A 57671-nucleotide genomic window follows, 5' to 3' on the forward strand; every position below is an offset into this window, starting at 1 on the left:
ATCATTTACTACAATCATTACAGATATCAATGGAATTTAAATAAGATGACCCCTGCACAATACAGGGATCACCTTCAACAAGCTGCCTAGGCTTTTTTTAATTGTCCTTTACAAAGGGTACACATTACTTACACCTGGGTTCTTTTTTTCGGAGGGTTGATTTTTCCATTAGAATGAGAAAGCCGAGTTGTTCCCTGATACCTCGTATAGAATGTTCATTCCTTACCAACAATGAATGTATATACGAGGTGATTCAATGAAAAAAATGGTGTTAGTCCTTTCTATCCTGCTATCTGTTCTTGTAGTGGTGAGCTGTTCTCCTTTTTGGGAAGGAAGGGATGTCCCTGCTACAGATGAAGGTCCATTCCCCAATAACCTACTAAACAATAAGGGAGAATCACTCTTTCCGATACTTCAAGAAGATAAGGAGCCGATCAATTTTCTCCTAGTTGGCTCTGATCAGCGGCAGAATGAACCTGCCCGTGCTGACGTTTTGATGGTGGTACAATACATTCCTCAATCATCAACCATCAAGATCGTCTCCATCATGAGGGATACATTCGTAGAAATTCCGGGACATGAAAAGAGCAAGATCAATCATGCATATTCATGGGGTGGAGAAGAACTGTTGGCGGAGACGATACAAAAAAATTTCTACTTGGACATTCATCATACCGTAAAGATTGATTTTGAGAAGTTCATCAGGATGATGGATCTCGTTTTTCCTAAAGGAGTATCGGTCACGGTATCCAAGCCGATGATCAAGCAATGGAAATGGGCAAAAGAACCTGGAGAAGAAGTGTTGAAAGGAGAAGAAATCCTGCAATATGTAAGGTTCAGGGGAGATATCAAGAGCGACTTCGGGCGAGTGGAAAGACAGCAGGAAATTATGCAGTTAGCAGAAAAAAGCCTTAAGGAAAAAGTGCAGTCTGGTGAAGGGATGAGGACGCTTCTCTCTCTCATCAGGGAAGGGTTAAAGAACGTAGAGACCTCCACTCCTATTAGTGAAATCATGAATTACGGGATGATTGTAATGCTGAATCCAATTGATAAAGTCGAAACGATGCGTGTACCAGTTGAAGGAAGTTATTCAGACCTCCGGACAGTACATGCAGGACTTGTTCTGGATATGGATATACAAAAGAATCGAGAATCCATAAAAGAATTTCTAAGCTCAAATCACCAGAAATGAAATTCAGAAGAATCAAGGTCCAGGAACATTTCAATCTTCTTCATTTTTCTCAGGATTAAATCGTGCAGATAGCTCTGGTACTTCTGATCATCAGCCTGGTCATGTTCCAAATGGAGGATTTTTAAATGTTCAAGGTGCTCTTTTAGTGTTCGTTCATCACTATCAGACCCGCCTGACTGAACTTTACGTAGTATCACATCGACCAATTTTTCGTGAGTGGCTTCAATGGTCTTAGTTCCTTGTCTGGCATAGATTGCTCCATATCGCAGTTCCCCCCGGGTGACAATGGAGGTATAAGGCACATACCTTGGATCATAATCGATGATGAGTACCTGGAAACGTTTATGACTCATCAAAGGGTTGGTGCTTTCGGGGAATATGAAGTCTTCCGTTCTGTAACGTAAATATTTAGGCAGCAGATGTTGCAGTTTGTTGTCAACATCTGCTTTATCCAGAAATTCTTCATCAGACAAACCTTTCAAATCAACGGACCCATCATCAAATTGCATCACCCCGATGATGATGCATCCACCCCCCGTATTGGATATCGCCAGGATATGCTTCGCCATTTTCGTGAATTCGATCCAATCAGATTTAAAATCTACATAATCTGTTTCGCCGGTATTATGAAGCAACAGATCCTTCAATGTTTCATGAGAAGGATTCTTCAAAAAATCTCTTAACTTGAGCGGAACAATCTTCTCATAATACATGACATTCCCACCTTTTAATGATTCATTAACAGTATTAAAAATAGAAAAGACTCATAAACGGCTCAACCACCGTAGAATACATATTATATTCTATGCGTGAAGTGAAGTGGATAACGCTCTTTGAAGGAATAATTCCTCCTCGAATATTATTCATCAAATGGTGATGTCCGTTGTATTCCTAGCTACTTTCAAATAGAATATGTATAGGAATCTAAGGAAAGGAAGATTACATGAAAAAGGGTGTATACATATTATCTGGATTTCTTGGCAGTGGAAAAACGACTTTACTTAAACAATTGCTGCAATCCTTAAAGGATCATGATAAAAAGCCAGCAGTATTAATGAATGAATTAGGAAGTGTATCGATCGACAGTGATGCGGTTGATGATGACACAGCATTACGTGAGCTTCTTGATGGATGTATATGCTGTACTATATCAGAGAAATTGGAGTCACAGCTCCAAGAGCTTTTACTGAACGAAGACTTTGATGTTCTGGTCATTGAAACAACAGGTGCAGCACATCCAGTTGAGGTGGTTGATTCCATCCTTTCCCCACTCTTTGCCGACCGATTCGAGTTTAGGGGGATCATCACAGTGGTGGACGGATTGCAATGGCGGAACAGGGGGGGCTTCAGTCCGGCTGTTTTACATCTGATGAGAGAACAAATCCGGTATGCTGAGTACATTGTAGCAAATAAAATGGACTTGCTGACTGATATGGAGCAGGGGACTTTCTCATATGAGCTACAGCAAATAAATCAAAATGCCAAGGTTTATTTAACGAATTATTCTCAAGTGTCAATGAAAGATATCTTATCTTTAAGTGCAGAACAAGGATTGTTTTCCCATGATCATGCCTCCATTGGTGATCATCTAACTCTACAGGCGGTCGTCTATACGTTCACTGGAACAGTAAATGGAGAAGCCTTTGAAGAATGGGTGAAAGCCCAACCTGATACAATATACCGAATGAAGGGATATGTGCCCCTACAGGGAAGAAAATATCCGACATTGTTTCAGTATTCATACGGCATGCCGCTCTTTATGCCAGGAGAAATGAAATATCCTGCCAATTTCGTCATAATTGGAGAAAATATACATAAAGAAGAAATAATACAGTCCTTACAGAAGATTGACCTGAAGAAGTAATCCAGGGAGTGGGAGATCTTTATGGTGTTTCTATTGTTTAGTGTAGAACTTATATTATTTATTGCTGGTATTTACGGTTTAAGTATTTACGAAACCAACCTTCAATTGTATATCTTCTTAGGACTAATCGGGATCGGTATCATGTTGTTCATCTGGACGATCGTGTTCTATCAAAGAAAACAACAGAAGAGACAAAGAACGAATGACTGTTGGGATTGCGCCATTTATTCACCCGACTGTCTCCCCACCCCCCGAGGGAGTAAATTCGACTGTGATTCACCGGACTGTGACTGTACTCCAGATTGCAGCCCATAGGAGGGAAATGAAGTGAAAGAATGGTTTGCACTTTCCTTTATGCCGTGTCATAGAATGCCGGATCGGTCATTGATCGTTAAGGATAAGCAATTCCCATTATGTTTCAGGTGTATGGGTATCCTCATGGGGATGATTATAGGGATTCCTTCTACATGGCTCTTATTTCATTCTTTAACAAGCGTTCATCTCTTGTTAGCCGGTCTATTAATATTCCCTCTTTTAGTAGATGGATTCACTCAGAAGTGGGAGTGGAGAGGGAGTACGAATCCACTTCGGTTGATGACGGGATTACTATGCGGTATGGGATTGTCGTTAGGGATCGTTATTATCTCACAATGGTGGGTAAGAATCATTATGTTGGGAACAGGTTGACAATATCGAATAAAACGTATATTATTTAATAGTTAACTTAGTGAAGTATTTATTGAGTGTAAGAAAGGTCGATTATTAGTGGGAAAAGAATTGTTCGAGCTAGAAGGATTATTTAGATCCGTGTTTAGAATGATGAAATCAGATATTCGAACCATCTTTGGAGAATTTATATCAAACGGGGAATTCCGGGTGCTTCAGCTCATCAGGGAAAATGGTGCATTGAAATCTTCGGAAATTTCAAAGAGAATGGAAGTTTCGGCAAGTCATATTACGTCCATAACAGATACATTGGTTGAAAAAGGCTATATTACCAGACAGCGATCCAACGAAGATCGTAGAGTCGTAGAATTGGCTCTCACACCTAAAGGGGTGGAAGTGTTGGCACAGTGTGAAGAGAAAAAGTCACATTATTTCCAGCAGTTATTTCAAACCTTTGATAAAGAGGAGATCTCCCACTTAATTGAACTGTTTGAGAAACTGTTGAGTTCATCGATTCGCAAGTGAAGATGTGCTAGAAGATATTCTCCTTTAAATGTTATGGTTTTACTTGAAAAGCTGAGTGAACAGCCATATAGTGTAACCGGTTTAAAAAAGGGTTGACCTGAAAAGTGGTCATCCCTTCTATTATGCTCATTTACTTAAGTTAGTTAATTATTCACAATATAAATATTGAGGGAGACAGAAACTATGGAACATTTAGAACATCGAAAAAAAGTACTGATCATGGTTGCGATCATGTCAGCCATGCTGTTCGCTGCATTAAATCAAACGATTGTCGGGACCGCATTGCCTCGGATCATTTCCGAAATAGGGGGCATGGATTATTATAGCTGGGTATTCACCATCTTTATGTTAACAAGCTCAGTAACAGCTATTCTGGTTGGGAAATTATCGGATATGTATGGAAGGAAACCTTTCATCTTACTAGGGATTGCCGTCTTTATGATTGGTTCATTCTTAAACGGACTATCCGCTTCAATCTTTCAGTTAATCATATTTAGGGGTATCCAAGGTTTTGGAGCCGGAATGATCATGTCAACAGCCTTTACCGCTGTAGGAGACTTATTTTCTCCACGGGAAAGAGGGAAATGGCAGGGATTAATGAGCAGTGTGTTTGGTTTAGCAAGTGTTTTCGGACCTACTTTAGGTGGTTGGATTGTCGATAACGCCGATTGGCACTGGGTGTTCTGGGTGTTTCTACCAGTAGGTTTCATCGCATTCGGAATGATATATAAAATGTTCCCTTCACAGGAGCCGAACAAAGGACTTAAAGTGGATTATTTAGGATCCGTTATGTTGACTCTAACGATCATTCCTTTATTATTGGCCTTTACGTGGGGTGGAAATGATTATGAGTGGGTTTCTCTGCCCATCATCGGGTTACTGACTGCCACGGTGGTAGCCTTTGTACTCTTCATTATTACCGAGAAGAGAGCAAGTAATCCCGTGCTTCCTCTTCAATTATTCAAGAATAAAATCTTTACCCTTTCAAATATCATCGGATTTATTCTCGGAGCCGGGATGTTTGGTGCCATTATGTATATGCCGTTCTTTATTCAAGGGGTTATGGGTACATCTGCGACCAAATCCGGCCTTGTGATGATGCCCATGACATTAAGTATGGTTTTCGCGAGTACAATAGGGGGCCAAATCATCACGAAGACAGGGAAGTATAAGTTTCTGGCACTTATCGGTTTGTTCGTCATGAGTACGGGTATGGTTCTTTTATCCTTTATGGATACGAACACAACCAACGCAAGAGCCCTGCTGAATATTATTATAGTAGGAACAGGTCTTGGACTGAGCTTCCCTGTATTTACCCTTACTGTTCAAAATGCAGTACAGCATAAGTTTCTGGGTGTTGCCACTGCGGCAACACAATTGTTCAGACAAATCGGTGGCACAATAGGGGTTGCCATCATGGGAACCGTGATGAACTCTTCCATGACTTCCAGGATGACGGAGAAAATGTCTTCAGTGAAAGACTCCCCGTTACTCACAGATCCTGAAACGGCAGGAGTCATGAAACAACTTCAAGACCCTCAAAACATAATGAACGGAGGGAAGTTAAAAGAGCTTCAGTCAACATTACCACCCGAATTCCAAGGGATCTATGCATCCATTTTGGAAGGTGTCAGAGAATCATTGAGTTATGCTTTAACGAATGTTTTCTTCATTGGAGCCATCATTCTTCTCGTCGGATTCATTTTAACGTTCTTTATGAAAGAGATCCCTTTAAGGATGTCAAATAAAGATGTCACAGAGGAAGATAAAGAAACAACGCTTAAAGAAGCATCTAATCATTAATAATAAATAGATAGAAAAGGGTAACCGGATCTGGAAATACAAGCAGACCTGGTTACCCTTACTTTTTTTACATTGTGCTTTCTCCAAATTTCTTGAATGTCATTTCATCCTCAATCAAGCCGCAAGCTGCACATTGAACTTTTAATTCCGGTCCGTTGTAAGCAAGATGAAATGGATCTAGTTGACCTTGTTCATAACTCTGAACGATTTCTCCTGAACCAGGATCAAGTTTCACACTCTGTGGTACTTGTTGTATAATATTAAATCGGGTGCGATTCGTTTTACAGCTAGGGCAGCGATACGATGTAGTCATTGATATCACCTTTCTTCGTTTTTCTCTAGTATGCTTAAAGATCAAACTTTTTATGTAAAGGATGCTTGTATATGTCGGAAATGTTCAATGATTTATTAAAAGCCTACAGACGAATATGGAAAAACAGGATGTTATCAATCGATGCCGCTTCATCGGAACAAGTATTAAAAGAAGCCATCAAACGTGAATTGGAAGATACCAATAGCCATCCACGGGTTCGTAAGTCTATAGAATATAAATATTATACTGCCACTAAAAGAATTACTGAATCGGACTTATCAAATGATGTTAAAGTTAAGTTGATTCAGCTACATATCGAAATGGCCGCTCTAATTAAAGAATGGGATTCTACAAATGGTTAGATTAATTTATTCTGAGCCAGTACCTTTCATTATGTACCTGTGTGTAATGGAGGTGTGAGGCAATTAAAACGCCTGGGATTTAATGTGAATTGATATCTAATCATTGAATCTGATAAAAAATGTAAATATTTCCTTTCTTTGGAGTGAATTTCTTCTTTCTTTGAAACGTTACTGTAACATCCGTTACATAACAAAGGAGCTTTAAAACCTGTCAAGAATCATATACCGGTAATAATTAGTTACTGGATCCAATTCATTCAGCAATTGGAAATGTAAGTAAAGTATTTTAAAATGCTTTTCTCCCTACTAGAATCAGTGGTTACTATAGTACTATAGAGAAATTGTCTTTCAAAATAGAACAATTGATTCCTAGTTACCAAGTTCTCCCGTAAATGTAACAAAAACAGGGTGGTATGATGAATGTGCAGCAAGAAAAACACATTCACTAAGGAGGAATTCATTTTTATGAATAAGAAAATGATGGTTTCAGCAGCAACAGCATTAACATTATTAGCAACTCCATTCGCAGCAGGTAAAGCTGACGCTGCAGCACCGTGCCCGAATCAGGACAATGTCGTACAAAAGGTGAACGCCTTTAAATATAACGGTAATCAAGAAGATCTTAATAAATTGGTTCAAGATGTTCTATCAAAATACCAAATGAATGGTAAGAACATCAATGTTCAAGAATTATTGAAGGGACAGGCTCCGAAAGCCCAGGCAGCAGCTCCAGCACCAACTAAACAAGCACCAAAAGCAGAAGCACCAAAAGCGGATGCTCCAGCACCTAAGGCAGATGCTCCAAAAGCAGCAGCTCCTGCACCAGCACCAGAAGCAAATGAACAAAAGCAACAAACAGAACAAACAAGCGAACAATCCGGTCAATTAAGCCAGTTTGAGCAACAAGTAGTAGAATTAACTAATCAAGAGCGTGCAAAACAAGGACTTCCAGCTCTTAAAGTAGATACAGAACTAAGCAAAGTGGCACGTGAGAAGTCTCGTGATATGCAAGCTAATAACTACTTCTCTCATACAAGCCCTACGTATGGTTCACCATTCGACATGATGAAGCAGTTCGGTATCGAGTATAGCTCTGCAGGTGAAAACATCGCGATGGGTCAAAAGACTCCTGAAGAAGTGGTACAAGCATGGATGAACAGTGAAGGTCACCGTAAAAATATCATGAGTTCAAATTACACTCACATTGGTGTAGGCTATGTAGAAAACGGTAACTACTGGACTCAACAATTCATCGGTAAGTAATTTTACGCACGTGATGAAAAGCAGTCTCTCTTTTGAGAGGCTGTTTTTTTTATTCTTCCATAATTCAATGAAATGATACGCTGTTTCCCATGTTAGATGCATGAATTAAGAGCTTACATTTGCTTTTCAGCATAATCCTTCTTACTATTGAAATATAACGAGTACGTGGAGTGAGCTTGATGAAGGATAAAGTTGTACTGATAACCGGGGGTTCAAAAGGGATTGGAAGAACGACGGTCGAAGAATTCGCCAAACAAGGATACACCGTTATCCTTAATTATAGGAGAAATGATCAATTTGTTGAGGAATTGGTCTCTACATTAAATCGTCAATATTCGAACACCATCATCCCGATCAAAGGGGATATCTCTGTGCCGGAAGAATGTGAACGGATGGTATCAGAAATCTGGGGTAAGGTGGAGAGAGTTGATATTTTAATCCATAATGCCGGCCCCTATGTTAAAGAAAGAAAGTCATTTGCAGATTATTCTCCTGAGGAATGGAATTACATTGTAAATGGGAATTTAAATAGTGTTTTTTACTTATCAAGGTTAATGATCCCGAAGATGAGGGAAAAACAATGGGGAAGAATCATCACATTTGGATATGACAGGGTCGAATCTGCCCCGGGCTGGATTTATCGTTCTGCTTTCGCAGCGGCTAAAGCCGGCCTTGCTTCCTTCACAAAAACGATTTCAATCGAAGAAGCACAGAATGGTATAACCGCAAATATGGTCTGTCCCGGAGACATCGTAGGTGAGTGGAAGGAAAGTCGAATTAGCAGCGCGAAAGAGCACCATGACCCCCAGACCCCGATCGGACGGCCAGGGACAGGGGAAGATCTTGCAAGGATCATTTCGTTCCTCTGTCAAGAAGAATCTGATTTCATTACCGGTTCCATTATTCCGGTTACAGGTGGAAAGGACGTACTTGGAAAGGTATTTCATCAATAAAGAGTCACGGGAGTGGGAACGCCCGTGGCTCTTTCAATCAATACCATTTTCATTCACTTGAAACAAGAAGTTGTTTTCTGTACTTTTTCTGTATATACAGGAGCCTGCCGGACAAGGTAATCGCTCCTGCCGTTAAGCCTGATGTCAGCCCCAGCCAGTATCCATATGGTCCGAAATCCGTGAAGTTAGCAATGAAATATCCTAATGGAAGGCCGATCACCCAGTAGGATATGAGGGCCATAATAAAGGTGATATTAACATCCTTATATCCTCTAAGAGCCCCTTGGACAGGAGCTTGTATCGCATCGGAAAGCTGGAAAAGTACGGCATACAATAAGAAATGAGCCGTTAATTCCAATACATAAGGATCATCCGAATAGAGGTAGGCAATTTCAGAACGGAAAACAAGTAATATCACTCCATATATGACGGCCAGGAGCAAGGCGAAGCCGACGCCCATCCAGCTGTAAATTTTCGCATCCCCAATCCTCTTACCTCCAACCTCAAATCCTACAACGATGGTTAGGGCCATGGAAATGCTCAGGGGAATCATATAAAGGAAGGATGCAAAATTGATTGCTGCCTGGTGAGCCGCGATTACGACTGTTTCATATTGGCTCATTAACAGGGTAACTGCCGAAAAAATACTTACCTCGAAGAAAATCGATAATCCAATAGGCACTCCTATTACAAAAAGTTCTCTCCATCTAAAAAAATCGGGCTTATGGATGGTATGGAAGATAAAATACTGACTGAATGGTCTTTTTGTATGGACCACCCAAAAGGCGATGAGAGTAATAAGCCAATAGGTGATGGCAGACGCAACACCTGCACCAACTCCTCCAAGTGCAGGAAATCCCAGCTTACCGAAAATAAGGAGATAATTAAATACTACATTGATCGGCAGGGATAGGAGTGTAATGAACATGGTGATCCTCGTCATACCCAGTGCATCGATGAATGATCTCAAAACATTATAGATGAACAATGGAATCATACCGAATGACAGGGCGATAAGATAATCTTTGGCAACAATACGTACTTCTTGTTCAATATTCATCCCATTCAGGATCGGTTTCAGGACGAATCCGCCCACCACCATGACGATAAGGGATAATACTATGGCTGCATAAACACCTTGAAGGACGGTATGAGGTACATCTTTCTTATTCCCGCCTCCTATCAATTGAGCGACAATGGGTGTCACTGCCAAAAGGATCCCGCTTAATCCAGTAAAGACCGGTACCCATAAGGAAGAACCGATGGCAACACCGGCAAGGTCTTCGGGAGAGTATTTCCCCGACATGATCGTGTCGAAGAAATTCATGGCAAACATCCCCAATTGGGTGACAAGGATGGGAATCAATATGAAGGATAGTTGTTTAACCTTATCCTTGATTGTATGGGTTTCTCTCATAAATTGTACTCCTCTTGAATTTCTTAGAATAGTGCAGGATAAAATTCACTATCATACTGTACCATATTTTCGGGGGATTGAGAGTGAAATATGTTTATAAACGAATGACCCCAACGCTTGCAGGATAATAAAATATGAACATACAGGAGGGAAAGAATGACTAAGCACTGGCAGGACTGGGTCTGGATTGCGTTCTTAATATGGTACGGAGTGGGAATCATCCTTGTCTCCTTGGACTGGCTCCCTCCTGCTTTACAATGGGCAAATGCTGTTTTCTTATATTTAGCGGGTATTCTGGCTATTCTTTATGCAATGAAGAGGCTCAAGGGAGCAAATGGGATTATTGCTTCATTATGCATTATGCTCCTAACCATTTTCGCCGAGTCATTAGGTGTCCATTATGGTCTGATATTTGGGTCTTATCATTATGAAAGGGATTTCGGATTTCAACTATTCGGGGTTCCAATGACAATAGGCTTCGCTTGGGTCATGGTTATTTTTACCAGTATGTCCCATTATGAGTTCCTCCTGAATAAAACAAAGACAGTCATGGGGGCGTTACGATATAGTACGGTTACTTCTTTTTTAGCTGTCACGATGGATTTGATCATCGATCCTGTTGCGTTTAAAGGTCGGGAATATTGGATATGGGATCAGGAAGGAATCTTTTATGATATTCCCACGCAAAATTTTTTAGGATGGTTTTTTGTTTCATTTTTCATTCAATGCTCCCTGTATGTGGTGATCAAGCAAGAAGCGTTTTCCTCAACATGGAGCGGTAGGATGATGCGGCTATATTTCCTTGTGATCCTTATGTTTATCGTTACTGCAATGGTGGAAGGACTGTGGCTGGCCGTTTTTGTCACTTCGGTATTTTACACGGCATCTCTCATTATTAGAACACGATTGGAGAAGGTAGCATGATTGAACCAAGAAAAAGTAAAAAATTTCAACAACTGCTAGTCCGCTATCTTACCTATCAACTGAAAAAGCACTTTTATCGTGTATGGATCGATGACCAACGGGATTCGTTTCAACCCGCTGTCGGTCAACTGGTACTTGCCAATCATTCCAGCTGGTGGGACGGATTGATGGTCTTTTACTTAAATCAAAAAGTCATAAAGGAAGACAGCTATGCCATGATGAGCCAGAAAGGGATGGAGGATTTCTCTTTCTTCCGCAAAATCGGAGCCTTCTCAGTTAATCCCGATTCTCCAAAAGACTTGGTCATTTCTTTGAAGTTTGCTGAAAAGTGCTTACAAGAGAAAAAAACGGTTTGGATCTTTCCTCAAGGGAAGGAAGAACATCTCGAAAAGAGGCCCATTTCCTTTATGAGTGGTCCGAGTTATTTATTCGAACGAAACCAGGGAATCACCGTCACGATGGTTACTTTCTATTACACCTTTCGTCACGAACAAAGACCGGAATTATTCATCCGGATTACCGATGTTGAGGTAAATCAGAGTTATCTTACATCACGGGAAGAACGGACACATCATCTAAGAAACATTATGGAAAAGAGGCTTGATGACTTGAAAATCGATATCATCCATGAAGATATATCCATGTTCACATTATTGCTTAAAGGGTTTCCGACCAATAGTGAGTGGTTGAGTTTTTGGAATAGAAGAAAGTAGAGGTGTAGAAAGAATGATTTATGTACTATTGATGACATTCCTGTTTGTTCTGGCTACATTTATCAATCTACTTTTTTTACCAAAGCTGTCCCGTAAATCGACCACAGATGAATTGGTTTCAGTTCTGGTCCCGATGAGAAATGAAGAACGAAATGTAATTGGGCTAATCAAAAGTATCAGGAAGATCACTCATTCTCCAGTAGAATTTATCCTGTTGGATGACGCTTCAACGGATCAAACAAGAGAACTTCTGATCCACCTGACAAAAGAGGATCCGCGTTTCAGGATCATTGATGGAAAACCCCTTCCAAAAGGGTGGGTTGGGAAGGTCCATGCATGCAAAGAATTAAGTCGGCATGCCTTGGGATCGTATTATCTTTATCTGGACGCAGATGTCAGGGTATCCCCTTCTATTGTTGAAAAAGTATTATTCCAAATGAAACGGTATGATGCGGGTCTTGTAACGGGATTTCCTCAATTCCCGATACCGACCATCCTAAGTAAAATGCTGGTACCCTTTCAGCATTTTCTCGTTTATTTCCATTTACCTCTTGCCGTGGCTAACCATACGACCAGAAAAGCATTCACAGCCGCACATGGAGCTTTTATGTTTTTCAGGAAGGAAGCATATGACGATTGTGGTGGGCACGAAGCCGTTAAATCGTCCCTCTTGGAAGACGTTCATATCACGCGGAAGGTAAAAGAAAAAGGGTGGAAAGTGACCCTGGTTAATAATAGTTTTGATGTGACCTGTCATATGTATGAAACAAATAAGGAAGTATGGGAGGGATTTTTGAAGAATATATACATAGGCACTGGCAGAAGTCCAGTATCAGTCATCCTACTCACCCTTTTTTACTCCATTTTCTTTATCTTTCCACTGCCTCTGGCTTTTTATGGTTTGACATCCGGGGAGTGGACATACTCCCTTCCTTTATTGGCGATCTGGCTGCAAACCCTCATGATTGACTTGGCATCCAATCAATCAAAGTGGCATTTTCTTTTGATGCCTTTCGCTACTGTCTGCTTTATCGTCATTATGTGGGCTTCCATGCTAAGAGGATTGAAAAAACAGGGGTATACCTGGAAAGGAAGGACCTATTCATGAAGGATATCATCATTATTGGAGGAGGATTAGGGGGACTATCTGCAGCTATATCCCTTCAGAGTAAAGGGTATAACGTAACCATTGTAGAAGAAAACCTTCACCCCGGTGGGAAAATGATGCCGGTTGAAATTGATGGCTACTTCTTTGATTTCGGACCGAATACCATCACGATGCCACATGTCTTTCAATCTGTGATTAACGATGCAGGAGGGGACTCTTCCCGTTATTTCGAGTTTGAAAGACTGGTGAAACATACTAAAAATGTTTTTCCCGATGGCAGTGTTCTCTATCAAACAGCTGACTCGGAAGATATGATAAATGAACTTGGAGGAATCGATCCTTATGGGGCAGTTCATTACAGAGAATATTTAAAGGAAGTTGAAAAACTGTATTCATTGGCAGAGCGAGGATTTCTTTACAGAGTATTTGGTTCATGGAGAGATTATCTTTCACCCGTTCTTTCCTACCATTTTATGAAGGTCCGTCCCTTTGAGAAAATGGATCACTTTCATAGGAGGTTTTTTCAGGATGAGAATGTATTGAAGGTGTTCAATCGTTATGCAACGTATATTGGTTCCTCACCTTACGAGTGCCCCGCCACCTTTTCGCTGATCGGGCATCTTGAGATGAATGAAGGGGTGTATTATACGAAAGGTGGAAACACGAAAATTGCACAAGGATTTTATCAATTTTTTAAAGAACTTGGGGGACAAGTTCACTTGGGCAAGCGAATTAAAGAAATCGTAGTGAAGGAAAAAAGAGCGGTCGGTGTAATATTCCAACATGGCGAGATGCAATCTGCTGATGACGTGATTGTAAATGGAGATTTTATCACGGCTACGAAGCATCTGGTCAACGAAAAGGATCGTCCGAGTCATCCTGACAGGAAGCTTGACACCTACGAACCTTCCATTTCGGCATTTGTGATTTTGGCAGGCGTCAGAACTTTCCAGGATTCCATTCATCATCATCAGGTTTATTTCACGGAGGATTATCAAAAGGAATTCACGGAAATTTTCTCTGATAAAACGCTCCCAAGTGATCCAACGATCTATATAAGCCATTCGGCAGCGACAGATCCAACCCTTACAAAGGGCAGTAACTTATTTATCCTTATCAATGCCCCGGCCATTACATTGACCGATGACCAAACCCAGTCCTATAAGGAAAAGATTTATCATAAATTAGAAGAAAAAGGGATACCCATAAGGGAGTCATTAGAAGTGGAGAAGATTTACACACCCGATACGATAAAGCATAAATTCTCTGCCTATAAAGGCTCACTTTATGGTCTTGCTTCCCACCGTATGACGGAAGCATTTCTTCGTCCATCCAACGTCAGTAAGGACATTGAGCACCTCTTCTACGTCGGTGGAACGACACACCCCGGTGGAGGATCCCCAATGGTGACGATTAGCGGAAGAAATGTAGCCAATTATATCTTGAATAGAGATAAGGGATGATGCGTTCTGTCTACCGGTAATCATGAAACTATAGGGTACTCAAACGAGCTGCAAAAGGACTCAATTCCTTTTGTCAAATTTTCGTAGTTCTATCCCACCCGTATTTTTGGTAAAGTGTATAATGGTTAGAGATAAAGATATTAGAATATGGAGTTAGGAGTTTATACATATGAAGAAACGCATATTATTTACGGGCGGTGGTTCAGCTGGCCACGTCACGGTTAATACAGCATTGATTCCACACTTTGAAAAAGAAGGCTGGGACATAACGTATATAGGGTCGGAAGATGGGATCGAGAAGGAAATCATTACGGAACAGTTTCCCCATATCCCTTACGAAAGCATCTCAAGCGGGAAGCTTCGAAGATATTTTTCCTGGAAAAACTTTTCAGACCCGTTTCGAGTGATGAAAGGAGTCTTTGACGCGCTATCCGTGATCAGGAAGACGAAACCCGACATCATCTTTTCCAAAGGGGGATTCGTTTCCGTACCCGTCGTCATGGCCGCCAAGATTGCCAAAGTTCCTGTAGCGATTCATGAGTCCGATGTGACTCCAGGACTTGCTAACAAGTTAGCCGTCCCATTCGCAACTAAAATATTTACTACTTTTCCAGAAACGGTTCAATCACTTCCAAGTGATAAATCATTATGCGCCGGAGCCATCATTCGGGAAGAATTGTTTTCAGGTGATGTCCGAGAAGGAAAGAGATTAACGGGGTATTATGAGGATAAGCCTGTTTTGATGATCATGGGAGGTAGTCTTGGAGCGAGAAAAATTAACGAAGCGGTAAGAGGGAATCTCAAGGAGCTGCTTTCGTCCTTCCAAATCATTCATATTTGTGGGAAAGGAAATATCGACGAAGCTCATACACAAAAAGGGTATCGTCAATATGAATTCATAAAGGGTGAACTTCCTCACTACCTGGCGATGACGGATTTCGTGATCTCCCGTGCCGGTTCGAATTCAATCTTTGAATTTCTTGCCTTAAAGAAACCGATGCTATTGATCCCCCTATCAAGGGAAGCGAGTCGTGGCGATCAAATCCTCAATGCCAATAGCTTTGTAAAACACGGCTATGCGATAAAATTGGAAGAAGAAGAGCTGAACGAAGAGAGCTTCTTGGCTGGTATCAATGAGCTTAAGACAAATGAAGAGATAATGATCCGTTCTATGGAAAAAGGTGAAAAAGCGTACACCATCCAGGACATGTATGAGGAACTTTCATCAATGTCCCGTTAAGGAGTCTCGGGACTTCCCTTCAAGCATATAGTATATAAATGGTTGAAGGGGAGAAGTGGTATGGCTTATCAATATTCAAAGGGATGGTACCTTCAAGAGCTTAAAAAGATGGGCATCAACTATCATCCATTAGAAAAAAGGAAATTGGAAAATTACAAGACGTTTGTGGTACGAAATCTGTACTTCGAGAAAATAGCAAAGAAGAAATAATGAAAGTAGCTGTTGGTCGCGATGTCTGAGTAAAATGGGCATCACTGACGGCTCTTTTTTCTTTTAACCTCCAAAAGGAAAAGAAATGGCATGTGTTTGTACCGTGTTATTTACCCATGCATCAAATTAATCAATAAATAAAAAAGTTATCACCCGTGTGTGATAACTTTTTATACCCATTAGGCTTCAAGTACCTGTTCTTCTTCCTGGCATTGTTGAAGCTGATATAAATACAGTGTGTACAGATCTTTAGGGATTTCATATAATTCATAAACCTCTTCTTGAGCATTTAATTGTTCATAAAGTGATTTTCTTGATAGGTTCGCCTTGACGACATAAGGGAGCTTTTCTGCTGCTTTTTTTGAGCGTGTATTCACTTTACGAATCCTCATGAAAATGGTTTCCATCCCAAGTTCAAAGAACAGCTCGGAAAAGAATGCATCTTTGGCAGGCTGATTATACCCTTTCCCGTGAAAAGGCTTGCCAAGCCACGTACCCAGGAACCCTGCATTTTCCTGGATATCAAATAAATTGATCGTGCCGATAGGGTTGCCCCACTCGTCCGAGATCGTACGTGAAATAAGTTCTCCACGTTCTTCTGCTTCAATCGTTTGTTTCGTCAGGAAAAGAAGTTCCTCATAGGAATATGCCTTTTGACGCACAAAAGGGAAGACATCCGGGTGCACCATCAGGTCATAAAGTTCATGACACTCATGTAATTCACGTTTCTTGATCATAGTAGACCCTCCTTGAGGGCAGTCTACTTGCGTACGATCCCACCCTCGAAATTTTTAAATGGTAACTAAAAAATTTCGGGGTGGGAATCGAACCCACTAAGACCAGTCAAGAAACTGGTGGCGCACCTTTTGCCTTCCCTTCATTACAGTCGCTCAATATGAATAGATCGCGTACCAGAACAATGTAATCGGAAATATATTATCCATTTGTATCATATACGAAATCTCTCAAAAAGGAAATAGGAAAAATGCTTATTTTTGATGAAAATTTTTAACAAATTTTTACACATTTTGATAAGCAATGTTCCCATTCACAAATGTCATCATGGGCTTGGCCATGAAGTGGAATGGATGATGGCTCCATAGGACTAAGTCAGCATCTTTATTGACTTCGATACTACCGATCCGATCAGACACACCAAGGTTTCTTGCTGGCAGGATGGTGATCCCTTCCAAGGCTTTATGTTCATCCAATCCTTCGCGCACAGCAATCGCTGCACACATATTCAAGTATTGAATAGGGGTGTAAGGATGATCGGTCGTCACTGAGACTTCCACACCGGCTTCCGTCAATTTTTGATATGTGAGCCAGCTCTTGTTTTTAAGCTCTACTTTCGATCGTCTTGTAAAAGTTGGCCCGACGGAAACTTTTAGTTTTTTTCCTTTGAGTTCTTCTGATATCAGGTGACCCTCCGTGCAATGTTCAATTCGAAGGTCCAGGTTGAATTCTTCTGCAAAACGTACGGCGGATAGTATGTCATCTGCACGGTGAGCATGTATTCGAACGGGGATTTCCCGCTTTAATGCAGATACTAGCGGTGCTACTCTCAGTTCCTCCGGTTGATCACAATATTTAGCCGAAAAGAAAGCTTCCCTGAGCATTCCCATAATCCCCATTCTCGTGATGGAATCATTATTGCCATTACTATGGATCCGTTTCGGGTTCTCTCCCAACGCGATCTTCAATCCGGAGGTTTCCTTAATAATCATGGATTGAATATTGGAGCCGAAGGTTTTAATGACAGAGGTAGTCCCACCGATCACGTTCGCGCTTCCCGGCATGACATTTACGGTGGTGACCCCATATTGAAGGGCATCTTTGAAACCGGGATCCAATGGATAAACCCCATCGAAGGCACGAATATGAGGCGTCATCGGTTCAATCGTTTCATTGGCATCATTACCTGCCCAGCCGGTGCCTTCATCATAAAGACCTAAATGGGTATGGCAGTCTATGAAGCCGGGGAACAGGAATTTTCCATGACAATCATAAATGGTGGTATGCTGATATCCATCTGCCTTATGAGGTAGTATTTGTTTGATTATTCCGTCTTCTATGAGTAAAGAGCCGTTTTGGATGGGCTTTGATGTAATGGGGTAGATGGTTACGTTTTTTAAAAGTATAGAAGTCATAAAGTATCCTTTCGTAAGACTTGTTTGCTTCTTATTCTAAACAATTTTATATAAAAAAAGAAGTTAATCCATCCTTTTATTTCTTCTATTGGAATAAATCAAATACATTAATGTCGAGAAAACAGCAATTAAACTGAGTGGTTTAATATAGCGCGTCCCGATGACTTCGATATGCTCCCAATGCGTTCCGAGCTCCATCCCGATGATCATGAATAATAATGTCCAGGGAAGCATGGCAGCAAAGGTATAGAGGCTGAAAGTGGAAAGAGGCATGCGACTGATTCCGGCGGGAATACTGATCGCATGGCGTACGATAGGAATAAAACGAGCTGTGAAGATGACAATGGTTCCATGCTTCTCGAACCATTGCTCGGCAGCCACAATATGTTTTGGATGTATAAGCAAGTATTTTCCGTATTTTTCAAAGAACGGTCTTCCCCCATAATAACCAAGCCAGTAAAGAAAGATTTGAGCAACAGTCCCGCCGATGATCCCGCTTAAGAAGGCTCCGATAAATGTAAGTTTGCCTGTACTGACCATAAAGCCTGCATAGCTTAGGACCAACTCACTGGGAATGACTTCAATCATCAGTGCGAGTGAAACCCCTGCATAACCCAAATCGGTTAGAAATGTAAGAATTTGCAAAACCCATTCATGGTTCATTTTTTTCCTCCTACATGAATCCTGAGTATTGAAGAATGAGAATCAATAAACCCAGTGCCCATACATAATACGAAAATATTTTGAGTGAATGCTTTTTCAGGAAATTCACCATGGTGACGATAGCGAAGTAGCCGAATACGGCTGCACTAACCGTTCCGATGACTAGGCTTGAGAATGATATAGCTTCAATATGGCCACTGAGCATTTCTTTTCCTTGAAGAACAATTCCTCCGAGAATGGCTGGTGTGGAAAGGAGAAATGAAAAATAAGCAGCGGTTTCCCTGTCGAGCTTCCTGAATAATCCTGCGGCTATTGTCAATCCGGATCTCGATAGTGCAGGGAAGATGGCTGCAGCTTGAAAGCTCCCGATCACCACTGCGTCAGTGTATGAAATATCTTCCAGTTTTTTGTAGCCATTTTTCACTCCGTCTGCCCAATACATGATGCATCCTGTTGCGATGAATTCCCAGCCGATGGTGGATCCGGTCTTAGAGATGGAGTCGAAAAAGTCCTCGAACATAAAGCCGACAATGACAGCAGGGATCGTGCCGATGATGAGGATCCAGGATAATTTGCTAAAGGGGTGTCTTATCATGTGAAAAAGTTCCTTTTGATACACTACGAGAACAGCAATCAATGTCCCGATATGAAGCATGGTATCAAGGAAAAGTCCGGCTTCCTCCAGTCCAAACGCCATTCTTCCTAGAAACAGATGACCTGTACTTGAAATAGGAAGGAATTCGGTTAAACCTTGTATGATTCCAAGAATGAATGCTTCCAACTTACTCATTTTTTATCACGACCTTTCTGCACGTGTAAGGACAAACTCCTCTTTTACTACGTATATTCCTGTCTGCCCGGTTTCATGAAGAATGTCCACAAGTAATAAAAGATTCAACAAAGAAATCAATTCCGGATGAAACTTTATGGCCATTAGTACGTAAATATATAGAAGGATACATTTAAAGTGTCAGCTATAGTCAGTTTATACAGGGAGGAAATAACATGCCGACTAAAGACGAAAGAATGATGGCAGCTCTTATTTATATCTTAAGCTTCTTCACAGTGTTCATAGGGCCCTTAGTCATCTGGATCGTAAAGAAGGACGAATCTGAATTTGTAGACTTCCATGGGAAGGAATATTTCAATTTTCTCATTTCATATGCCGTTTACGGGTTCGCAAGTACTATTCTGATGGTGGTACTGATCGGATTTGTATTGGCTCCGATCGTAGGTGTCCTTGCTCTGGTCTTCACCATCCTTGGAGCCGTAAAAGCATACGAAGGAGATTATTACAGAATTCCAACGGTCTTTCGACTACTAAAATAGCAAAGAAAGAACTCATGGGCGTATCATGGGTTCTTTTTCTTTTTTGGGAACTGAAGTGGCTTAATGAGTTGACAAAAAATTCATTCACTTTATAATTTTATAAAACTATTATCTCTAAAAAGGAGGATGTGTTTTGACTAGGATTGATAATAAAGAAAGACTGCTAAAGCTGATGAGTATCCTGAGGGAAGAAACGGACGAAGATCACGAGTTGAACATGGATGAAATCATTCTGAACTTTAAGCAGACATATGGATCGGAACTGAAGCTAAACAAAAATTCATTAAAAGATGACCTGCATCACCTCATCCGGCAAGGATTCGATGTCACCATCAACCAGGAAAAGGACGGACTTCCCAAATATTACAGCCATCAGTATCGGTTGTTCGAGTTATATGAACTTCGTATGCTCATTGATGCAGTTGTCGCTGCCAAATTCATTACAAAGAAGGAAACGAGGCAGCTGACAGGGAAAATAAAGAAGCTGACAAGTCATCATCAGGGGAAGAAATTACATAATGAAATTCAAATTGATTCTTCCATAAAGAGTGAAAGTCCTTTTAATCGCCGCATGATCCATGATATCCATGAGGCGATTGCAGAACGCAGGATGATTACGTTCCAATACGGGCGTTATGATGTCCACAAACAGTTTAACCTTAGTCATAAGGGCAGGCTTTATAAGGTAAAACCATATGCTCTCGCGTGGGCGAATGATTTCTATTACCTCATCGCCCATTATTTCGAAGCTGACGAAATCCGTCACTACCGAGTGGATCGACTCCGGCATGTTGATGCCCTTTCGGAAACCTTTCCATATGAACCTTTTGATGTTTCCAAGTACGTTCAATCCACCTTTCATATGTTTGCAGGGGATGAAGAATGGATCAAGATAAAGCTTCATAATAACCTTATCAATGTGATGATCGATAAGTTTGGAAAAAATGTTAATATACAAAGGGAAGGAGAAAATCATTTTATTTTATCAACAAAAGCCAGAGTGAGCACCGGACTCATAAATTGGATCTTCACGTTTGGAAGTCAGGCGAAGGTGATTTCTCCTCCTTCACTTGTCGAGACCGTAAAAACGGAAGTGAATAAGCTGCATTCATTATACTTTGAGGAATAATAAGCGCTGACCCTTAACTTTTGGGGATCAGTGCTTTTTTTAAACGTACTGAAGAAACTTCAAAAAAAAATTGAACGAATCTCCTCTACCGCCGTCTTACCTATGGAGAGCAAAAGGAGGAAGAAGAAATGAATGAATTACAACAATCTTTACAATCAATCAATTGGGGACTTATTGCTCCGGTCATCGTTATTCAATGCATTCTCATTGTGGCGGCCGTGATCGATTTAATCCGTAATAAGTCAACAAATGGTCCAAAATGGCTTTGGGTATTTATCATCCTGTTCATTCATATTATTGGACCGGTTATTTACTTCATTTTTGGAAGGAGGCAAAATGGATGAACGTTTTGGAAGTAATTTCTTTAAAGAAGCGATATAAAGAAAAGGATGCAGTGAAAAACATTTCCTTCCAGCTGAAGCAAGGGGCTTGTACAGCTCTCCTTGGTCCTAATGGTGCAGGGAAAACGACGACTTTAAATATGCTTGCCGGGTTATTGAAACCAACCGGAGGTACTATCAAAACAAACGAATCTACTAAAGATATCCGGGAAATGATCGGATTTTTGCCCCAATATCCAGCATTTTTTGAGTGGATGACGGGAAAGGAATTTCTGGTTTTCTCCGGTGAAATTTCAGGAATGACAAGAGGAGGTTCACAGGAGCGAGCGGATGAACTGATCACTTTAGTCGGTTTAAAAGAGGGGGGGGATCGAAAAGTAGGTCAGTATTCAGGTGGGATGAAGCAAAGATTAGGGATTGCTCAAGCACTTATTCATAAGCCTAAACTCATCATCCTGGACGAACCGGTATCAGCCTTGGATCCTTTCGGCAGAAGGGAAGCTCTTGAATTATTAAGGACGTTAAAGAAAGAAACGACGATTCTTTTTTCGACTCATATATTAAACGATGCAGAACAAATATGTGATGATGTGCTGTTTTTGAATGACGGGGTGCTAATTGAGCAAGGGGCGATCCGGGAAGTGAAGGCAAGGCATCATCATTTGAGGTTGATATTGCATTTTAATGAAGATTGTAAAAAGTATGCACGTTTTTTAATGGAGAAAAATTGGATCCATCATATGGTTTCAGATGGGAATCGGCTAACCTTTGAAGTAAGTGACCTGGAACGGGATAGGTCCAGGATATTTTCTCTGATTTCTGAAAATGGTTGGGGAGTGACTAAACTTGAAAGTAGTGAACTAAGTCTAGAAGAAGTCTTTATGGAGGTGATGAAAAAGTGAAAATTGGTTGGGTATTATTCAGAAAAGAAATATTGGAGCATATACGTAATTATAAAGTGATCTGGATGCCGATCGTTTTCATTTTATTTGGATTGACGGAACCATTAACGGCTTATTACCTGCCGGAAATAGTACAATCAGTAGGGGACTTACCTGAAGGTACGGTTATATCCATTCCATCTCCTTCATCGGGTGAAGTATTATTGTCCATTATGAGCCAATTCAGCACATTTGGCGTACTTGTCATCGTGTTAGGCTTTATGGGAACGGTAGCAGGGGAAAGAAAAAACGGTAATGCTGTTATGGTGCTTGTGAAACCTGTTCCCTATACATCCTATATTTATTCCAAGTGGTTAGCTGCATTAGTGCTGGTGTGGGTTTCTTACAGCCTTGGGATGTTATCCGGCTTGTACTACATCAATATATTATTTGATGGCATTGACTTCAACACGTTCATACAGGGGTTCTTGGTTTACGGTTTATGGCTGACCTTTATCATGACATTGGTGATTTTCTTCAGCAGCTTAGTGCAAACGCCGGGTCTATCTGCATTTTATACGATCGGATCAACCATACTGATAACCTTATTCTCAGGGTATATGACCAAAATATTAAAATGGTCGCCGGGACAGCTGACCAACTATGTAAACGACCTGATCCTGCATGAGCGATGGACAGAAAACCTTTCAGGAACGTTTGTTCTCACCTCAATATTGTGCTTGTCCATACTCCTCATCACACCGATTCTCTCAAGGAAGATAGAACTGAGCTGACGTCATGTCACCAGCTTTCCCCAGAAGAGGGACGGACCTCATGACTAATGGAAAAGGATTTCGGTGTTTTATGTCGAATGGTGGTAGAAGAAGGAGGATGATCAATGAAAGTTCCTCGTTATACAAGTAAAGTAATTGAATTGTTTCAACAAGCTCATAAAGTGGCTGAAGTAAATCGCCATACAAGCATTCAAAGTATTGATATATTCATAGGGGCTTCCCTTATGAAGAAAGGAACATTAATGGAAATGCATTACCTCGTTGAGCCCTATACAAATGAGCTGGAAAAATTGATAGGTAGACTTACTCCTGAACCGTTCTCCTGAACCGTCTTCCGGTGTACTGATCGAATATTTTTCTATGCCTTTATCTTCCTATGCACGTCAAATATGGATTGCCTCGATAGACATCATGAACCAGTACAACCAAACTTTCCTGAATGAAGGGCATATAATAAAAGCCTTTTTTTCCCTTCTTTCAGAACAGCCACAGTTGAAACAGGGAATGAAGGACCTTCCATGGAGAAGCATCCTTCAATCTGTTACTACTGCAAGAGATTTAACCGTGAATTTATTGAATAAAGATTGGAACAGTAATGAAGACCTAAATGTTGAAATAAGAAATGTTCAATCATATGAGAAAGAAGATTTCCTGTCTTGGGTTGAAGATCAATTTGGAGAAAGCTGGTTCAAAACGTTAAGGAGCGCATTTCAATCATCCTCCGATTGCCTGCCGATTTTGAAAGCAGAAGAAAAAGGGAGATTGGTCGGGTTTGCTGCTTATGACGTTTACATGAATAAGAAAGGCATATTCGGACCAATGGGGGTATTGCCTGAAGCCCGGTACCATGGAGTGGGAAAACGGCTCCTTTACGCTGCGTTACATGGAATGAAGCAAAGAGGATATATGTATGCTGTTTTAAAAGAAGCAGGACCCATTGAATTTTATGAGAAAACGTGCGACGCCAAATTGATACCTTTGGATCAATTATGAGGCATCGTGTAGGCATCATCCTCATTGAAGATGGCAAAATTGCTGTCATAAAAAGAATAAGGGATGGTTGCGTGTATTATGTAATCCCAGGGGGAGGTATGGAAGAAGGTGAATCAGAAATCGAAACGGCGATCCGGGAAGCTGAGGAGGAATTGGGGATCAACGTCCGGGATCTGAACATCGCGATGACCATCAGGCAAAATAGTACACATTCCTATTATTTTGTGGGAGAATATAGTGGTTTATTTGGTTCGGGTCAAGGTGAAGAATACGGTGTCGACAGGGGTAGAGGGAAATATATTCCCTGCTGGATACCTATAGGGGATTTGCCTGGTTTTCATTTATATCCTCGAGAAGTAAAACACTTTCTATTAAAGCATAAGGCAGGTGGGTAAAAAGATGATGATCAACGAAACTGGCCTCGTTCTTGAAGGTGGCGGAATGAGGGGGATTTACACGGCGGGAGCGCTGGAATTTTTCCTAGAGAAAGGGATTGAATTCCCTTATGTAATCGGAGTTTCTGCAGGTGCATGCAATGCAGCATCCTATTTGTCCAAACAAAATGGACGCAACAAAAAGGTGAATGTGGATTTCATCCACGACCCTAAATATTTATCATGGCGGAACTACTGGAAAACAGGAGAATTATTCGGAATGGATTATGTCTTTGATGAAATACCGAACAAATTGGTTCCCTTCGATTACAAAGCCTTTCATTCCAACGGAACGGAATTCGTTGTCGGGACAACGGACTGCCATACAGGGAAAGCAGCCTATTTCTCTAGAAACGACTATGGAGAAGATCTTCTTACTATCATACGCGCATCAAGCTCTCTTCCATTTGTCGCTCCAATTGTTGAATTCGCATCACGCCACCTCCTTGATGGAGGAATAAGCGACCCGGTTCCCATCAAAAAAGCCGAGGAGGACGAGTTTAAGAAAAATGTTGTCATCCTGACTCGGAATAGGGGATATTATAAAAAGCCTTCCAGGTTTTCTTTTCTTGTGAGAAGAAAGTATCCTCAATATCCAGAGTTGCACAAAACGTTGATGAACCGATACATGCGTTACAATCAAACCATTAAGGAAATAGAAAGGAAAGAACAAAATGGGGATGTTTTGATTATCCAGCCGCAGCATCCCTTAAAAGTAAGCCGGATTGAAAAAAATCCACAAAAGCTGGACGAATTGTACTGGCAGGGCTACCATGACGCAGAATCAAAATTGACGCAGTTGGTCAAATGGAACCGGTCAGGCAGTCTGGTCCATTCTTAAATTGAACGCGAGGGGTTAACTGACGACTCATTTGTTAATGAGAGTTCTGGTAATCCCTCGCGTTTTCCTGACATATGTTCTTTTTATGGAATATACACATACATATGATAGAGATTCCTTGAAAGGACGAGCATTTCATGAACCTCTATCAAATTTACAAAAATGAACAATATACGTTACTATTTCGAAGTGTCATGTATTTTCTCATTGGAGTAGGGATGCTTATTGTGACACAACAATTATATTATTTTCCCCTGCTGATCTTCATCCCTGCGTTTTCAAATCTTTATCTCGGCTATAGTCTTAAGAAGGAACTAAAGAAGGCATTTCGACTTTATTTTGAAAAAATGCCAGTCTCGGAACATTCACTGGTGGGTGTCCATACGAATGAAGGCTCCTATTACTTAAAGACCAACGGGTGGTCGCACTATTTTGTTCAACGTACATCCATGATCAATAACCCTAAGCAATACTTGTTTCACAGAAAGCATAAGCCACCACTATCATTTTCGAAATGGAGCAGAACCATAAAGATCGATCATCCTAAGACGAGAATGATGTTTCAACTGAAATATCAGAGCACGACCGCTATCGAGTGGCAGAGTGAACAAGGTGACACGATCCTCATCTATAAAGGAAACAAGAGATGGATCTTAAACTATAAAGAGAAAAATTATCTGTCCTTACAAAAGGGGTACCTCCCCCAGAGTGTTCAACGGCTGTTCGATTCACACCACAGTTACGTTTCGTTTTATGAAACGTATAATGAGGAATTGGATTGGCTCCTGATCTTTCTATGGTACGTAGACAGGGATTATTTTCTCACATCATAGCTCATCCTTTTTCCCGGATAGGGGTACACTAAAAAGGGAAATTACGGAGGTGCTACGATGAACGCTGACTACAATTCATGTTTATCGGCTTTAGAACGGTGTAAGGAAGCATGTAATGTATGTTTTCACGCATCCTTAAAGGAAGAAAAACCCATGATGATGTGTATTGAATATGATCGGGAGTGCGCAGATATATGTTCGTATACAATCAATGCCATCGAGCGGAGTAGTAAATTTGTTCAACAAATGCTGACTCTCTGTGCGGAAATCTGTGATGCGTGCGGAACAGAATGCAATTCCCATGACCAGCATCATTGTAAAGACTGCGCAATAGCTTGTTTTGAATGTGCGGAAGAATGCAGAAAGCTATTAGCACAATAAACGGAGGATGCTTCTATCCAGTAGAAGCATTCTTCTTTATTCATGAAGTTCATTCTGGACAGTTTCCTGTGTCCTTCAATCATGAACAGATAGGTGTTTCTAATACCATATTCTAAAGATTAATACAAAAATAAAATTTTAGGACTCCTTACATGATTTCAGTTAAGAAACTATGATAGAATAATGATAATCGAATAGGTTTCCTTCGGGGCAGGGTGGAATTCCCTACCGGCGGTGATGAGCAAATGCTCTCAGTCCGTGACCCGGCTAATAGATATTAGACGGTGGATTTGGTGAAACTCCAAAGCCGACAGTGAAAGTCTGGATGGGAGAAGGAACGGCAGTATTTAGTTGGTGCAGATGAAAGAAGTCCAGTTAGAATCCATGGATGATTTTTTCTTTTAAAACACCAAATTAAATGCTTTATTTAGTCATGCCAACTTCCCCCAAGTAAAAACGTTACTTGGGGTTTCTTTATTTCTAAATAGATTTTTGTAAAGAAGGGAGGAATTTCAATTGGATTATACTCATTATATGAAGCTTGCCCTTTCAATGGCTGAGTCTACCCAGGGTCAGACCTCTCCAAATCCTATGGTAGGAGCTGTAGTGGTTAAAAATGGAGAAATTGTCGGGATGGGTGCTCATCTGAAAGCGGGAAAAGGTCATGCAGAAGTACATGCCATAAAGACTGCAGGAGACAAAGCGAAAGGAAGCGACGTTTACATTACCCTTGAACCGTGTTCCCACTACGGGAAAACACCTCCCTGCTCACGATTGCTTATCTCGAGCGGTGTAAAGAGAGTCCATATCGCCACCCGGGATCCAAATCCTTTAGTAGCTGGACGGGGAATTCAACAGTTGAGAGATGCAGGCATTGAAGTAGTCGTTGGGGAGCTTGAGGAAGAAGCCCGCGAACTAAATAAGCACTTTTTTCATTTCATTCAAAATGGTAGCCCATATGTTACGCTAAAAACAGCCGTAACATTAGACGGGAAAACCGCTTCAGCTTCAGGAGACAGCAAATGGATTACTTCTGAAGCCTCAAGAACCGATGTCCACTATGATCGTCACCGGCATGACGCGATATTAGTAGGAGTCAATACTGTTATTCAAGATAACCCACACCTTACCACCCGTTTGCCCCAAGGTGGAAAAAACCCCATTCGAATCATATTAGATACCTTTTTACGTACACCGATCCACTCTCATGTCGTGGAGGATTTAGAAAGTAGAACCATCATCTTTACAGGCAATTCAGTCAACGAAGAACAAAAGAAACCCTTTATCGACAGAGGATGTGAAATCATTTCTCTGACAGAAGAAAAGATAGGTATTCACACTGTCCTAAAAGAACTCGGTACCAGGAATATTGTTTCCCTATATGTAGAAGGTGGTTCTGCCATTCATTCCGCTTTTTTAAAAAACAAAGCCTTTCAGGAATTGATAATGTATATGTCCCCGAAGCTTGTAGGCGGGAACACTGCCCTTCCTAGTTTTGGAGGAGAAGGATTCCCGACCATTGCAGAAGGGTTGGAAATGGAGATAGCCACCGTTGATCGTGTAGGAGAAGATATCAAAATTGTAGCACTGCCTAAAAGTGAACCTATGTGATAGGGGGAGAAGGATGTTTACAGGAATCATTGAAGAAATTGGATCAATCGAACATATAAAGAAATCTTCCGCTTCCATGGAACTGACGATTACCGCGAGCGGCATCCTCGAAGATGTCCATATCGGGGACAGCATCAGTGTAAACGGGGTTTGTTTAACCGTCACTTCATTCAGCACACGACAGTTCCGTGTTGACATAATGCCTGAAACCTTTGAGGGGACAACATTGCAGACCCTTTCCAGTGGTTCGAAAGTGAACCTTGAGAGAGCCATGGCAGCAAACGGTCGATTCGGAGGGCATTTCGTCAACGGTCATGTAGATGGGATCGGTACCATTATGAGGATAGAGAAAGTGGAAAATGCCTGGTATATGGACATCTCCATTCCGGCACATCAGAGTCATTTGTTCATCATGAAGGGATCTGTCGCAATAGACGGCACTTCCCTTACCATATTCGATGTTAAAAATAATTCGATAACCATATCGTTGATTCCTCAAACGAGAGGAGACACAGTGTTAGGTGAGAAGAAAGTAGGAGATCGTGTCAATATTGAATGTGACATGATGGCAAAGTATTTTCATCGCTTCTATGAAGCGAGGGAACAGTCAAAAAGCACGTCAAACACCATCAGCTATGATTTTTTAACTCAAAATGGTTTCGCTGACTAAGAGGAGGGGTTGCCCCATGTTTAATAAGATTGAAGAAGCACTGGAAGATTTACAAGCAGGTAAAGTTGTCATTGTCGTCGATGATGAAAATCGCGAAAATGAAGGAGACTTTATTGCCCTCTCTGATAAAGCAACACCTGAAGTCATTAATTTTATGGCAAAAGAGGGAAGGGGCTTGATATGTGCACCGATAACCGAAGATCTTGCACAAAAGTTAAAGCTTTCACCAATGACGACGTCAAACACCGATCCCCATGGAACGGCCTTTACCATTTCTGTTGATCATAAATCGGCAACGACTGGGATCAGTGCTTTTGAAAGATCTGCTACGATTCAGGAATTACTAAATCCCGCTTCAGCGCCGGAAGATTTCAAAAGGCCGGGACATGTGTTTCCCCTCGTCGCCAAAAAAGGCGGGGTATTAAAAAGGGCTGGCCACACAGAAGCAGCCATCGATTTGGCGGTTCTCTCAGGGGCACATCCATCAGGTGTCATTTGTGAAATTATGAATGAAGACGGAACGATGGCGAGGGTGCCGGAATTAATGGAACTTGCCGATAAGTGGGAGCTAAAGATCATCTCTATTGAAGACCTGATCCGGTATAGAAGGAAAAAGGAGAAGCTTGTGACAAGAGAAGTGGAGATTGAGCTTCCTACTGAATTCGGAAACTTCAAAGCGGTAGCTTATACGGAAAACCTTACTGGAAAAGAGCATATCGCCCTTGTGAAGGGTGTATGGTCTGAGGATGAAGACGTGCTTGTCAGGGTGCACTCTGAATGCCTGACAGGAGACGTATTTGGATCAAATCGCTGTGACTGTGGGCCGCAGCTCGCGACAGCCCTTACCCAGATTGAAGAAGAAGGAAAAGGAGTCCTTCTGTATATGAGGCAAGAGGGACGTGGTATTGGATTAATCAATAAATTAAAAGCCTATAAACTCCAGGAAGAAGGCTATGACACCGTTGAAGCCAATCAAAAACTGGGCTTTGGCGACGATTTGAGGGAATATGGAATCGGAGCACAGATATTGAGGGATTTAGGCATAACAAAGATGCGTTTATTGACAAATAACCCTCGAAAAATTGCCGGGATCAATGGATACGGATTAGAAATTCTAGATCGTGTACCGATCCAAATGCCGGCGAAACTTGAAAACGAAAAGTATTTAAAAACAAAGCACGCAAAACTTGGACATATACTTAAATTTTAGGAGGAACACAAAATGAAAACAATTTATGAGGGTAATTTAGTAGGATCAGGGTTAAGAGTTGCTATTGTCGTTTCACGTTTCAATGAATTCATCACATCTAAGCTGTTAGGTGGAGCGGAAGATGCTTTAAAGCGACACGGAGTTGAATTGGGAGATGTCTCTGTCACGTGGGTTCCAGGAGCATTTGAAATACCCATGATCGCTAAAAAGCTTGCCCGTTCAGGAAATTACGATGCCGTTATTACACTTGGAACAGTCATCCGAGGAGCAACCGCTCATTTTGAATACGTAAGCGGAGAGGTGGCGAAAGGAGTTGCCAACCTCAGCCTGCAGGAAGAGGTACCCGTCATTTTTGGAGTACTGACAACAGACACAATCGAGCAGGCAATCGAAAGAGCCGGTACAAAAGCCGGGAACAAAGGATGGGAAGCCGCAGTATCAGCTATTGAAATGGCCAACCTGATCCGCGAAATCGATAAGTAAGAAATCGAAAAGCCTTGCTCCTGACATTTCTGGAGACAAGGCTTTTTTTTAAGGGACGGACCTTGGGAAATGTATAAAGTAAAGTCTATATTGTATAGTTCCACGTTTAGCGCTTGAAAATACATATTGGCAAACGTCAGACCTTTTGCTAAAATAGTATTTTGTGGCTCCCCTTTAATAGGGAGGAGCGGGTAGGGAGAGGGCAGTTTTATAGGAAGATTATAATATGAAAGCACGTGGAGGTATATTTCAGTTAAAGAATCACGGTACCACGATGAAGCAGGAGATGATGGCAGGTGCTATCGGTTATTTTACGATTGTCTACATTATCGCTGTGAATGCTTTAATTCTTTCTGAAGCTGGAATTCCATTTGAAGGAGCGGTTATGGCAACGATACTTGCTTCCTTCGTCGGATGTTTGGTGATGGCCTTTTGGGCAAATGCACCGATCCTTTTGGTTCCAGGCATGGGAATTAATGCGATGTTTACGTTCACCCTCGTTAAATCATCTGGCCTTACGTGGCAGGAAGCTTTAGCTGTCGTAGTGATTTCAGGCATACTCTTTATGATTATTGCATTTACAAAGCTTTCAAAAGTATTATCGGAAGCCATTCCCAAAACATTAAAAGAAGCCATTACCGTAGGATTAGGGATGTTTTTGATGTTTATCGGTCTTGAAAAAGGCGGTCTCATTCAAAGAGGGGACAGTGCCATTATCATGATTGGTGATTTTGGGGAACTGAAGGTGTTGGCAACGGTGCTGACATTCCTGGTAACGATTTTTCTTTTTATTCGCAATGTAAAAGGTCAATTTTTATGGAGTATAGCTTTCGGAACCATCCTGGGATTCATCTTTGGCATTGAACCGTCGATTCAATCAAGTTCTTTCCAATTAAGTGAATACAGTCAGGTTTTCGGTCAAATATCCTTTAGTGCCATTATGGAGATACCGTTTTGGATTGCGGTTTTTTCCGTCACAATGGTCTTGGTATTTGAAAACATTGGTCTCGTTCATGGACATATGGATATGATCGATCAACCTCATAAATATCCCAAAGCCTTTCAGGCAAATGCTTTTTCAGCCTTTACATCTGGATTTTTTGGGACAAGTCCCACTGTCTCGACTGTCGAAAGTGCTGCAGCCATGACAGCAGGTGGCAGAACTGGCTTGACGAGTTTGACGACGGGTGTTTTATTTTTGGGATCTGTGTTGTTTATTCCGTATTTAAAGTGGATTCCTGATCATGCCATCGCCCCGATTCTCATCATCATCGGAGGCTTGATGATTCAAAATATCAGGCATATGGATCTTCGTGATCTGACAGAGGCATTTCCCGCCATTTTTATTATCGCGATGATTCCGTTTACGTACAGTATTGCGGACGGGATTGCCATCGGGTTTATTCTGTATCCAGTTTTGAAATTGGCAACAGGAAAAGCACGAGAAGTATCCATTCCTCTATATATTATCGCTGCTTTGTTTCTAATGAATTTCTTTGTTCATTCGATCCATTAAAAGCTGAAAAGGACTCAAGTGGAGTTGCCCATCATTCCGAGAAAAATCGTGGTGATGGCTATCTACTTGGGTTTTTCATATTTGGCATAAAAACCACTCCCTTTCATCAGGAATGACTTCGACCCTACCCTTTAATTTTACAACAACTGCCAAATTTCGTGGACTTTTCACATGATTATTGTTATTATTAACATAAAATATGAAACTTTTTGACTATTTATATATATGTTGATCAGGGATAAAGCAGGAGTGATTTTGATGGAAGTATTTGTAGCCAGGCAGCCTATTTTTGATCGTAATCAACAAACGGTGGCGTATGAGCTTCTTTACAGGAACAATGAAATAAATATGTTTCCTGATATCGATGGGGACCAGGCAACTGCGGATGTTATCATAAACAGTTATTTGAATATTGGTCTTGAAAGCCTGTCAGCCGGTAAACCCTGTTTTATTAATTTTACAGAAAATCTTCTTAAGCTGAGAGTCCCGACATACTTTAATCCAAGGGAAATAGTCGTGGAGATTCTCGAAAGTGTGATTCCGGATCCTGATGTACTTTTGGTTTGTACAGAATTAAAAGAATTGGGATATAAAATTGCATTGGACGATTTCATATTTAATGAATTGAATCCATATTACAGGGATTTGATGAAATTAGCGGACTATGTGAAGGTCGATTTCATGAATACGACTGAAGACGAACGGAGCAGTATTGAAATACTTTCCAGTTTATTGGGATATAGGCTTCTCGCAGAAAAAGTAGAGACAGAGGGACAATATGAAGAAGCAATGGAGAAGGGGTATCATTATTATCAAGGGTATTTCTTCAGTAAGCCGAAGATTATAGCCACTCATGATGTCCCAACGTATTTTCACTCTTATTATTCCATTATACAGAGTCTTGAAATGACCGAACCGAGCATTGACAGGATTAGTCAGTTGATTGAACAGGACCTTTCCCTATCGTATAAATTGTTAAAATTGATCAACTCCCCTGCTTACCGCCCAAAGCATAAGATTCATTCTATTCGTCAGGCCATTGTTCTTTTAGGTCTCCTGGAAATCAAGCGATGGATATACGTATTGGCTGTCAGGGAACAGGTGGGAAAAAGGAGACAACTGGAAAATGAAGTGATTACATTATGTTTAACGAGGGCTAAGATGTGTGAGCTGCTCGCAGAAAAACATAACCGGGCATCATTGAAATCAAGTTATTTCCTGACTGGAATGTTTTCCTTGATGGACACCATTTTATCCATGCCGATTGATCGCATCCTGAAGGATTTGCCTTTGAATGACGATATCTGCAGTGCTTTAACGGGTGCCAGGAATCACCTTAAGCAGATTCTCGAGCTCGTCGTCTCTATTGAAAAGGCGGAATGGACAAACATTGAACTAAAAATCACTGAATTAAATTTAAATAAAAGGGATGTGATGGAAAGCTACCATCATTCCTGTAAATGGGCGGAAGAGCTTTTGAACCAGGAAGTGACGGAGGCATGACCCTACCATATGGGTTTATATTCCCCTGGAGTAAGATATTTTCTCTGTGGTTTAATATATCGTTTCAATTCCATGAGAAGCAGCCGCTGCAGGTGTTTTGAAAAAACCTGCCGGGCCACATCTCGAGGGAAGGGGTAGATCCCGATAGTATTGAATCGTACTCGAAAAAGACCTTCATATAGGAGGTCTTTTTTATCATTGATGATTCGGGCAAGCACAGTCACTTCCATGGACTGGTATTCATCACTCGATTCTTCTACTTTATGAACTTGAAAGCGGAAACGGTATTCTTCCTTCATGAACATCACCGTTACCATTGTCTCCAAATGAAGGGAATAAATCAACTAAGAACCTTTTTTATTGATAAAATATGATTGCGAAAACAGCTTGTTTGTGGCAAGCTAAGACTATTATGAATAGCTTACTAGTAAATTACCGTGGAGGGATTCACGATGGACTTGAATCTACTAAAATGTCATGGTTCCGGAAATGACTTTTTACTTATTGATGAAATGACGAATGGATATGATTTTACGGAAGAAGCCAGACAAAATCTTGCCCTTGCATTATGTGATCGTAAGTCGGGTCTCGGGGCAGATGGAATCCTTTTTGTATTATCAAGCGAAAATTGTGATGCCAAGATGCGTGTTTTCAACGCAGATGGTTCAGAGGCATCTATGTGTGGAAATGGACTGCGATGTGTAGGACGCTATGTTTGTGAGCTGCTTGACAAAGAGACCATTGTTGTCCAAACGATGAAAGCGGACCTCCGTGTATCTTCACAGGAATCCATTTTTGAGAACATACCGACGTATAATGTTCAGATTTCTCCTGTCCTTTTTGAGTTGGATCAACTGCCGATGAACATGGATCGTGAGACTTTAGTAAATGACACGATCCCCGGCATATCGGATCGCTTAACATTTTCTGCATTGGCAGTTCCGAACCCTCATTTGATCAGTGTCGTCAGCACAGAGCATATTCTCTCTAATGAGCAGAAGACCATTGCAGAAACGGTGAATGGACCCAATAATCTCTTTCCAGATGGGGTCAATGTGAGTTTCGTCCACCCCTTGGAAACCGGATCAATCTATGTCCGGACATTTGAAAGAGGCGTCGGCTTCACAAATGCATGTGGTACAGCTATGTCTGCTTCGAGTCTTGTCACATGCTTACTGCAGCTGAATGAATTCGGCAAGGAAATCGATGTTTACAATAACGGAGGAAAAGTACGTGTTGTTGTAAACGATTTGGGTGAAGGCAGATACAATATGGAATTGATTGGAAATGCAACGTATCTGTATCGATCCCGAATTGAATTGTCCCTTTCCCGCCCCGAGAAGTATTGTGAAGTCTCAAGACAAAACTTCACTGAAGAGGGAACGTATGACCTTTTACAAAAACATGCCAAGTCAATCGTGGAAAGTAAAGTGTTCATGAGTGCCTGAGAAACGAAGGAAAGACTAAAAGAGGGTGCCCCTATTTTTTGGGGGTACCCTCTTTTTGACTTTTAGATTGCTTGTTCAAAAAATCAATTACTTTGTCAAAGGGCTGGTGATTTTTTTCCCGTTCATAACCAGTGAACGGACATCCCTGCTCTTGAAATCTTCTTAGGACGACATCAATGGTAAAGAGTTCCGGATGCAGATCATCATTTACTTCATACCACCACAGGGGAGTTGCGACCAAAGCCTTTTCATTCCCCCTTAATGAATAGGGGGCGATAATGGTTTTACCTTCTCCGTGTTGAATATAATCCACATACAGTCTGCCTTTCCGGTTCTTTTTTAGACGCTCGATCGTGAAATCTTCAGGATAATTGTTCACAAGATAGTGAGCAATGAATTCAGTAAATAAGCTTGTGTCCTCCCATGTGTATCCGGGAGGGAGGGGGATATACACCTGAAGTCCTTTATTTCCTGACGTTTTAACATAACTATGGAGGTTTAATCCGTCAAATAATCCTTTCATAATCACCGCCGCTTTAACAGCAAGTGAAAAATGATCCCTGCTGGGCGGATCCAGGTCAAAAACGACTTCATTGACAAATTTTTCTTTTGCTTTTTGAAAGGGAACGTGAAATTCCAGTGCCAGCTGATTTCCTAGCCAAATCAAAGTTTCAAGATTATTGCATAGAGTATAATGGATAGCTGCCTCCTTGTGTATTTCAACAAAGGATGGGGAGTAGTCAGGAGTATTTTTTTGGTAAAAAGACTCACCGAAGACCCCGTGAGGATATCGGATACAGGTTAAGGGACGGTCCTTTAAGAACGGCAAAATCACAACGGACAACTCTCGGAGGTACCGGATATAATCCAGCTTCGTCATTGGACACTCTTGAAACAGTGGCTTTTCTGGGTGAGTGATATCCACCCCTCGTGGAAGAGCGGCTTCATCCAACCTAAATTGATTAAATGTGCAAGTTTCCGATGGAGTGGAAAATAAAAACTGCTTAAAATGTGGTTCGCGAAGCTTTCCCTCGTGCATATGGAGATATGAGATTTCCACAGTGATTGCCGGATCTATGTAATAAAGAGAGTTCTTCTTATTTATGCTATTTTGTTTAATCGTAGCTTTCAAAGTTTTTTTCTCTTCAGCTGAAAGACCGAAATGAAATAAGCCGATCGGCATGATTTGTTCATTATTGAATACACCGATGTGAAAATAATCATTAGCCTCATCCAATGCAGTGATAAAACATTGACAATGTTTCCAGTTTTTCGTTTTGATCCAGTTCGTACTTCGCTTACCGGTTTCCCATTTACTCTGACTCCTCTTTGCGACAAGCCCTTCTCCTTCTTCATTCACAACGAGCTTCCATAATTTCTCCTGGTCATTATAAAAAGGGACCATTTGTAAAATCATCGGGTGGGATGGAGCGGGGTCTAAAGGCAGATGAAGCAAAGTGAATAATTCCTTCAATTTCTCTTTTCTCGTTAGGTATGGTGCCTTTACATATGATGTTTTCTCATACTGTAGTAAATCAAATGCCAGAAAAGTGACAGGTCTTCTGGCCGCAGCATCATGAATTTTTTGCTCATTACGCATTCTGCCCCTTACCTGAAGTTCCTGGAACTCGGTACTGAAGGAAGAGCGTAATAACACAACCTCTCCGTCTAAGACGAGAGGGACGGGGAAAGCAAATTCTTCCATTAATACGTTAATTTGCTCCTTGATCTCAGGAAAGTGACGCAGCAGATCTTTTCCATTCCTGCTTTGGAGGCTTATTTGATCTTCGGATTGAACGGTGAGAAGTCCGCGGAATCCATCATATTTCACTTCATAATGCCAATCATTTCCTGTGGGTAGTTCCTGACGTAATATAGGGAGCATGGGTTTCATTTTTTTTCACCTTGATTTTTAATAGTAGTGTATCCCCTTGGGTGCTGATTTATTTCCATAAGTTTAAGGGGATGAAGAGTGTTGGGAAATTAAATGATATGGATAAGGGATTAGTTTATGTTAAGGAGGGTATTGAAAGATATGCATACAATTTGGAAGGGCTCCATCAGTTTTGGACTGGTGAACATCCCCATAAAACTTCATTCTGCTACAGAAGATCGAGATATTAAGCTTCGTTCACTTCATAAAGAATGTCATACTCCTATCAAATATGAAAAAGTATGTCCTGCCTGCGAAAGAGAATTGGACCAAAACGATATTGTAAAGGGCTATGAGGTAACGAAAGGTAAATTTGTGGTGCTTGAAGATGATGAACTAAAGGAGTTAAAAGAGGCTAGTGGTGACAAGGCTGTGGAGATCGTGGACTTTATTAAGATGGAGGAAATCGATCCGATATTCTATGATCGAAGTTATTTCGTTTCGCCTAATGAAGGCGGAAAGAAGGCATATTCTCTTTTACGGAAAGCACTTCAGGAATCCGGAAAAGTAGGGATTGCCAAAATCACGATGCGATCGAAAGAACAGCTTTCCATCGTACGCGTATATGAGCAAACACTCGTCATGGAAACCATCCATTATCCCGATGAGGTAAGAGGAACCGGTGATGTCCCGAATGTTCCGGAAGAAGATGAAATCACGGAAAAGGAACTGAATACAGCTACGATGCTCATTGATCAACTGACCACCGAATTCCAACCGGAACATTATAAAGATCAGTATCGCGAAAGACTAAGTCAATTGATAGAGTCGAAACAAACTGGTGAACAGATGGTAACATCAAAAGAAAGAGAACCAAAAGAGAATGTGACGGATTTAATGGCCGCGCTGCAAGCGTCCATTGATTCGTCCAAGCCCAAAAAGGCAAAGAAGCCAACTAAAAAGAAAACGACTTCAAAGAAAAAAGTTCAATAAAAGGTAAGTCGTGAGTTAAAAGAGAGAGGGAGAAGTCTTGAAAGAGAAACACATTAAACAAGGCGTCTTTGTCGCTGTATCCCTATTGTGTTTGATTGTATTCACGTGGGGGTTTGTATCAATAGTGGAAGAATGGAAAGAAAATGAAATTGCCCAATTTGATAATGGGGTATTCGAGATTGTCAGGGGCACGATATCACCGAAGTTAACGGAAATCATGACTTCCATCACTTTTTTGGGAGGAATAAAGGGAATCACGATTTTTACCGTATGTGCTGTACTCATTCTTCTCTTCCAGAAAAAGTACCCCCTTGCTTTATTCGTGGCAGTTACCATCCTCACAGGAGCTGGATTTAATGGATTATTAAAATGGGTATTCAAACGGGAGCGCCCGGATATTGAGGCATTGATTCAACAGGGGGGCTACAGCTTTCCCAGTGGTCATTCAATGAGTTCGTTTATATTCTATGGTTCCCTTGCATTCATCCTTTTTCGTGCTTTTGATCATAAACGTTATAAGTGGGCCAGTGTCGTACTAGTGGCTACATTGGTCGTAATGATTGGATTCAGCAGGGTGTATCTCGGTGTCCATTATCCGAGTGATATTCTCGGGGGATTCACTGCCGGTGGAGCCTGGCTGACCCTTTGTATCACGATTTACATGTATTTCTATAAACGTAAACATTGGAAAGAAGAAAAAAAGTAGTATGAAAAAACGCTCAGGATAGACTGAGCGTTTTTATATTAAAATAAATTAAAAATATATGGACCGATGGATGTGACATAAAGAAGAATATAAATCCCCATGAAATAAAATGCTCCCCCAAATGTACCCCAGTCAGGATTTCTTCCAATTTTCCAAAGAAACGCAGTAAGGGCGCTAATGATTAGTAGTAAGATGTACTCACTTCCTGTAAAGGTGAGATATTCAGGAGCGGACAAATAGAAATAATCCCCCATCGCTTTACCAATGAATGTCAATGGCATGAGGATGAAAAGAATGATAGAGGCATATTCTACCCAGTTAATATCTTCTTTTTCAAAAATATTCGGTTTGAACATATAAAGAAGAATTAAGACAAACAGGGAAGGAAGGACCCAATAAAAAGAAACCAATATAGTGATTAAGCTGCTGAACAGCATGAGAACAGCATTATTTACGGCTTCTTTTACGCTTCGTTTCGACCACTTCGTACTTTTGACAATGGCTTTTTCATCTTGTGAGGCACCAAACAACTCATAGTAATCACCGTCATAATCAAGCCACGCGATACTCTTATCTGTAATCTGAATAGGTGAATATGTAAAATGCTTGGTTGTATTGACAGGCGTAGCACCAAACTGGTTGGAATCACTGAAAGGTGATACGTAAAGTCCGATGGCATTTTGCCCCCCTACACGATGGCTCTCGGATGTGAAGAAAATGGATGGTTCTCCATGAAAGGAAGCAAATTGGACGGATCTCGGACTTTGCAATTTAAAACCTGATTGAACGTTCGTAAATTCAATTTTTAAAGGCTTCACAATCGACTTTCCTATATCGGCAATGGAGGTTTGCAACTTCAATATCTTATAAGACAATGTTCCTTGAGCACGCATCTCTTCATTGTATAATACAGTCATTTGCCCGTTTTCTTTTACAAAAGATAAACCGTTAATATGGTGATTTGTTGATGTATTTACAACTGCAAAAGGGCTCTTCACTAGCTTTAACCCATCATCCATATAATATAGGTGGGAATGAGCATCATCCTGCCTGATTTGTAATAATACACTTCCGTCGTTTCCGATATAGGCTTCCAGGACTTCGCCAGGGAATCGGAAAACTTCTTTACTAGATAAATCGTTTGGAGTAAGAGAATACAGAGTCTGTTGTTTCCAATAATAGATGGCATTAGATGATGTGCTGATACCAGTAACTTTATCATCAAGTATCTTGTCTTCATTGTCCTTGGTTGAAACTAACTGTTCATCCTTCACTTGTATGACCATACTACCGTCTGTCCAAAAAGGTTGGCCCCTTGTAACACTGGTGTTAAGGGTGATACCTTTCGTGGGATTCAATGATTCATCGAAAGAAAACTGATCTACCTTTCCATTACTTGCTAAGAAGAGTGCTTCATCACCATAAAAGGCAAGGGGACGTTCTTCCGAGGTATAGCCCAAAGGAATTGACCTGCTCCAATCCGGATCCGGTTGTTGTTTGACTTTCAGCAGTTGATGAAAGAATAGTGCTCCTATTAATAGAAGGACCAGCATAAATGGTATTCCAAATGCCTTAAAATTTGCTCTCACTGTCATTCCCCCTCATTCTATCTCTTTATATCGTGAGTACAATTTAGAATTTTACCATAATTCATTTAGCAATTCACCAAAATTTCCCTTTGTGATGATTATCTTTTTATGTTGACATTTCAAAGTGGAGAGATTACAATGATATTGAAAATCATTCTCATTTAATAAAAGAGTTCCCCCTCTTTCAGATAGAGAGAATGGTTCATGAAAAACCCCCTTTTATTAGTTCGTAAAGGCAGGCCTGAAGCAGATACTTCAGGCCTGCCTTTTTCTTGCATTTCCTATCATCCTGTCGTAAATTGTTAAAGGATGTTTATTTAAAGGAGGGATAAAGGAAGTGAATCATAAACTCGACAAACGGTTCCGGATTGCCAACCACGAAGCATTGATTGGTATTGCACTCGTTCTTATAAATTTCTTATGGTGGTATGGCTTTGCATTTGGACTCGGTGGACAGCCTGTTTCAGATTACGATTGGATCTTAGGAATGCCTGCATGGTTCTTCTATAGCTGCATCATTGGATTTCTCCTTATGGTCATTTTAGTAATCGTTGTCGTAAAATATCTTCTTACTGATATTCCTTTTGACGACGAGGAGAATGAACATGAATAGTATTGCATTGATACCTTTATTTGCCTTTTTAATTTTGATCTTTATAGTGGGAATTTATACGGCTAGAAATGTAAGTAAATCAGATTCGTTTGTACAGGAATATTTTCTGGGTGGCCGCCAACTTGGAGGATTTATCCTGGCCATGACGATGATCGCTACCTATGGTAGTGCCAGCAGCTTCATTGGTGGTCCGGGAGCTGCTTATACATATGGGTTATCATGGGTGCTTCTTGCCATGAGCCAGGTTGTGACAGGATACTTTGTTCTTCTTATACTCGGGAAGAAGTTTGCCATCATGTCACGGAAATATAAAGCTGTTACATTGATTGATTATTTACAGGGACGGTACGGAAGCAAGAAGATTACCATCCTATCTGCCATTAGTATTATCTTGTTTTTATTTTCTGCGATGATTGCCCAATGGGTGGGGGGAGCACGGCTTATTGAATCCTTAACGGGGTTAAGTTACGAAGCGGCTCTGTTCCTTTTTGCCGTATCCGTTCTGGTTTATGTGATAATCGGAGGTTTCAGGGCGGTTGCCATCACAGATGCATTGCAGGGAGTTGTGATGCTTGGAGGGACCATCATTCTCCTTGTTGCCACCATCATTGCCGGTGGCGGCATGGAGAAGATCATGCTGGAATTGCAAGCTGAAAATCCGAATTTATTAAGTCCTTATGGGCCGAACGGTGAATTGAGTGCCAGGTATATTTCTTCTTTCTGGATCTTAGTCGGAGTTGGTGTTGTTGGACTTCCCCAAGTAGCAGTAAGGGCCATGAGTTACAAGAATTCCCGGTCCCTGCACAGAGCCTTGGTTATCGGCACGATTGTCGTGGGCTCGATCATGCTTGGCATGCATCTTATCGGTGTGCTTGCAAGAGTGGTGGTTCCGGGGATCGAGGTAGCGGATAAGGTCATGCCGCTTCTTGCATTAGAAGTGCTTCCTCCTCCGCTTGCAGGAATTGTACTGGCTGCCCCTATGGCAGCGATTATGTCGACTGTGGATTCATTGCTGTTGATCGTATCGTCAGCCATTGTAAAAGATGTTTATATGAATTTCATCAATCATGATGCCAAAGAAAAACAGATTAAGGCGATCAGTTTCTGGGTGACGGGTATTACCGGGATTCTCGTGTTTCTTATGGCACTGAGTCCGCCTGAATTGATCATTTGGCTTAATTTATTTTCATTCGGAGGTCTTGAAGCTGTGTTTATCTGGCCAATCGTACTTGGGCTCTACTGGAAAAAGGGGAATGGGCATGGTGCCTTATCTTCAATGATTTCCGGCCTTATCGCGTATATTTTATTCCATAGCTTTGCCCCGAACTATCTGGATATGCATACTGTGGTATTTCCGATCATCATCTCCTTTTTCATGTACGTTTTGGTTTCTTTGATCACTCAGTCGAAATATCAAATGGAAGGCTGGTACATAACTAAATCTATACATTCTAAAGACGAACTATAAGATCACGTGTTACACCACTGCCCGATTCCGTGCAAGACTTCGCTTTCCTCGGGCGGAAGGCGAGCCTCCTCGTGTCCCAAAGCTGTCCAGCTACAGGGCTTAGGGGCTCGAAGTCATAAGTCAAGCCTACCAAAAAGGCAAAAAACGCCTTTCCGGTATACTCGTCTTATGCTTGTCGCCCCTGGTCAAAGCCCTTTTGCTTTTCTACTTTCCCGGAGGAGTCTTCGTCTTGCACTCCAGTCAACAGCTAGAACGTGCTTAATATATGGATTAAGCTTTTGTACCAAAAATTCACAATCCGAACGAGTTAGATTTTTATCAAATCACTCGTTCGGATTTATCTTTATCTGAAACCCTTTTGTCCCAGCCTCGTCTTTTTGTGTTTTTTTGGGAGGGATACATTGATTAGAAATGACGGGGATCATCCAATGAACTTGCACTCTACAGGAGCCTTTCGAACAAGACTCCGCCAGAAAATATTTGGGTATGACTCTTCTTGGTCTTTCCAGGTGCTGAAACCATCGGATTGTCTGTGAGTGGCTGCCATGTTCTCCACTCCATAGCAGGGAAAAAGCTTCTGGAATAAAGCAGGAATACCGATCAAGCATGTCGAATGTTGGGATGGGGTGATAAATATGTATAAGTTGACACAGTATAAGGACCCGACATCCTTCCACGATAAGGTTCATTCCTTTTTAATGGAAAATGAAGCGGCGAATAACTTGCCTTTGGGTTTGTTGAACACGATGAGAACGAGTGACAAATATAAAGATCCCCTTCTTCTTTTAGTGGAAAATAAGGATGACAAAGTAGTGGGATCATTCATCATGACTCCCCCTCATTACCTTGTCTGTACTCTGAAAATAGGGAAGGAAGAAATTCAGGGAATAGCCGAACTGCTCAAAGCGTTTTGTGAGAATTCCACTATTACGATTCCCGGTTTTGTTGCTGAGAAAGAAACCGCACTTCAGTTGACTCATGCATGGTGTCACGTAACGGGAGAGAGTTTCAACATCCGTATGAAGCAACGTGTTTACCAATTGAATAAGGTGAATAACATTCCCTTAAGCGATGGAAAAATGGTTCCCATACGTTCAGGTCAAGAGGGGCTGTTGGCTAGGTGGATCAGTGAATTTGTCGCAGATACAGAAGTTATATCCATGTCAACTGACGAAGCGCTTAAACGGGCAAAAGATATGATTGGAACTGAACCATATGTTTTCTTCTGGGAAGTGGACGGACAACCTGTTTCTATGGCACGGGGGGCAAGAAGAACGGAAAACGGCATTACTGTAAATTTTGTATACACCCCTTCAGAAAACAGGAAAAAGGGATACGCATCTTCTGTTGTAGCAGAACTGAGCCGTTTATTATTGGAAAAACACTCGTTTTGTTCTCTCTATACGGATTTGGATAATCCCACATCGAACAAAATTTATATGGAAATCGGTTATAATCGCGTTTGTGATTCCATGATGATTTCCATTGTGTGAACCATTTTATAAATACAGAATATTATTTACTATAAATAGTTGACATCCTGGAGAAAAGCGATTAGTATAATAAACAATTAATTAAATGAGCGAATGGCTTTGACGAAGAGGAGTACCTAGTATCGACACTGTAGAGAGCTGGTGGTTGGTGAGAACCAGTGTGATTGATCCTAGGGAATGGACTTCCGAGCTTCCAAACCGAAACGTTAGGAGTAGGCTTTGGCGAATGTCTTATCGTTACATAAGACGCGTATTCAAGCATTCAGCTTCGATACGATTGAGTGGACTGTATAAGCAGTCAACAAAGGTGGCACCACGGGTATCCCGTCCTTTACATAATGTAAATGGACCAGGATGCCTTTTTTTTATAACTAAATATGATAAATCGTTGAATAAGAGGAGTACATTCAAGTGATGCATAACAGGGAGTTAAGGGTAGTGAGACCTTAGCATGATAGCTTGTCTGGAATGGACTTATGAGAGATGATCTGAATGAGAGTAGGATCATACGGAATTCCACCGTTATAGGGATAGAGTATCGGGTGATTCACTCCGTACTTGAATCAAGAGGGGATGCGAAATTGTATCCCAATCAGAGGTGGCACCGCGGTCAGCATCGTCCTCTATGAACAGGATTTTCTGTTCATAGAGGACTTTTTTTATGGATTTTTAATAAGGTAGAGCGAATGGGAGGCAAAAAATGATGAAGCAGCAAGAACTTAATTACGTGGTGAAAGAATTGAATGGTGATATGTATACTCCTATATCACTCTTCCAATCATTGAAGGGGAAAAAGAAATTTTTATTGGAGAGCTCACTGAAACACGAACAATCGGGACGATATTCATTTGTAGGAAGCGATCCCTTTTTGGAATGTAAGGCTTATGGGAATACCGTACAGTTCATAGGAGCTTCTTCTGATCAAATAGAGGAAAGAATTGGGGACCCCATTGATATGATTCAAACCCTTATCCCCCATCATCAATTACAGGATGCACCCTTTCCATTCACAGGTGGAGGCATTGGATACTTGGGATATGATGTGATTAGGCAATATGAAGAAATTGGAATCACTCCCCAAGATGAATTGGAGATGCCGGACATTCACCTTATGTTCTATGAAAAAGTGATTGTATTCGATCATCTTGAACATAAAGTATTCATCGTTGTCCTGGACCGGTGGACAGAGGATACAGATGAAAATCTACAGGAAAAAGTGGAGGGAATCGAGGCTGAGTTGACCCATGTGTATTTAGATACTTACAAAGACAAACTGGACCGACTTTCCTTTCATGCTCAAACATCCAAGGATGAATTTATGGAAAAAGTGGAAAGAGCAAAGCATTCTATAAAGGAAGGTGAGATTTTTCAAGTTGTGCTTTCTCAACGACTGCAAGCCTCTTTTTCGGGTGATCCATTCACTTTCTATCGAAGCTTGAGAAAGTCAAATCCGTCACCTTATATGTTCTTCATCGATTTTGAAGAATATGTCGTATTGGGGGCGTCTCCAGAAAGCCTGCTGAGAGTTCAGGGCAGTCAGATTACAACGAATCCGATTGCAGGGACAAGACGAAGAGGGGAAACAGTAGATGAAGATAGGCAGCTCGGCAAAGAATTACTGTCAAATGAAAAGGAAATGGCTGAACATCGAATGCTTGTTGATTTAGGAAGAAATGATTTAGGAAGGATATGTAAAATTGGATCTATATATTTATCCAAGTACTTAACCATTGAGAGATACAAATACGTGATGCACATTGTTTCAGAGGTGAAAGGAGAATTGAAAGAAGAGGTAACCCCCCTTGAAGCATTATCGGGCTGTTTGCCTGCTGGTACGGTAAGCGGGGCACCGAAAATCAGGGCGATGCAGATTATAAATGAACTTGAAACTGTGAAACGAGGAGTTTACTCAGGTGCTGTCGGATATATCGGAGTTAACGGGAATCTGGACTTCGCCTTGGCGATACGAACGATGGTGCTGAAAAATGGTATTGCAAATGTTCAAGCTGGAGCAGGCATAGTGTATGATTCAAATCCTGAAAGCGAGTATGAAGAAACACTAAATAAAGCAAAATCTTTATTGGAGGTAACAGGATGATTTTACTCATTGATAACTATGATTCGTTTACGTATAACCTCTATCAATATGTAGAACAGCTTGGTGAACAGGTAGTCGTAAAACGGAATGACGCCATTTCATTGGACGAAATTAAGAAAATGAATCCTTCAGGGATTATTCTTTCCCCGGGACCAGGGAAACCCGAAAATGCGGGAATTTGCACCTCTATTATACAGAATTTTCACGCTAGCGTGCCGATTTTAGGGGTTTGTTTAGGTCATCAAGTGATTGGAGCAGCATTTGGTGCAACGATCGAAGTTGCAGAGAAAGTGATGCACGGTAAGACATCGCTCATTAAACATAATGGCGACGGTGTATTTGCATATCTGACTCAGCCGTTGGAAGTGATGAGGTATCACTCATTAGTGGTCAAAAAAGGGACCCTGCCATCACCATTAGAGTCAGTCGCACTTTCCATGGATGATGGAGAAATCATGGCAATAAAGCACAGGATATATCCGTTATTTGGAGTTCAATTTCATCCAGAATCCATCGGGACGAAAACAGGGAAAGAAATCATTCAAAACTTTTTAGCCGAGATGAGAAAGGAGAATAACCGTGAAAAACTATCTACAAGCGTTATCTAACGGTCATTCATTAGAGAGAGATGATATGAGAAAAGCGGTTGAGGAACTGCTGCTTGATGAAACCTCAGAGAGTCAAATTGCCTGTTTCCTTACCCTTTTAAAAATGAAAGGAGAAACAGTGGATGAAATCACTGCACTCGTTGAAGTGTTGAGAGAAAAAGCGATGCCGATTACAAGTACCTTGAAGGGTGTATTGGATAACTGTGGAACAGGAGGAGATGGATCGCAGAGTTTTAATATCAGTACTACAAGTGCGTTTGTTCTGGCAGGTGCTGGAGTAAAAGTCGCAAAGCATGGAAATAGAAGTATATCCAGCAAAACGGGAAGTGCAGATGTGCTTGAACATCTGGGGATTTCTCTCGACTTTCAGGCAAATGAAGTGGAGAGTCTATTGAAAGAAATCAATATTGCCTTTCTATATGCACCCCATATCCACTCGGGACTAAAAAAAATAATGAAAGTTCGGAAGGAGTTAAAGATCCCCACCATCTTCAATCTTATCGGTCCGTTAACGAATCCGGTTCAATTGCAAACCCAGCTTGTAGGAGTCTACCGAAGAGATAAATTAGAAATGATGGCAAATGTATTACACGAATTAGGAAGAGAAAGGGCAATTGTCTTAAATGGCGCAGATTACATGGATGAAGCCTCATTGGCAGGTGAAAATCATCTCGTGTTTTTGGAAAAAGGGGAAACCACTTCATTCACGTTAACTGGGGAGGACGTCGGTCTTCCAGCTTATACCCTCGAAGAGATAAAAGGGGGGGATGCAAGGGACAACGCCAGCATCTTACAGAAGGTCTTGCAAGGGAGAGAAGGAGCCTACACGGATACGGTCATATTCAATGCAGGCATCGCATTATTTGCACATGGCAAAGCATCTACTTTTGCTGAAGGTGTAAAGCTTGCAAGAGAAAGTATAAAAAGCGGTCGGGCAAACGAAAAACTCCAATCTCTGGTGCACTTTAGCCAACAAGGTCGAAAGCAGGTGATTTAATTGTCTACCATTCTGGAAACTATTCTTAAAAAGAAGAAAGAAGAAGTAAACGAGCTAAAAAGGGATGGATATAAATCCTATCATCATAAAGGTACCCAGACAAGATCTTTGTATGAATCGTTAAAATCTGCTTTATCTCTGCAAGTGATTGCAGAGATAAAGAGGGCATCCCCGTCCAAAGGGGACATCCGAACAGAGGTGGATCCGGTGTTGCAGGCAATAACTTATGAAGAAGCAGGAGCTTGTGCCGTATCTGTCTTGACTGATACACCTTTCTTTAAAGGGAAAACAGAGGATCTTGCGAATGTTCGCCGTTCAGTATCGATCCCGATTCTTTGTAAAGACTTCATCATAGATGAAATCCAGATTGACCGTGCGAAAGATGCAGGGGCCGATGTCATTCTATTAATCGTTGCAGCCTTGCCATTTAATAGATTGAAAGAATTATATCTATATGCAGAGAGGGTTGGTCTTGAAATTCTGGTTGAAGTTCATAATGAAGAGGAGATGAAAGTAGCACTGAACATGGGAGCTACCATCATTGGCATCAATAATCGTAATTTAAAAACCTTTGAGGTGGATCTGAAGATTACTGAAACTCTTGGCTCTATGGTTAATGGATATGATGTCGTATTAATAAGTGAAAGTGGAATAAGGGATAAAAACGATTGCCAACGGGCGGTACATGCAGGGGCCAGTGGTGTGCTTGTAGGGGAAACCTTAATGAAAAGTGATGATCCACAAACGGTGCTTTCCTCCCTGCAAGTGAGAAAAGACGTGATGAAATGACCAAAGTGAAGGTGTGTGGAATCAGAAGGGTGGAAGAAGCTCAATGGGCATGCGATGCAGGGGCGGATGCTGTAGGATTTGTATTCGCCGATAGTAAAAGAAGAATAGATGTGGAAACAGCTGCCCGGATTAGTGCTTCACTTCCTCCTCATATAATGAAGATTGGTGTATTTGTAAATGAATCAAAAGAGAATTTGAAGGAAATTTATAGTACCGTGAATCTCGATTTTGTGCAGCTTCATGGAGAAGAATCTGTTTCATTTTGTGAAAATATCGACTTACCATTGATCAAGGCGATTCCGATAAAGGAAGAAGCGGATATAATCGGGATGGATCAATATCCTGGAGAGTTGGTCTTGGTAGATAGTGGAAAGGGGCCATTTCGTGGAGGGAACGGAACGACGTTTAATTGGGAATATGTAGAGGCAATCCCTCTCTCTCATCAATTAATCCTTGCAGGGGGGTTGAACCCGGAAAATGTCCGGGAAGCGATCTTGAAGGTCCGTCCCTTTATGGTTGATGTTTCAAGCGGAGTGGAGACGGATGGAAAAAAGGATCGAAAGAAGATCGAATCGTTTGTTAGGAAAGTGAAATCAGTTTAACGATACAGAAAACAAGGGAATGGAGGAGTTATGATGCTATATACACAACCAGATCAAAAAGGGTTATTTGGACAATTCGGGGGAAGATACGTACCTGAAACATTGATGAAAGCTGTTCAGGAGTTAGAAGTGGCTTACGATGAAGCATCTTTGGACAAAGAATTTCAAGAGAAGCTTCAAAGCTATTTAAAGGACTATGTAGGAAGAGAGACTCCTCTCTACTTTGCTGAGAATTTAAGCAAGAAGGTTGGTGGAGCGAAAATATTTTTGAAGCGTGAGGACCTGAATCATACAGGAGCTCATAAAATCAACAATACAATCGGTCAGGCCCTGCTTGCTGAACGTATGGGGAAAAGAAAAATTGTGGCGGAAACGGGAGCAGGGCAGCATGGAGTCGCAACTGCAACCGTTTGTGCCCTCTTAAATCTTGATTGCGTCATTTTTATGGGGGAGGAAGATATCCGCAGGCAGAAACTGAACGTATTCCGAATGGAATTACTGGGAGCAAAAGTCGTAAGTGTCTCCCAGGGAAGCGGAACATTAAAAGATGCAGTCAATGAAGCCCTTCGCTACTGGGTCGCTAACGTCGAGGATACTCATTACATTATCGGGTCCGTATTGGGCCCACATCCATTTCCGAAAATGGTCCGGGACTTTCAAAGTGTCATTGGAAAAGAGACAAAGAAACAATTTTTCGAAAAAGAACAGTGCCTTCCCGATGCAATCGTAGCTTGTGTAGGAGGGGGGAGTAATGCCATCGGAATGTTCCACCCGTTCATTGATGACAAGGAAGTGGACCTTTACGGGGTCGAAGCGGCTGGAAGCGGTGTTGAAACAGAGAAACATGCGGCCACCTTAACGAAGGGAACAGTTGGAATTCTTCATGGCAGCATGATGTACCTGCTTCAAAATGGTGAAGGGCAGATTCAGGAAGCCCATTCTATTTCAGCCGGTCTTGACTATCCTGGAGTAGGACCGGAGCATAGTTACTTGAAGGAGGTTGAGCGGGTGCATTATACGTCCATTTCTGACAGTGAAGCACTGGATGCATTTAAACAATTATCCCAGACAGAAGGTATCATCCCGGCATTGGAAAGTTCACATGCCGTTGCGTATGCGGTGAAATTAGCAGAAAATATGTCCAAAGATGAATCCATTGTAATTTGCCTGTCAGGCAGGGGAGATAAGGACGTTGAACAAGTAAAAGATTTACTGGGAGGTAGCCAACATGGGTAAAAAATTTCTGGATCATACGTTTCAAGCCGAACTTGGAAAAGGAAATAAGTTATTCATTCCTTATGTGATGGCAGGGGATGGAGGAATGGAAACGTTTATTTCCACTTTGAAGATGTTGGAAGATAGAGGAGCGACGGCTATCGAAGTAGGGATCCCTTTCTCCGATCCCGTCGCCGATGGACCGACTATACAAGAAGCAGGCAAGAGGGCACTTGGAAATGGAACGACACTTCAAGGTGTGTTTGAAGTGTTAATGGAAAGAAGAGAAGAAATCGGGATTCCTTTAATCTTTATGACGTATATCAACCCAATATACAAATATGGTGTGGAGTGCTTCTTTGAGGATTGTAAAGAAGTGGGTGTCGACGGAGTCATCATTCCGGACCTGCCCCTCGAGCACCATGATCTTGTCAGGAATCCATCACGAGAAAATGGAATAGCCATTATCCAGTTAGCTACCCTTACAAGTCCATTAGAAAGAATCCGCGAATTAGCCTCCGTTACGGAAGGGTTCCTATATGCTGTCACCATTAATGGGATCACAGGAACAAGGGATGGGTTTGCTGACAATATACCAGCCCATTTGGTCAAACTAAAGGATAGCAGTCCTGTACCGGTTCTTGCCGGATTTGGAATATCCACTCCTGAACATGTGCGCAATATGAGTGAATACTGTGATGGAGTTGTTGTCGGTAGCAAAATTATCGACCTGATCAAGAAGGATTCCTTTGATGAAATAGAAGAATTAATCGGAGCTAAATTCGTAAAGCTGAAAGGATGATATTTGTAAAGATCTAAGGAAGTAGATTAACAGATTCTAAATGTATGTTAAATAAAGGTAAATAGCCTTCTTTTTCCATGAAATAGCAGTATGATAGAGATGTAGTTGAACAAAGCATCATAACAGGAGGCTATGAAAATGAAAAGTATGAAAAAATGGTTATTAATGGTAATGACAGCTCTATCAGTAGTAACATTTGCAGCCGGATGCAGCGACGCCAAAGAAGATGACACAGATACGGAAGAGAACATGGACGAAGAAGGTAACACAGATGAAAGTAATTCTGAAGATGGCAGCAGTCAAGAGTAAAATGGTACAGCCGGTCCTCTAGAGGACCGGCTGTTTATTTTTATATTCCCTCTTGCAGGAAGTGGCTACTTTACACCTCTGACACTTACAGTCAAAGCTGGCTTAACTTTTTTATAGGAAAGTGCAACGTGTTTAAATCCTATTTCCTTTAATGCATGGGATATTTCTTCTCCATAGCCTCTGGCCCTGCTGTCGGATTCTTCCTCCCCCCGTGGCTGGACCGTGATGAGCAAGGTACCATCTCTTTTAAGCATCTTATATAAATGGTTCAGTGCTTGTTTCTGATCCCTCCATAACGGATAATTATTAACGGAAAAGATTCGATCATACAGAACTTCGTTTAACTCAAACTGACTGATGTCCTGAACAAACAGGCGAACCCTGCCTCTCTCTATTGCATCCTCATTCTTGCTTTGGGCGGTTTCTTTCATGGTATCCGAAATGTCGACGCCATCTACTAAGGTATCCGGATAGAGTTTAGAAATCCGTCGGATACAATATCCCGGTCCATATCCAACTTCAAGAATCTTTTCACTATTATGGATCGACAACTGATTAATGGACCAGTTATTTATTTTGCGATTATCATACTCCATCACTTTTCCCGCAAGCCAGCCAAGGAACCCTTTGGGAAGCTTGAATTGCCTTTGGATCGAAAACAACAGGGCATCACCTCCAATACTGTTTTTAGAATCAAAAGATGTTCGTTCCTTCTCTTTTCCACAAAATCTTGTAAATGAAACCTGGGATGTGATGTTGCATTTTGGGGGAATTATGACATAATATAATCCTAAAAACCAGAGAAAAGCCAAAAGGAGATTGAAATGAAGATTGTCATTGTTTCCGATACTCATTTGCCTGGAAAAGGGAAGGAACTACCTGCTATTCTTCAGAAAGATCTTATGGAAAGTGATCTCATCATTCATGGAGGAGATTTTAAAACCCTTGACGTCTATAAGGAATTCATGGAGTACGGGGAATTGATTGGCGTTGTAGGTAATGTCGATAGCCCTGAACTTCAATCCCTTCTTCCGAAAAAAAGAATCGTCGAGAGGAATGGCCTGAAGGTTGGTGTAGTACATGGGGACGGAAAGGAAAAAACAACAGAAAAAAGAGCTCTGGAAGCATTTGAAGAAGGTGATGTGGACGTGATTATCTTCGGTCACTCACATATTCCTTTCTCCCGCTTCATGAAAGGAGTTCTTTTATTCAATCCCGGATCCCCTACGGATAAAAGAAAGCTCCCATTTTACTCCCATGGTGTATTGACGATTGAGGATATGTGGAAAATTGAACACAAATTTTATTAATAAATGGCCCAGTGGCTGAATAGACCACTGGGCTGTCTCCTTTTATCGAATAGGGTATTGATAATACTCCTGACTATAAAAGGATTGAAATCCGCTTGATTCATAAAGTTTCAGAGCCTTGCTATTCGTTGCCGCCACATCCAGGTAAATATCATCGGTCCAATTCGATTCCTGCATCACCACCTGAGACAATGCTTTTCTCCCTATTCCCTTTCCCTGAAAAGAAGGGAAAATCGCAAAGCCATAAATGGAGCTCTTTTTTTCCGTTCTTTGAACCCTGATCTTTCCAACCGTTTTTTCATCAGAGATAATCATGAGGTTGCCTTCGGGTGATTCATCGAATAATCTTTTTGTGTAGGATTCAGCATCAGTTCTGACAACATTGAAACATTTTTCATCAAGATCAATGATTGTTTTGATATCCTGTTCACCCGCCGTTCTTAGACTGACAGGATCAGAGGATAATACCAAATTTATCTTATTCCACTTCATTTCATATTCTGTGAAATCATAGGAAGCTTTTGTCCAGGATATAAACCCTTTTCCAGAAACAGATGATCCAGGAACATTAAGTAAGAGCTTGTTCACTGGACGTGATTGTATAGATTGTAATGCCTGTTGGAATAGTTCTTGAAATAGGTGATGACGTCGGAAATCCGGATGTATCATTCCACATAATTCAAATGAGTCTCCAAATCCGTAAAGCCCCAGAAATCCAACCAGTATATTTTTCCTGTAAAGCAAAAAATCATCCTGATCATTCTGTCGTTTTTTCAACATATCCCAATTTAATTTTAAGTTGATACGTTCATGATTTTCGCATATTTTTTGAAGTTCTTTAATATCTTGGAGCTGTTTAGTAGTAAGCATCTGATCCCCAATTCCCTAAGAAAGCATTATCTTACTAAATTTTATTTCATTATCCATTTTTTCACAAGACCGAAGTTTCGATAGTGGTGAAAATGTGTTCACCAGAAAAGGCATAAAATAGCCATGCTCTTACACATGAACAAAACTATTCTTTCTCTTGTATTCGTTGAATCACTTCATGCAGCTCATCAGGCTTTAAAAATTCAAGAGGGGAGAAGCCTTTTTCAAACATGACGGACTCGCTTTCGATCATCAGGACATATCGACCGTTCACTTTCGCCAGATGAATGCTGTCACCAAAGTCGGAAAGTAGAGCTTTAACGGAGACATGATCCAGTTTAACCTTCAATTCGACTTCAGGTGATTGCTCGACGATTTGGGAGGTGGCTTCTACCACTTGTTCAGTTGTAAACCTTTCCTGAAGCTCACGTTTTGGACTTATTGCCCATTCTTCCACCGCTTCTTCAAATTCAACACGTTCATCGCTCTCTTCAGCATAGGTTTCTGAAATATGGTCCTTGACCATCCCGTATACTTGGGATTTCACGATTTCGGGCATTGACTTTTCATATTCCACCCATTTCAAGAAATCTTCAAAGTATCTGGCGTGTGATGCTTGATGGATTTTGATTTCGGCAGAGTCCATCATGCCTTCTTCAGGCATGTAGGGGTATTGAATTGATTTCATATTTTTCGTCGTAATCGCCATTTCTACATTGTGAATCAGGGTGGCTTCATCCGTAATAGTGGCGACTTTTGGTTCAAAATCACATTTCATTATAAATAGAAAAGGGTCATCAAAAAATTTGGTCAGCTTTGCTGCAGCTACTAAAAATGCGCCGCCTCGAATGGCGCTCGCCTCTATGTACATTTGAACAATCTGATCGCATGACTCACGAAAATCCTCTTTATTTTCAGCAAAGCGGGTACGGTGAAATAAATTATAGTTTGGATTCGAAGTCAGCTCATGACCTGGTTCGACAACAAATCGGCCAATTTTGGTTGGGGCAGATTCTGACTTTGAATGACGATCTACCTTTCGTTTGACAATCTTTACAAGCTCCCCATCCAGGAAGCTTTTCAGGGGGCTCTCTTCATACTCACCCCCGGTTAGCGTTTGGAAGTGCTTATGCCGTTTATCTGCTTCCTCGCCTTTTCCTTCTACCTGGATTAAATAAAAGGAAAGATGCTGAATGGTAAAATCCATGGTTTGTACTCCTGACATTATTAGATTCGAATTCATTATTATTCATACTCATTGTTACAGTATAGAAAAGCATAAAAGGTTCGTCAATTGACTTATGAAAGTACAGACTTGAGAGATACTACCTATTAGGTTTTAAAAATCGTAACGTAAGGTGGTGAGCCAATGAGTAATGAGTCTTTTCTTTCATTAATGAAAAAAGGAAATAAATCCTCGTTCTTTGCCATGGTGGGGAATGGGATCCTCGCCATTGCAAAAGGGGCAGCTTTCTTTATCAGTGGGAGCGGGGCTATGTTTGCTTCCGCCATGCACTCGTTAGCAGATGCGGTCAATCAAGGTTTTGTATTTATCGGAAGTGTACTTTCAGAGAAAAAGCCCACAGAAAAGTTCCCTACGGGCTTCGGACGGGTTATCAATTTATTTTGTATGATTGCTGTCATCGTCGTATCGGTCATGGCTTATGAAACGATACGTGAAGGGTTTCATTTACTTAAACATCCCGCTGAAGTCAAAGGTATTTGGGTCAATGTATTGGTGCTCCTGTTGAACATCATCATTGATGGAACAATCCTCTTTAAAGTAATGAAGGAAATTGGTCAGGAAGCCCGTGCAGAAAGCAGAGGAGCAGGAATTGTGACAGGTGCGTTCAAACACGTAAAACGGGCAGCACCGCCAACACGACTTGTCTTCTATGAAGATTTAGTAGCTGTGTCAGGTGCCATCCTTGCCATGATAGCAGTACTTGTTTCCTATTTCTCTTCGTACCAACTCCTGGATGGTATTGTGACGATTATGATTGGAATTCTAATGGTGGGGGTTGCTTTTCGCGTAGGATATGATAATATGGTCGGTCTGATTGGTGTTGCTGCACCAAAGGAAGTAGAAGAAAGGATTGCTGCTGCCATCTTTGAACATGAAGCGGTCATTGATATTTTTAAAATGAGAATCACTCAGGAAGGCCGATATTACCATGTTGAATCGTATCTTGAATTGAAGAGGGGAATGCCTCTTTCTGAAGCAGATGATGTAAAGTTTGCCATCCAGGACAAATTAATAGCCGATCCTGATATCGCTGATGTTACATTAGGAATCATAGAGGATGATGGGGTTCAGGAATGGAAAGGGACTTATGCACCGAAAAACCCATAAGGATCATCCGGCTGGGAATTCCCAGCCGGATGAATGCATTTAATTCTGAATGAACTTTTCGAATACAAATCCGAAATCTTTAAGGGAAAACTCGTTTTTCTTATCCGTCAGCCAATTGAAAGCATATAGATTGACGTTTTTAAACTGCTCAGCCACGTTCACTTCATCTGTCTTCACTTGTCCCAATGTTGAGGAAGCAAGCTGAAGGCTTTCATTGGCAAAGGAAGAATATATACTATTGTCAGTAGTGATTTCACCAATCTTAATGAGGGATTTATATAAGTCTTTCACTTCTGTTAAATGTTTTTTATGAACATCGATGGAGTAGACTTCCGATCCGATTTTAAATTTGATCTCTACATCCAGATCTACTGTCCCAGCAGTTTCAAGAAGAACATTCGAGATTTGATACTTGTAGTAATCCAGGCGGCGGAGCACCCGTTTCTTGCTTGCGGCACTGGTACCGTCCAGGTGAATGAGAGCTTTGTTTGTAAAGCAGTATTCATCGGATTTGGATTTGATCAAGAAATAAATCTTTTCTCCATCCTCATGCATAATATAATCATCAGAATCGGCTTTGTCATAATCTCCAGGCTTTATGACTGTACCGATATCACTTAAACCTAATACATCTGAAGCAACTTTTCCAAACATGTTTTCATATCCTTTCTCTATTTACTGATGGTTTTCTCTTGATTCGAGAAGTCCTAAAATAGTATATCATAGATTCATAGTGTATATGGGAATAAGTGGAATTAAAGTCATTGGACGCGTTTGGTTTGGTGTTAACTTCCGTTCATACTATAATAAAGAAAATCATAGAATAGATTATCGTGAGGGGAGGGAATAGAATGGATGTGATCGAGCTATTGGAGCGTTTTAAGGGTAGAACGCCTAAAGTGTTGGGAAGTGAAACATTTTCTGAATTTGCTATTCTACTTCCTTTGATTGAAGTAAAAGGGAATATTCATGTGCTTTTTGAAGTCCGCTCTTTGAATATGCGGAGACAACCCGGGGAAATATGTTTTCCAGGAGGCAGAATCGACCGGAAAGATTCCGATGACAGGGCAGCTGCATTACGGGAGACATCTGAAGAGCTTGGGATTCAAGAGGGATTCATTTCGGACATATATCCCCTTGATTATATCGTATCTCCATTTGGTACCATCATTTATCCTTATGTAGGGAAGCTTAATATTGCATTGGAAGACTTGCAGCCGAATCCAGCCGAGGTAGAAGAGATTTTTACCACACCACTTTCTTATCTGTGTGAAAAAGAACCGGAATTGTATAATATCAAATTCAAAATGGAACCTGAAGAAAGCTTTCCATACAAACAAATTCCAGGTGGGGAAAACTACGACTGGCAAGCTAGAAATATGAAAGAACATTTCTACTACTATGAAGACAAAGTCATCTGGGGACTCACCGCCCGTGTCCTGCACCACTTTGTTAAATTGCTATCATAGCCTTTTAAGGAAGCCAAAACAAAAATAGCGAAAAAGAAATTCTACATTAACTTGTATGTATTGACATCCGTTTCGATTTAATACTTTCTTTGATAGTGCAATCTGTCGGAGAAAGTATTTTTGTTTGTCAATTTGTAGCAAATTGAATGGTTTGTAAATGGTCAGGAGGAGGTAAAGAGAAGTAACATGAAAATGTGAAAAAGAGGAAAGGGGAAAAAGTCATGATCATTCGTGCTAAATGCTGGAGAATGTTAAGCATGCAGGAAAAAATGTTTATCCTGAAGGCAG

The 57671-nt window shown here is 41.1% G+C and carries 64 protein-coding genes, 1 riboswitch and 2 other annotated features; of the genes, 50 read left to right on the forward strand and 14 right to left on the reverse strand.

The window, feature by feature from the left end:
* Positions 1-90: IS3 family transposase (locus tag BAA9072_RS24630; RefSeq protein WP_330999314.1), on the forward strand; the 90-nt coding region annotated here is incomplete at its 5' end.
* A gap of 166 nt (positions 91-256) precedes the next feature.
* Positions 257-1192 (forward strand): LCP family protein, encoded by a 936-nt coding sequence (locus BAA9072_RS18670; protein WP_201716195.1) that lies wholly within the window; start codon positions 257-259, stop codon positions 1190-1192.
* Here the strand turns inward: BAA9072_RS18670 and BAA9072_RS18675 are convergent.
* A complete protein-coding gene (locus tag BAA9072_RS18675) occupies positions 1180-1905 on the reverse strand; it encodes an AlbA family DNA-binding domain-containing protein (RefSeq protein WP_201716196.1) in 726 nt (241 codons plus the stop codon). The two genes, BAA9072_RS18670 and BAA9072_RS18675, sit on opposite strands and share 13 nt — an antisense overlap.
* A gap of 230 nt (positions 1906-2135) precedes the next feature.
* Here BAA9072_RS18675 and BAA9072_RS18680 point away from each other — a divergent pair, with 230 nt between their 5' ends.
* The 5 genes from BAA9072_RS18680 (at position 2136) to BAA9072_RS18700 (ending at position 6050) form a co-directional block, all read left to right on the forward strand.
* Positions 2136-3056 (forward strand): CobW family GTP-binding protein, encoded by a 921-nt coding sequence (locus tag BAA9072_RS18680; RefSeq protein ID WP_201716197.1) that lies wholly within the window; start codon positions 2136-2138, stop codon positions 3054-3056.
* A 21-nt stretch (positions 3057-3077) separates the two neighbouring features.
* Positions 3078-3371: a hypothetical protein gene (locus BAA9072_RS18685; protein WP_230980936.1), complete on the forward strand. Its 294-nt coding sequence runs from the start codon at positions 3078-3080 to the stop codon at positions 3369-3371.
* 12 nt (positions 3372-3383) lie between these two features.
* A complete protein-coding gene (locus tag BAA9072_RS18690; RefSeq protein WP_230980937.1) occupies positions 3384-3743 on the forward strand; it encodes a DUF2085 domain-containing protein in 360 nt (119 codons plus the stop codon).
* A gap of 78 nt (positions 3744-3821) precedes the next feature.
* Positions 3822-4247 carry a MarR family winged helix-turn-helix transcriptional regulator gene (locus BAA9072_RS18695; protein ID WP_230980938.1) on the forward strand — a complete coding sequence of 142 codons (426 nt, stop codon included), beginning with the start codon at positions 3822-3824 and terminating at the stop codon, positions 4245-4247.
* A 183-nt stretch (positions 4248-4430) separates the two neighbouring features.
* Positions 4431-6050 carry an MDR family MFS transporter gene (locus BAA9072_RS18700; protein ID WP_201716198.1) on the forward strand — a complete coding sequence of 540 codons (1620 nt, stop codon included), beginning with the start codon at positions 4431-4433 and terminating at the stop codon, positions 6048-6050.
* A gap of 67 nt (positions 6051-6117) precedes the next feature.
* Here the strand turns inward: BAA9072_RS18700 and BAA9072_RS18705 are convergent, their stop codons facing one another.
* A complete protein-coding gene (locus BAA9072_RS18705; protein ID WP_201716199.1) occupies positions 6118-6363 on the reverse strand; it encodes a DNA alkylation repair protein in 246 nt (81 codons plus the stop codon).
* A gap of 71 nt (positions 6364-6434) precedes the next feature.
* Here BAA9072_RS18705 and BAA9072_RS18710 point away from each other — a divergent pair, with 71 nt between their 5' ends.
* The 3 genes from BAA9072_RS18710 (at position 6435) to BAA9072_RS18720 (ending at position 8941) form a co-directional block, all read left to right on the forward strand.
* Entirely contained in the window at positions 6435-6725 is a 291-nt protein-coding gene (locus tag BAA9072_RS18710; RefSeq protein WP_201716200.1) for a hypothetical protein, read from the forward strand.
* Positions 6726-7145: 420 nt separating this feature from the next.
* Positions 7146-7988 (forward strand): CAP domain-containing protein, encoded by an 843-nt coding sequence (locus BAA9072_RS18715; protein WP_330999312.1) that lies wholly within the window; start codon positions 7146-7148, stop codon positions 7986-7988.
* 179 nt (positions 7989-8167) lie between these two features.
* Positions 8168-8941, forward strand: a complete 774-nt coding sequence (locus tag BAA9072_RS18720; RefSeq protein ID WP_201716201.1) for an SDR family oxidoreductase — start codon at positions 8168-8170, stop codon at positions 8939-8941.
* A 49-nt stretch (positions 8942-8990) separates the two neighbouring features.
* Here BAA9072_RS18720 and BAA9072_RS18725 read toward each other — a convergent pair whose 3' ends face one another.
* On the reverse strand, positions 8991-10358 hold the full coding sequence (locus tag BAA9072_RS18725) for an MATE family efflux transporter (RefSeq protein ID WP_201716202.1): 1368 nt from the start codon (positions 10356-10358) through the stop codon (positions 8991-8993).
* A gap of 156 nt (positions 10359-10514) precedes the next feature.
* Between BAA9072_RS18725 and BAA9072_RS18730 the strand changes: the two genes are divergently transcribed.
* From BAA9072_RS18730 to BAA9072_RS18755, 6 genes are all read left to right on the forward strand, one after another.
* A complete protein-coding gene (locus BAA9072_RS18730; protein WP_201716203.1) occupies positions 10515-11282 on the forward strand; it encodes a carotenoid biosynthesis protein in 768 nt (255 codons plus the stop codon).
* A complete protein-coding gene (locus tag BAA9072_RS18735; RefSeq protein ID WP_201716204.1) occupies positions 11279-11995 on the forward strand; it encodes a lysophospholipid acyltransferase family protein in 717 nt (238 codons plus the stop codon). Before BAA9072_RS18730 ends, BAA9072_RS18735 begins: the two co-directional genes overlap by 4 nt.
* Before the next feature lie 13 nt (positions 11996-12008).
* Positions 12009-13103 carry a glycosyltransferase gene (locus BAA9072_RS18740; protein ID WP_201716205.1) on the forward strand — a complete coding sequence of 365 codons (1095 nt, stop codon included), beginning with the start codon at positions 12009-12011 and terminating at the stop codon, positions 13101-13103.
* Complete coding sequence (locus BAA9072_RS18745; protein ID WP_201716206.1) at positions 13100-14566, forward strand: phytoene desaturase family protein; 1467 nt, start codon at positions 13100-13102, stop codon at positions 14564-14566. The genes BAA9072_RS18740 and BAA9072_RS18745 overlap by 4 nt, the downstream gene beginning before the upstream one ends.
* A 169-nt stretch (positions 14567-14735) precedes the next feature.
* Positions 14736-15806: an undecaprenyldiphospho-muramoylpentapeptide beta-N-acetylglucosaminyltransferase gene (locus BAA9072_RS18750; protein ID WP_201716207.1), complete on the forward strand. Its 1071-nt coding sequence runs from the start codon at positions 14736-14738 to the stop codon at positions 15804-15806.
* A 60-nt stretch (positions 15807-15866) separates the two neighbouring features.
* Positions 15867-16016 (forward strand): DUF2639 domain-containing protein, encoded by a 150-nt coding sequence (locus BAA9072_RS18755; protein ID WP_201716208.1) that lies wholly within the window; start codon positions 15867-15869, stop codon positions 16014-16016.
* A gap of 179 nt (positions 16017-16195) precedes the next feature.
* On the opposite strand, the gene BAA9072_RS18760 is transcribed toward BAA9072_RS18755, so the two are convergent.
* The 4 genes from BAA9072_RS18760 to BAA9072_RS18775 all read right to left on the reverse strand — a co-directional run bounded on the left by BAA9072_RS18760 (position 16196) and on the right by BAA9072_RS18775 (position 19619).
* Complete coding sequence (locus BAA9072_RS18760; protein ID WP_201716209.1) at positions 16196-16753, reverse strand: GNAT family N-acetyltransferase; 558 nt, start codon at positions 16751-16753, stop codon at positions 16196-16198.
* Between the two features lie 282 nt (positions 16754-17035).
* Complete coding sequence (locus tag BAA9072_RS18765) at positions 17036-18166, reverse strand: amidohydrolase (RefSeq protein WP_201716210.1); 1131 nt, start codon at positions 18164-18166, stop codon at positions 17036-17038.
* A 63-nt stretch (positions 18167-18229) separates the two neighbouring features.
* The gene (locus BAA9072_RS18770; protein WP_201716211.1) at positions 18230-18829 is read right to left on the reverse strand and encodes a DedA family protein; all 600 of its coding nucleotides are present in this window, start codon (positions 18827-18829) and stop codon (positions 18230-18232) included.
* Positions 18830-18839: 10 nt separating this feature from the next.
* Complete coding sequence (locus BAA9072_RS18775; protein ID WP_201716212.1) at positions 18840-19619, reverse strand: undecaprenyl-diphosphate phosphatase; 780 nt, start codon at positions 19617-19619, stop codon at positions 18840-18842.
* Between the two features lie 215 nt (positions 19620-19834).
* On the opposite strand from BAA9072_RS18775, the gene BAA9072_RS18780 reads away from it, so the two are divergent.
* From BAA9072_RS18780 to BAA9072_RS18860, 17 genes are all read left to right on the forward strand, one after another.
* Positions 19835-20158, forward strand: coding sequence for a DUF4870 domain-containing protein (locus tag BAA9072_RS18780; protein WP_201716213.1), 324 nt, complete (start codon positions 19835-19837; stop codon positions 20156-20158).
* Positions 20159-20291: 133 nt separating this feature from the next.
* Positions 20292-21287: a helix-turn-helix transcriptional regulator gene (locus BAA9072_RS18785; protein ID WP_230980939.1), complete on the forward strand. Its 996-nt coding sequence runs from the start codon at positions 20292-20294 to the stop codon at positions 21285-21287.
* Positions 21288-21415: 128 nt separating this feature from the next.
* Positions 21416-21631 carry a PLD nuclease N-terminal domain-containing protein gene (locus tag BAA9072_RS18790; RefSeq protein ID WP_201716214.1) on the forward strand — a complete coding sequence of 72 codons (216 nt, stop codon included), beginning with the start codon at positions 21416-21418 and terminating at the stop codon, positions 21629-21631.
* Entirely contained in the window at positions 21628-22530 is a 903-nt protein-coding gene (locus BAA9072_RS18795; RefSeq protein ID WP_201716215.1) for an ABC transporter ATP-binding protein, read from the forward strand. Before BAA9072_RS18790 ends, BAA9072_RS18795 begins: the two co-directional genes overlap by 4 nt.
* A complete protein-coding gene (locus tag BAA9072_RS18800; protein ID WP_201716216.1) occupies positions 22527-23303 on the forward strand; it encodes an ABC transporter permease in 777 nt (258 codons plus the stop codon). Before BAA9072_RS18795 ends, BAA9072_RS18800 begins: the two co-directional genes overlap by 4 nt.
* A 104-nt stretch (positions 23304-23407) precedes the next feature.
* Positions 23408-23629 carry a hypothetical protein gene (locus BAA9072_RS18805; protein WP_201716217.1) on the forward strand — a complete coding sequence of 74 codons (222 nt, stop codon included), beginning with the start codon at positions 23408-23410 and terminating at the stop codon, positions 23627-23629.
* Between the two features lie 34 nt (positions 23630-23663).
* Positions 23664-24296, forward strand: coding sequence for a GNAT family N-acetyltransferase (locus BAA9072_RS18810; protein ID WP_201716218.1), 633 nt, complete (start codon positions 23664-23666; stop codon positions 24294-24296).
* Positions 24293-24691 carry an NUDIX domain-containing protein gene (locus BAA9072_RS18815; protein WP_201716219.1) on the forward strand — a complete coding sequence of 133 codons (399 nt, stop codon included), beginning with the start codon at positions 24293-24295 and terminating at the stop codon, positions 24689-24691. The genes BAA9072_RS18810 and BAA9072_RS18815 overlap by 4 nt, the downstream gene beginning before the upstream one ends.
* A 7-nt stretch (positions 24692-24698) precedes the next feature.
* Complete coding sequence (locus BAA9072_RS18820) at positions 24699-25571, forward strand: patatin-like phospholipase family protein (protein WP_201716273.1); 873 nt, start codon at positions 24699-24701, stop codon at positions 25569-25571.
* Between the two features lie 137 nt (positions 25572-25708).
* Complete coding sequence (locus BAA9072_RS18825) at positions 25709-26404, forward strand: hypothetical protein (RefSeq protein WP_201716220.1); 696 nt, start codon at positions 25709-25711, stop codon at positions 26402-26404.
* A 57-nt stretch (positions 26405-26461) separates the two neighbouring features.
* A complete protein-coding gene (locus BAA9072_RS18830) occupies positions 26462-26785 on the forward strand; it encodes a four-helix bundle copper-binding protein (protein ID WP_201716221.1) in 324 nt (107 codons plus the stop codon).
* A gap of 197 nt (positions 26786-26982) precedes the next feature.
* Positions 26983-27126: riboswitch (FMN riboswitch) on the forward strand.
* A 193-nt stretch (positions 27127-27319) separates the two neighbouring features.
* Entirely contained in the window at positions 27320-28396 is a 1077-nt protein-coding gene (gene ribD / locus BAA9072_RS18835; RefSeq protein ID WP_201716274.1) for a bifunctional diaminohydroxyphosphoribosylaminopyrimidine deaminase/5-amino-6-(5-phosphoribosylamino)uracil reductase RibD, read from the forward strand.
* Positions 28397-28409: 13 nt separating this feature from the next.
* Positions 28410-29066 (forward strand): riboflavin synthase, encoded by a 657-nt coding sequence (gene ribE / locus BAA9072_RS18840; protein ID WP_201716222.1) that lies wholly within the window; start codon positions 28410-28412, stop codon positions 29064-29066.
* Between the two features lie 16 nt (positions 29067-29082).
* Positions 29083-30276, forward strand: coding sequence for a bifunctional 3,4-dihydroxy-2-butanone-4-phosphate synthase/GTP cyclohydrolase II (locus BAA9072_RS18845; RefSeq protein WP_201716223.1), 1194 nt, complete (start codon positions 29083-29085; stop codon positions 30274-30276).
* A 12-nt stretch (positions 30277-30288) separates the two neighbouring features.
* Positions 30289-30759, forward strand: a complete 471-nt coding sequence (ribH, locus tag BAA9072_RS18850) for a 6,7-dimethyl-8-ribityllumazine synthase (protein ID WP_201716224.1) — start codon at positions 30289-30291, stop codon at positions 30757-30759.
* A gap of 226 nt (positions 30760-30985) precedes the next feature.
* The gene (locus BAA9072_RS18855) at positions 30986-32275 is read left to right on the forward strand and encodes an NCS2 family permease (RefSeq protein ID WP_201716225.1); all 1290 of its coding nucleotides are present in this window, start codon (positions 30986-30988) and stop codon (positions 32273-32275) included.
* Between the two features lie 258 nt (positions 32276-32533).
* Positions 32534-33778, forward strand: a complete 1245-nt coding sequence (locus BAA9072_RS18860; protein ID WP_201716226.1) for an EAL and HDOD domain-containing protein — start codon at positions 32534-32536, stop codon at positions 33776-33778.
* A gap of 2 nt (positions 33779-33780) precedes the next feature.
* Here the strand turns inward: BAA9072_RS18860 and BAA9072_RS18865 are convergent, their stop codons facing one another.
* On the reverse strand, positions 33781-34095 hold the full coding sequence (locus BAA9072_RS18865; RefSeq protein WP_201716227.1) for a hypothetical protein: 315 nt from the start codon (positions 34093-34095) through the stop codon (positions 33781-33783).
* A gap of 135 nt (positions 34096-34230) precedes the next feature.
* Here BAA9072_RS18865 and dapF point away from each other — a divergent pair, with 135 nt between their 5' ends.
* Positions 34231-35226, forward strand: coding sequence for a diaminopimelate epimerase (gene dapF, locus BAA9072_RS18870; RefSeq protein ID WP_201716228.1), 996 nt, complete (start codon positions 34231-34233; stop codon positions 35224-35226).
* Between the two features lie 31 nt (positions 35227-35257).
* On the opposite strand, the gene BAA9072_RS18875 is transcribed toward dapF, so the two are convergent.
* A complete protein-coding gene (locus BAA9072_RS18875; RefSeq protein ID WP_201716229.1) occupies positions 35258-37120 on the reverse strand; it encodes a DNA ligase D in 1863 nt (620 codons plus the stop codon).
* 141 nt (positions 37121-37261) lie between these two features.
* Between BAA9072_RS18875 and ku the strand changes: the two genes are divergently transcribed.
* Positions 37262-38092, forward strand: coding sequence for a non-homologous end joining protein Ku (gene ku, locus BAA9072_RS18880; protein WP_201716230.1), 831 nt, complete (start codon positions 37262-37264; stop codon positions 38090-38092).
* 37 nt (positions 38093-38129) lie between these two features.
* Positions 38130-38798 carry a phosphatase PAP2 family protein gene (locus BAA9072_RS18885; protein ID WP_201716231.1) on the forward strand — a complete coding sequence of 223 codons (669 nt, stop codon included), beginning with the start codon at positions 38130-38132 and terminating at the stop codon, positions 38796-38798.
* A 38-nt stretch (positions 38799-38836) separates the two neighbouring features.
* On the opposite strand, the gene BAA9072_RS18890 is transcribed toward BAA9072_RS18885, so the two are convergent.
* On the reverse strand, positions 38837-40387 hold the full coding sequence (locus BAA9072_RS18890; RefSeq protein ID WP_201716232.1) for a hypothetical protein: 1551 nt from the start codon (positions 40385-40387) through the stop codon (positions 38837-38839).
* Between the two features lie 337 nt (positions 40388-40724).
* Between BAA9072_RS18890 and BAA9072_RS18895 the strand changes: the two genes are divergently transcribed.
* The 11 genes from BAA9072_RS18895 to BAA9072_RS18945 all read left to right on the forward strand — a co-directional run bounded on the left by BAA9072_RS18895 (position 40725) and on the right by BAA9072_RS18945 (position 51381).
* Entirely contained in the window at positions 40725-41000 is a 276-nt protein-coding gene (locus BAA9072_RS18895) for a YhdT family protein (RefSeq protein WP_201716233.1), read from the forward strand.
* Positions 40993-42468, forward strand: coding sequence for a sodium/pantothenate symporter (gene panF, locus BAA9072_RS18900; protein ID WP_201716234.1), 1476 nt, complete (start codon positions 40993-40995; stop codon positions 42466-42468). The genes BAA9072_RS18895 and panF overlap by 8 nt, the downstream gene beginning before the upstream one ends.
* 635 nt (positions 42469-43103) lie before the next feature.
* A complete protein-coding gene (locus tag BAA9072_RS18905; RefSeq protein WP_201716235.1) occupies positions 43104-43961 on the forward strand; it encodes a GNAT family N-acetyltransferase in 858 nt (285 codons plus the stop codon).
* 90 nt (positions 43962-44051) lie between these two features.
* Positions 44052-44296 (forward strand) — a binding site (T-box leader).
* A gap of 44 nt (positions 44297-44340) precedes the next feature.
* Positions 44341-44588 (forward strand) — a binding site (T-box leader).
* Between the two features lie 73 nt (positions 44589-44661).
* On the forward strand, positions 44662-46059 hold the full coding sequence (gene trpE, locus BAA9072_RS18910; RefSeq protein WP_201716236.1) for an anthranilate synthase component I: 1398 nt from the start codon (positions 44662-44664) through the stop codon (positions 46057-46059).
* The gene (locus BAA9072_RS18915; protein ID WP_201716237.1) at positions 46056-46667 is read left to right on the forward strand and encodes an anthranilate synthase component II; all 612 of its coding nucleotides are present in this window, start codon (positions 46056-46058) and stop codon (positions 46665-46667) included. The genes trpE and BAA9072_RS18915 overlap by 4 nt, the downstream gene beginning before the upstream one ends.
* On the forward strand, positions 46639-47664 hold the full coding sequence (trpD, locus tag BAA9072_RS18920) for an anthranilate phosphoribosyltransferase (protein WP_201716238.1): 1026 nt from the start codon (positions 46639-46641) through the stop codon (positions 47662-47664). Before BAA9072_RS18915 ends, trpD begins: the two co-directional genes overlap by 29 nt.
* Complete coding sequence (gene trpC / locus BAA9072_RS18925; protein WP_201716239.1) at positions 47665-48453, forward strand: indole-3-glycerol phosphate synthase TrpC; 789 nt, start codon at positions 47665-47667, stop codon at positions 48451-48453.
* Positions 48450-49055, forward strand: a complete 606-nt coding sequence (locus BAA9072_RS18930) for a phosphoribosylanthranilate isomerase (protein WP_201716240.1) — start codon at positions 48450-48452, stop codon at positions 49053-49055. Before trpC ends, BAA9072_RS18930 begins: the two co-directional genes overlap by 4 nt.
* A gap of 33 nt (positions 49056-49088) precedes the next feature.
* Positions 49089-50291, forward strand: a complete 1203-nt coding sequence (gene trpB / locus BAA9072_RS18935; RefSeq protein ID WP_201716275.1) for a tryptophan synthase subunit beta — start codon at positions 49089-49091, stop codon at positions 50289-50291.
* The gene (trpA, locus tag BAA9072_RS18940) at positions 50284-51072 is read left to right on the forward strand and encodes a tryptophan synthase subunit alpha (RefSeq protein WP_201716241.1); all 789 of its coding nucleotides are present in this window, start codon (positions 50284-50286) and stop codon (positions 51070-51072) included. The genes trpB and trpA overlap by 8 nt, the downstream gene beginning before the upstream one ends.
* A 132-nt stretch (positions 51073-51204) precedes the next feature.
* Entirely contained in the window at positions 51205-51381 is a 177-nt protein-coding gene (locus tag BAA9072_RS18945; RefSeq protein ID WP_201716279.1) for a hypothetical protein, read from the forward strand.
* 65 nt (positions 51382-51446) lie between these two features.
* Here BAA9072_RS18945 and BAA9072_RS18950 read toward each other — a convergent pair whose 3' ends face one another.
* Positions 51447-52043 carry a class I SAM-dependent DNA methyltransferase gene (locus BAA9072_RS18950; protein WP_201716242.1) on the reverse strand — a complete coding sequence of 199 codons (597 nt, stop codon included), beginning with the start codon at positions 52041-52043 and terminating at the stop codon, positions 51447-51449.
* Between the two features lie 162 nt (positions 52044-52205).
* On the opposite strand from BAA9072_RS18950, the gene BAA9072_RS18955 reads away from it, so the two are divergent.
* On the forward strand, positions 52206-52691 hold the full coding sequence (locus tag BAA9072_RS18955) for a metallophosphoesterase family protein (RefSeq protein ID WP_201716243.1): 486 nt from the start codon (positions 52206-52208) through the stop codon (positions 52689-52691).
* 42 nt (positions 52692-52733) lie between these two features.
* On the opposite strand, the gene BAA9072_RS18960 is transcribed toward BAA9072_RS18955, so the two are convergent.
* Together BAA9072_RS18960 and BAA9072_RS18965 are read right to left on the reverse strand one after the other, a co-directional pair.
* Positions 52734-53561, reverse strand: coding sequence for a GNAT family N-acetyltransferase (locus BAA9072_RS18960; protein ID WP_201716244.1), 828 nt, complete (start codon positions 53559-53561; stop codon positions 52734-52736).
* Positions 53562-53706: 145 nt separating this feature from the next.
* Positions 53707-54768 (reverse strand): DUF3900 domain-containing protein, encoded by a 1062-nt coding sequence (locus BAA9072_RS18965; RefSeq protein ID WP_201716245.1) that lies wholly within the window; start codon positions 54766-54768, stop codon positions 53707-53709.
* 162 nt (positions 54769-54930) lie between these two features.
* Between BAA9072_RS18965 and BAA9072_RS18970 the strand changes: the two genes are divergently transcribed.
* Complete coding sequence (locus tag BAA9072_RS18970) at positions 54931-55914, forward strand: cation diffusion facilitator family transporter (protein WP_201716246.1); 984 nt, start codon at positions 54931-54933, stop codon at positions 55912-55914.
* 39 nt (positions 55915-55953) lie between these two features.
* On the opposite strand, the gene BAA9072_RS18975 is transcribed toward BAA9072_RS18970, so the two are convergent.
* Positions 55954-56568, reverse strand: a complete 615-nt coding sequence (locus BAA9072_RS18975) for a PH domain-containing protein (protein ID WP_201716247.1) — start codon at positions 56566-56568, stop codon at positions 55954-55956.
* A gap of 197 nt (positions 56569-56765) precedes the next feature.
* Here BAA9072_RS18975 and BAA9072_RS18980 point away from each other — a divergent pair, with 197 nt between their 5' ends.
* Complete coding sequence (locus BAA9072_RS18980) at positions 56766-57383, forward strand: NUDIX hydrolase (protein WP_201716248.1); 618 nt, start codon at positions 56766-56768, stop codon at positions 57381-57383.
* Positions 57384-57671: the final 288 nt, after the last annotated feature.

The sequence above is a fragment of the Rossellomorea arthrocnemi genome (assembly GCF_904424705.1).
Lineage (GTDB): Bacteria > Bacillota > Bacilli > Bacillales > Bacillaceae_B > Rossellomorea > Rossellomorea arthrocnemi.

Coding starts and splice junctions, on each gene's coding strand:
- BAA9072_RS18830 (WP_201716221.1), top strand. CDS start 26,462: ATGAACGCTGACTACAATTCATGTTTATCGGCTTTAGAACGGTGTAAG.
- BAA9072_RS18715 (WP_330999312.1), top strand. CDS start 7,146: ATGTGCAGCAAGAAAAACACATTCACTAAGGAGGAATTCATTTTTATG.
- BAA9072_RS18855 (WP_201716225.1), top strand. CDS start 30,986: ATGAAAGCACGTGGAGGTATATTTCAGTTAAAGAATCACGGTACCACG.
- BAA9072_RS18735 (WP_201716204.1), top strand. CDS start 11,279: ATGATTGAACCAAGAAAAAGTAAAAAATTTCAACAACTGCTAGTCCGC.
- BAA9072_RS18905 (WP_201716235.1), top strand. CDS start 43,104: ATGTATAAGTTGACACAGTATAAGGACCCGACATCCTTCCACGATAAG.
- BAA9072_RS18775 (WP_201716212.1), bottom strand. CDS start 19,619: ATGAGTAAGTTGGAAGCATTCATTCTTGGAATCATACAAGGTTTAACC.
- BAA9072_RS18930 (WP_201716240.1), top strand. CDS start 48,450: ATGACCAAAGTGAAGGTGTGTGGAATCAGAAGGGTGGAAGAAGCTCAA.
- BAA9072_RS18780 (WP_201716213.1), top strand. CDS start 19,835: ATGCCGACTAAAGACGAAAGAATGATGGCAGCTCTTATTTATATCTTA.
- BAA9072_RS18710 (WP_201716200.1), top strand. CDS start 6,435: ATGTCGGAAATGTTCAATGATTTATTAAAAGCCTACAGACGAATATGG.
- BAA9072_RS18765 (WP_201716210.1), bottom strand. CDS start 18,166: ATGACTTCTATACTTTTAAAAAACGTAACCATCTACCCCATTACATCA.
- BAA9072_RS18875 (WP_201716229.1), bottom strand. CDS start 37,120: ATGAAACCCATGCTCCCTATATTACGTCAGGAACTACCCACAGGAAAT.
- BAA9072_RS18815 (WP_201716219.1), top strand. CDS start 24,293: ATGAGGCATCGTGTAGGCATCATCCTCATTGAAGATGGCAAAATTGCT.
- BAA9072_RS18675 (WP_201716196.1), bottom strand. CDS start 1,905: ATGTATTATGAGAAGATTGTTCCGCTCAAGTTAAGAGATTTTTTGAAG.
- BAA9072_RS18810 (WP_201716218.1), top strand. CDS start 23,664: ATGCCTTTATCTTCCTATGCACGTCAAATATGGATTGCCTCGATAGAC.
- trpA (WP_201716241.1), top strand. CDS start 50,284: ATGGGTAAAAAATTTCTGGATCATACGTTTCAAGCCGAACTTGGAAAA.
- BAA9072_RS18755 (WP_201716208.1), top strand. CDS start 15,867: ATGGCTTATCAATATTCAAAGGGATGGTACCTTCAAGAGCTTAAAAAG.
- BAA9072_RS18750 (WP_201716207.1), top strand. CDS start 14,736: ATGAAGAAACGCATATTATTTACGGGCGGTGGTTCAGCTGGCCACGTC.
- BAA9072_RS18980 (WP_201716248.1), top strand. CDS start 56,766: ATGGATGTGATCGAGCTATTGGAGCGTTTTAAGGGTAGAACGCCTAAA.
- trpB (WP_201716275.1), top strand. CDS start 49,089: ATGCTATATACACAACCAGATCAAAAAGGGTTATTTGGACAATTCGGG.
- BAA9072_RS18960 (WP_201716244.1), bottom strand. CDS start 53,561: ATGCTTACTACTAAACAGCTCCAAGATATTAAAGAACTTCAAAAAATA.
- BAA9072_RS18730 (WP_201716203.1), top strand. CDS start 10,515: ATGACTAAGCACTGGCAGGACTGGGTCTGGATTGCGTTCTTAATATGG.
- BAA9072_RS18705 (WP_201716199.1), bottom strand. CDS start 6,363: ATGACTACATCGTATCGCTGCCCTAGCTGTAAAACGAATCGCACCCGA.
- BAA9072_RS18685 (WP_230980936.1), top strand. CDS start 3,078: ATGGTGTTTCTATTGTTTAGTGTAGAACTTATATTATTTATTGCTGGT.
- BAA9072_RS18820 (WP_201716273.1), top strand. CDS start 24,699: ATGATCAACGAAACTGGCCTCGTTCTTGAAGGTGGCGGAATGAGGGGG.
- BAA9072_RS18965 (WP_201716245.1), bottom strand. CDS start 54,768: ATGGATTTTACCATTCAGCATCTTTCCTTTTATTTAATCCAGGTAGAA.
- ribH (WP_201716224.1), top strand. CDS start 30,289: ATGAAAACAATTTATGAGGGTAATTTAGTAGGATCAGGGTTAAGAGTT.
- BAA9072_RS18975 (WP_201716247.1), bottom strand. CDS start 56,568: ATGTTTGGAAAAGTTGCTTCAGATGTATTAGGTTTAAGTGATATCGGT.
- ku (WP_201716230.1), top strand. CDS start 37,262: ATGCATACAATTTGGAAGGGCTCCATCAGTTTTGGACTGGTGAACATC.
- panF (WP_201716234.1), top strand. CDS start 40,993: ATGAATAGTATTGCATTGATACCTTTATTTGCCTTTTTAATTTTGATC.
- BAA9072_RS18725 (WP_201716202.1), bottom strand. CDS start 10,358: ATGAGAGAAACCCATACAATCAAGGATAAGGTTAAACAACTATCCTTC.
- BAA9072_RS18955 (WP_201716243.1), top strand. CDS start 52,206: ATGAAGATTGTCATTGTTTCCGATACTCATTTGCCTGGAAAAGGGAAG.
- ribE (WP_201716222.1), top strand. CDS start 28,410: ATGTTTACAGGAATCATTGAAGAAATTGGATCAATCGAACATATAAAG.
- BAA9072_RS18670 (WP_201716195.1), top strand. CDS start 257: ATGAAAAAAATGGTGTTAGTCCTTTCTATCCTGCTATCTGTTCTTGTA.
- BAA9072_RS18860 (WP_201716226.1), top strand. CDS start 32,534: ATGGAAGTATTTGTAGCCAGGCAGCCTATTTTTGATCGTAATCAACAA.
- BAA9072_RS18945 (WP_201716279.1), top strand. CDS start 51,205: ATGAAAATGAAAAGTATGAAAAAATGGTTATTAATGGTAATGACAGCT.
- BAA9072_RS18795 (WP_201716215.1), top strand. CDS start 21,628: ATGAACGTTTTGGAAGTAATTTCTTTAAAGAAGCGATATAAAGAAAAG.
- ribD (WP_201716274.1), top strand. CDS start 27,320: ATGAAGCTTGCCCTTTCAATGGCTGAGTCTACCCAGGGTCAGACCTCT.
- BAA9072_RS18825 (WP_201716220.1), top strand. CDS start 25,709: ATGAACCTCTATCAAATTTACAAAAATGAACAATATACGTTACTATTT.
- BAA9072_RS18745 (WP_201716206.1), top strand. CDS start 13,100: ATGAAGGATATCATCATTATTGGAGGAGGATTAGGGGGACTATCTGCA.
- BAA9072_RS18845 (WP_201716223.1), top strand. CDS start 29,083: ATGTTTAATAAGATTGAAGAAGCACTGGAAGATTTACAAGCAGGTAAA.
- trpE (WP_201716236.1), top strand. CDS start 44,662: ATGATGAAGCAGCAAGAACTTAATTACGTGGTGAAAGAATTGAATGGT.
- BAA9072_RS18720 (WP_201716201.1), top strand. CDS start 8,168: ATGAAGGATAAAGTTGTACTGATAACCGGGGGTTCAAAAGGGATTGGA.
- BAA9072_RS18790 (WP_201716214.1), top strand. CDS start 21,416: ATGAATGAATTACAACAATCTTTACAATCAATCAATTGGGGACTTATT.
- BAA9072_RS18865 (WP_201716227.1), bottom strand. CDS start 34,095: ATGGTAACGGTGATGTTCATGAAGGAAGAATACCGTTTCCGCTTTCAA.
- BAA9072_RS18770 (WP_201716211.1), bottom strand. CDS start 18,829: ATGAACCATGAATGGGTTTTGCAAATTCTTACATTTCTAACCGATTTG.
- BAA9072_RS18760 (WP_201716209.1), bottom strand. CDS start 16,753: ATGATCAAGAAACGTGAATTACATGAGTGTCATGAACTTTATGACCTG.
- BAA9072_RS18700 (WP_201716198.1), top strand. CDS start 4,431: ATGGAACATTTAGAACATCGAAAAAAAGTACTGATCATGGTTGCGATC.
- dapF (WP_201716228.1), top strand. CDS start 34,231: ATGGACTTGAATCTACTAAAATGTCATGGTTCCGGAAATGACTTTTTA.
- BAA9072_RS18805 (WP_201716217.1), top strand. CDS start 23,408: ATGAAAGTTCCTCGTTATACAAGTAAAGTAATTGAATTGTTTCAACAA.
- BAA9072_RS18740 (WP_201716205.1), top strand. CDS start 12,009: ATGATTTATGTACTATTGATGACATTCCTGTTTGTTCTGGCTACATTT.
- BAA9072_RS18970 (WP_201716246.1), top strand. CDS start 54,931: ATGAGTAATGAGTCTTTTCTTTCATTAATGAAAAAAGGAAATAAATCC.
- BAA9072_RS18680 (WP_201716197.1), top strand. CDS start 2,136: ATGAAAAAGGGTGTATACATATTATCTGGATTTCTTGGCAGTGGAAAA.
- BAA9072_RS18915 (WP_201716237.1), top strand. CDS start 46,056: ATGATTTTACTCATTGATAACTATGATTCGTTTACGTATAACCTCTAT.